Annotated in this window: 54 protein-coding genes, 1 tRNA gene and 1 pseudogene (1 of these 56 running past the window's edge); 15 read left to right on the top strand and 41 right to left on the bottom strand. The window is 68.6% G+C overall.

The features are described 5' to 3' along the window. A protein-coding gene (locus GSI01S_RS05365) for a TetR/AcrR family transcriptional regulator C-terminal domain-containing protein (RefSeq protein WP_006895439.1) crosses the window boundary here: on the bottom strand, window positions 1-258 show its 5' end (the start). Its footprint begins 501 nt before the window's first position; 258 of the gene's 759 nt are visible here — the first part of the coding sequence; the start codon lies at window positions 256-258; the stop codon falls past the left edge of the window. Between the two features lie 157 nt (window positions 259-415). Here GSI01S_RS05365 and GSI01S_RS05360 point away from each other — a divergent pair, with 157 nt between their 5' ends. After that, a complete protein-coding gene (locus GSI01S_RS05360; RefSeq protein ID WP_006895438.1) occupies window positions 416-2107 on the top strand; it encodes a DEAD/DEAH box helicase in 1692 nt (563 codons plus the stop codon). Beyond that, complete coding sequence (locus GSI01S_RS05355; RefSeq protein ID WP_006895437.1) at window positions 2104-2649, top strand: SWIM zinc finger family protein; 546 nt, start codon at window positions 2104-2106, stop codon at window positions 2647-2649. Before GSI01S_RS05360 ends, GSI01S_RS05355 begins: the two co-directional genes overlap by 4 nt. Window positions 2650-2702: 53 nt before the next feature. On the opposite strand, the gene GSI01S_RS05350 is transcribed toward GSI01S_RS05355, so the two are convergent. After that, complete coding sequence (locus GSI01S_RS05350) at window positions 2703-4211, bottom strand: outer membrane protein assembly factor BamB family protein (RefSeq protein WP_006895436.1); 1509 nt, start codon at window positions 4209-4211, stop codon at window positions 2703-2705. A gap of 62 nt (window positions 4212-4273) precedes the next feature. On the opposite strand from GSI01S_RS05350, the gene coaE reads away from it, so the two are divergent. Beyond that, complete coding sequence (gene coaE / locus GSI01S_RS05345; RefSeq protein WP_101841564.1) at window positions 4274-5221, top strand: dephospho-CoA kinase; 948 nt, start codon at window positions 4274-4276, stop codon at window positions 5219-5221. Window positions 5222-5360: 139 nt separating this feature from the next. On the opposite strand, the gene dmpG is transcribed toward coaE, so the two are convergent. The 3 genes from dmpG to GSI01S_RS05330 are packed head-to-tail and all read right to left on the bottom strand — an operon-like array spanning window position 5361 to window position 8180. Then, window positions 5361-6386, bottom strand: coding sequence for a 4-hydroxy-2-oxovalerate aldolase (gene dmpG, locus GSI01S_RS05340; RefSeq protein ID WP_006895434.1), 1026 nt, complete (start codon window positions 6384-6386; stop codon window positions 5361-5363). After that, complete coding sequence (locus GSI01S_RS05335; protein ID WP_006895433.1) at window positions 6383-7348, bottom strand: acetaldehyde dehydrogenase (acetylating); 966 nt, start codon at window positions 7346-7348, stop codon at window positions 6383-6385. Before GSI01S_RS05335 ends, dmpG begins: the two co-directional genes overlap by 4 nt. Then, window positions 7341-8180 carry a 2-keto-4-pentenoate hydratase gene (locus GSI01S_RS05330; protein WP_414735732.1) on the bottom strand — a complete coding sequence of 280 codons (840 nt, stop codon included), beginning with the start codon at window positions 8178-8180 and terminating at the stop codon, window positions 7341-7343. The genes GSI01S_RS05335 and GSI01S_RS05330 overlap by 8 nt, the downstream gene beginning before the upstream one ends. Window positions 8181-8252: 72 nt before the next feature. Between GSI01S_RS05330 and GSI01S_RS05325 the strand changes: the two genes are divergently transcribed. Then, on the top strand, window positions 8253-9059 hold the full coding sequence (locus GSI01S_RS05325) for an IclR family transcriptional regulator (RefSeq protein ID WP_045536798.1): 807 nt from the start codon (window positions 8253-8255) through the stop codon (window positions 9057-9059). Window positions 9060-9119: 60 nt separating this feature from the next. On the opposite strand, the gene GSI01S_RS05320 is transcribed toward GSI01S_RS05325, so the two are convergent. From GSI01S_RS05320 to GSI01S_RS05295, 6 genes are all read right to left on the bottom strand, one after another. Beyond that, window positions 9120-10454, bottom strand: coding sequence for an MFS transporter (locus GSI01S_RS05320; protein WP_006895429.1), 1335 nt, complete (start codon window positions 10452-10454; stop codon window positions 9120-9122). 201 nt (window positions 10455-10655) lie between these two features. Continuing rightward, window positions 10656-11648 (bottom strand): amidohydrolase family protein, encoded by a 993-nt coding sequence (locus tag GSI01S_RS05315; RefSeq protein WP_006895427.1) that lies wholly within the window; start codon window positions 11646-11648, stop codon window positions 10656-10658. A 1-nt stretch (window position 11649) separates the two neighbouring features. Then, a complete protein-coding gene (locus GSI01S_RS05310) occupies window positions 11650-12171 on the bottom strand; it encodes a 3-hydroxyanthranilate 3,4-dioxygenase (protein WP_006895426.1) in 522 nt (173 codons plus the stop codon). 33 nt (window positions 12172-12204) lie between these two features. Next, a complete protein-coding gene (locus GSI01S_RS05305; protein ID WP_006895424.1) occupies window positions 12205-12633 on the bottom strand; it encodes a RidA family protein in 429 nt (142 codons plus the stop codon). After that, entirely contained in the window at window positions 12630-13442 is an 813-nt protein-coding gene (locus GSI01S_RS05300) for a 2-keto-4-pentenoate hydratase (RefSeq protein WP_006895422.1), read from the bottom strand. The genes GSI01S_RS05305 and GSI01S_RS05300 overlap by 4 nt, the downstream gene beginning before the upstream one ends. 35 nt (window positions 13443-13477) lie before the next feature. Beyond that, entirely contained in the window at window positions 13478-14953 is a 1476-nt protein-coding gene (locus GSI01S_RS05295; protein ID WP_006895421.1) for a 2-hydroxymuconic semialdehyde dehydrogenase, read from the bottom strand. Window positions 14954-15121: 168 nt separating this feature from the next. Between GSI01S_RS05295 and GSI01S_RS05290 the strand changes: the two genes are divergently transcribed. Genes GSI01S_RS05290 through GSI01S_RS05280 form a run of 3 tightly spaced genes read left to right on the top strand, consistent with a single transcriptional unit; the run spans window position 15122 to window position 20387 of the window. Beyond that, window positions 15122-16036, top strand: a complete 915-nt coding sequence (locus GSI01S_RS05290) for an alpha/beta hydrolase (RefSeq protein ID WP_231649987.1) — start codon at window positions 15122-15124, stop codon at window positions 16034-16036. A gap of 11 nt (window positions 16037-16047) precedes the next feature. After that, window positions 16048-19443, top strand: a complete 3396-nt coding sequence (locus GSI01S_RS05285) for a pyruvate carboxylase (protein ID WP_006895419.1) — start codon at window positions 16048-16050, stop codon at window positions 19441-19443. Beyond that, a complete protein-coding gene (locus GSI01S_RS05280) occupies window positions 19440-20387 on the top strand; it encodes a LysR substrate-binding domain-containing protein (protein WP_006895418.1) in 948 nt (315 codons plus the stop codon). The genes GSI01S_RS05285 and GSI01S_RS05280 overlap by 4 nt, the downstream gene beginning before the upstream one ends. Window positions 20388-20422: 35 nt before the next feature. On the opposite strand, the gene GSI01S_RS05275 is transcribed toward GSI01S_RS05280, so the two are convergent. Both GSI01S_RS05275 and rpsA read right to left on the bottom strand, forming a co-directional pair. Next, window positions 20423-21097: a DUF1361 domain-containing protein gene (locus tag GSI01S_RS05275; protein ID WP_051999610.1), complete on the bottom strand. Its 675-nt coding sequence runs from the start codon at window positions 21095-21097 to the stop codon at window positions 20423-20425. Window positions 21098-21221: 124 nt separating this feature from the next. Then, window positions 21222-22691 carry a 30S ribosomal protein S1 gene (gene rpsA, locus GSI01S_RS05270; protein WP_006895416.1) on the bottom strand — a complete coding sequence of 490 codons (1470 nt, stop codon included), beginning with the start codon at window positions 22689-22691 and terminating at the stop codon, window positions 21222-21224. A 216-nt stretch (window positions 22692-22907) separates the two neighbouring features. Here rpsA and GSI01S_RS05265 point away from each other — a divergent pair, with 216 nt between their 5' ends. The 4 genes from GSI01S_RS05265 (at window position 22908) to GSI01S_RS05250 (ending at window position 25267) form a co-directional block, all read left to right on the top strand. Beyond that, window positions 22908-23438 carry a 2'-5' RNA ligase family protein gene (locus GSI01S_RS05265; protein ID WP_006895415.1) on the top strand — a complete coding sequence of 177 codons (531 nt, stop codon included), beginning with the start codon at window positions 22908-22910 and terminating at the stop codon, window positions 23436-23438. Window positions 23439-23521: 83 nt separating this feature from the next. Further along, window positions 23522-24337: a class I SAM-dependent methyltransferase gene (locus GSI01S_RS05260; protein WP_006895414.1), complete on the top strand. Its 816-nt coding sequence runs from the start codon at window positions 23522-23524 to the stop codon at window positions 24335-24337. A gap of 165 nt (window positions 24338-24502) precedes the next feature. After that, window positions 24503-24964, top strand: coding sequence for a DnaJ family domain-containing protein (locus tag GSI01S_RS05255; RefSeq protein WP_006895413.1), 462 nt, complete (start codon window positions 24503-24505; stop codon window positions 24962-24964). Between the two features lie 9 nt (window positions 24965-24973). After that, the gene (locus tag GSI01S_RS05250; protein ID WP_006895412.1) at window positions 24974-25267 is read left to right on the top strand and encodes a DUF2277 domain-containing protein; all 294 of its coding nucleotides are present in this window, start codon (window positions 24974-24976) and stop codon (window positions 25265-25267) included. Here the strand turns inward: GSI01S_RS05250 and GSI01S_RS19465 are convergent. Further along, window positions 25255-25707, bottom strand: a complete 453-nt coding sequence (locus GSI01S_RS19465; protein ID WP_006895411.1) for a MarR family winged helix-turn-helix transcriptional regulator — start codon at window positions 25705-25707, stop codon at window positions 25255-25257. The genes GSI01S_RS05250 and GSI01S_RS19465 overlap by 13 nt on opposite strands. A 128-nt stretch (window positions 25708-25835) precedes the next feature. Between GSI01S_RS19465 and GSI01S_RS05240 the strand changes: the two genes are divergently transcribed. Beyond that, window positions 25836-26744, top strand: coding sequence for a VOC family protein (locus tag GSI01S_RS05240; protein WP_006895410.1), 909 nt, complete (start codon window positions 25836-25838; stop codon window positions 26742-26744). A gap of 9 nt (window positions 26745-26753) precedes the next feature. Here the strand turns inward: GSI01S_RS05240 and GSI01S_RS05235 are convergent, their stop codons facing one another. From GSI01S_RS05235 to GSI01S_RS05205, 7 genes are all read right to left on the bottom strand, one after another. Next, window positions 26754-27506 (bottom strand): amino acid ABC transporter ATP-binding protein, encoded by a 753-nt coding sequence (locus tag GSI01S_RS05235; RefSeq protein WP_006895409.1) that lies wholly within the window; start codon window positions 27504-27506, stop codon window positions 26754-26756. A gap of 35 nt (window positions 27507-27541) precedes the next feature. Beyond that, a complete protein-coding gene (locus GSI01S_RS05230) occupies window positions 27542-28486 on the bottom strand; it encodes an amino acid ABC transporter permease (RefSeq protein ID WP_006895408.1) in 945 nt (314 codons plus the stop codon). Window positions 28487-28490: 4 nt separating this feature from the next. Further along, window positions 28491-29393, bottom strand: a complete 903-nt coding sequence (locus GSI01S_RS05225; protein WP_006895407.1) for an ABC transporter substrate-binding protein — start codon at window positions 29391-29393, stop codon at window positions 28491-28493. A gap of 95 nt (window positions 29394-29488) precedes the next feature. After that, the gene (locus GSI01S_RS05220) at window positions 29489-30553 is read right to left on the bottom strand and encodes an isocitrate/isopropylmalate dehydrogenase family protein (RefSeq protein WP_006895406.1); all 1065 of its coding nucleotides are present in this window, start codon (window positions 30551-30553) and stop codon (window positions 29489-29491) included. Between the two features lie 154 nt (window positions 30554-30707). Continuing rightward, window positions 30708-33401: a DNA polymerase I gene (gene polA / locus GSI01S_RS05215; RefSeq protein ID WP_101841563.1), complete on the bottom strand. Its 2694-nt coding sequence runs from the start codon at window positions 33399-33401 to the stop codon at window positions 30708-30710. Window positions 33402-33522: 121 nt separating this feature from the next. Continuing rightward, window positions 33523-34134, bottom strand: coding sequence for an ANTAR domain-containing response regulator (locus GSI01S_RS05210; protein ID WP_006895403.1), 612 nt, complete (start codon window positions 34132-34134; stop codon window positions 33523-33525). Between the two features lie 59 nt (window positions 34135-34193). Then, a tRNA-Leu gene (locus GSI01S_RS05205) sits at window positions 34194-34275 on the bottom strand. A 203-nt stretch (window positions 34276-34478) separates the two neighbouring features. Between GSI01S_RS05205 and GSI01S_RS05200 the strand changes: the two genes are divergently transcribed. Both GSI01S_RS05200 and GSI01S_RS05195 read left to right on the top strand, forming a co-directional pair. Beyond that, window positions 34479-36527 (top strand): CocE/NonD family hydrolase, encoded by a 2049-nt coding sequence (locus GSI01S_RS05200; protein WP_006895401.1) that lies wholly within the window; start codon window positions 34479-34481, stop codon window positions 36525-36527. A 7-nt stretch (window positions 36528-36534) separates the two neighbouring features. Then, entirely contained in the window at window positions 36535-37275 is a 741-nt protein-coding gene (locus GSI01S_RS05195; protein WP_006895399.1) for a copper homeostasis protein CutC, read from the top strand. Here GSI01S_RS05195 and GSI01S_RS05190 read toward each other — a convergent pair. The 20 genes from GSI01S_RS05190 to GSI01S_RS05095 all read right to left on the bottom strand — a co-directional run bounded on the left by GSI01S_RS05190 (window position 37250) and on the right by GSI01S_RS05095 (window position 55191). Then, the gene (locus tag GSI01S_RS05190) at window positions 37250-37753 is read right to left on the bottom strand and encodes a hypothetical protein (RefSeq protein WP_006895397.1); all 504 of its coding nucleotides are present in this window, start codon (window positions 37751-37753) and stop codon (window positions 37250-37252) included. The genes GSI01S_RS05195 and GSI01S_RS05190 overlap by 26 nt on opposite strands. A gap of 9 nt (window positions 37754-37762) precedes the next feature. Further along, window positions 37763-38662: an acyl-CoA thioesterase gene (locus tag GSI01S_RS05185; RefSeq protein WP_006895394.1), complete on the bottom strand. Its 900-nt coding sequence runs from the start codon at window positions 38660-38662 to the stop codon at window positions 37763-37765. Between the two features lie 79 nt (window positions 38663-38741). Beyond that, window positions 38742-40175 carry a pyruvate kinase gene (pyk, locus tag GSI01S_RS05180; protein WP_006895393.1) on the bottom strand — a complete coding sequence of 478 codons (1434 nt, stop codon included), beginning with the start codon at window positions 40173-40175 and terminating at the stop codon, window positions 38742-38744. Between the two features lie 68 nt (window positions 40176-40243). Further along, the gene (gene lgt, locus GSI01S_RS05175; protein WP_006895392.1) at window positions 40244-41863 is read right to left on the bottom strand and encodes a prolipoprotein diacylglyceryl transferase; all 1620 of its coding nucleotides are present in this window, start codon (window positions 41861-41863) and stop codon (window positions 40244-40246) included. Window positions 41864-41941: 78 nt separating this feature from the next. Beyond that, window positions 41942-42745, bottom strand: a complete 804-nt coding sequence (trpA, locus tag GSI01S_RS05170; protein WP_006895391.1) for a tryptophan synthase subunit alpha — start codon at window positions 42743-42745, stop codon at window positions 41942-41944. Beyond that, a complete protein-coding gene (gene trpB, locus GSI01S_RS05165; protein WP_260868701.1) occupies window positions 42742-44049 on the bottom strand; it encodes a tryptophan synthase subunit beta in 1308 nt (435 codons plus the stop codon). The genes trpA and trpB overlap by 4 nt, the downstream gene beginning before the upstream one ends. Window positions 44050-44187: 138 nt before the next feature. Further along, window positions 44188-45006, bottom strand: coding sequence for an indole-3-glycerol phosphate synthase TrpC (gene trpC / locus GSI01S_RS05160; RefSeq protein WP_006895389.1), 819 nt, complete (start codon window positions 45004-45006; stop codon window positions 44188-44190). A 116-nt stretch (window positions 45007-45122) separates the two neighbouring features. Beyond that, the gene (locus tag GSI01S_RS05155) at window positions 45123-45854 is read right to left on the bottom strand and encodes a TIGR02234 family membrane protein (RefSeq protein WP_006895387.1); all 732 of its coding nucleotides are present in this window, start codon (window positions 45852-45854) and stop codon (window positions 45123-45125) included. Beyond that, complete coding sequence (locus GSI01S_RS05150) at window positions 45851-47413, bottom strand: anthranilate synthase component I (RefSeq protein ID WP_085950740.1); 1563 nt, start codon at window positions 47411-47413, stop codon at window positions 45851-45853. Before GSI01S_RS05150 ends, GSI01S_RS05155 begins: the two co-directional genes overlap by 4 nt. An 8-nt stretch (window positions 47414-47421) precedes the next feature. Continuing rightward, a complete protein-coding gene (locus tag GSI01S_RS05145; RefSeq protein WP_006895384.1) occupies window positions 47422-47601 on the bottom strand; it encodes a tautomerase family protein in 180 nt (59 codons plus the stop codon). A gap of 4 nt (window positions 47602-47605) precedes the next feature. Then, entirely contained in the window at window positions 47606-47986 is a 381-nt protein-coding gene (hisI, locus tag GSI01S_RS05140; RefSeq protein ID WP_006895382.1) for a phosphoribosyl-AMP cyclohydrolase, read from the bottom strand. 40 nt (window positions 47987-48026) lie between these two features. Further along, window positions 48027-48800: an imidazole glycerol phosphate synthase subunit HisF gene (gene hisF / locus GSI01S_RS05135; protein ID WP_006895381.1), complete on the bottom strand. Its 774-nt coding sequence runs from the start codon at window positions 48798-48800 to the stop codon at window positions 48027-48029. Then, window positions 48797-49669 carry an inositol monophosphatase family protein gene (locus GSI01S_RS05130; RefSeq protein ID WP_006895380.1) on the bottom strand — a complete coding sequence of 291 codons (873 nt, stop codon included), beginning with the start codon at window positions 49667-49669 and terminating at the stop codon, window positions 48797-48799. The genes hisF and GSI01S_RS05130 overlap by 4 nt, the downstream gene beginning before the upstream one ends. Before the next feature lie 7 nt (window positions 49670-49676). After that, window positions 49677-50426, bottom strand: coding sequence for a bifunctional 1-(5-phosphoribosyl)-5-((5-phosphoribosylamino)methylideneamino)imidazole-4-carboxamide isomerase/phosphoribosylanthranilate isomerase PriA (priA, locus tag GSI01S_RS05125; protein ID WP_006895379.1), 750 nt, complete (start codon window positions 50424-50426; stop codon window positions 49677-49679). A gap of 144 nt (window positions 50427-50570) precedes the next feature. Continuing rightward, the gene (locus GSI01S_RS05120; RefSeq protein WP_006895378.1) at window positions 50571-50846 is read right to left on the bottom strand and encodes a hypothetical protein; all 276 of its coding nucleotides are present in this window, start codon (window positions 50844-50846) and stop codon (window positions 50571-50573) included. Beyond that, window positions 50847-51488 carry an imidazole glycerol phosphate synthase subunit HisH gene (gene hisH / locus GSI01S_RS05115; RefSeq protein WP_006895377.1) on the bottom strand — a complete coding sequence of 214 codons (642 nt, stop codon included), beginning with the start codon at window positions 51486-51488 and terminating at the stop codon, window positions 50847-50849. Beyond that, a complete protein-coding gene (gene hisB / locus GSI01S_RS05110) occupies window positions 51485-52129 on the bottom strand; it encodes an imidazoleglycerol-phosphate dehydratase HisB (RefSeq protein WP_006895376.1) in 645 nt (214 codons plus the stop codon). The genes hisH and hisB overlap by 4 nt, the downstream gene beginning before the upstream one ends. Before the next feature lie 5 nt (window positions 52130-52134). Continuing rightward, window positions 52135-53256: a histidinol-phosphate transaminase gene (locus tag GSI01S_RS05105; RefSeq protein ID WP_006895375.1), complete on the bottom strand. Its 1122-nt coding sequence runs from the start codon at window positions 53254-53256 to the stop codon at window positions 52135-52137. Next, on the bottom strand, window positions 53253-54575 hold the full coding sequence (gene hisD, locus GSI01S_RS05100) for a histidinol dehydrogenase (RefSeq protein ID WP_006895374.1): 1323 nt from the start codon (window positions 54573-54575) through the stop codon (window positions 53253-53255). The genes GSI01S_RS05105 and hisD overlap by 4 nt, the downstream gene beginning before the upstream one ends. Before the next feature lie 115 nt (window positions 54576-54690). Next, the gene (locus GSI01S_RS05095) at window positions 54691-55191 is read right to left on the bottom strand and encodes a GNAT family N-acetyltransferase (protein WP_039867015.1); all 501 of its coding nucleotides are present in this window, start codon (window positions 55189-55191) and stop codon (window positions 54691-54693) included. A gap of 426 nt (window positions 55192-55617) precedes the next feature. On the opposite strand from GSI01S_RS05095, the pseudogene GSI01S_RS05090 reads away from it, so the two are divergent. Further along, window positions 55618-56864, top strand: a pseudogene (locus GSI01S_RS05090) (HNH endonuclease signature motif containing protein); the annotation flags it as partial.

Genomic DNA, 56864 nt, shown 5'->3' with positions numbered 1-56864 from the left:
CGCGTCGATCATCAGAGCCAGCAGAATCTCCCGGTTCGGCACATACGTGTAGAGCCCCATCGGCTTGAGTCCGACGTCCGCGGCGAGCACCCGCATCGACAGCTGCGCCAGCCCGTTCGCATCGGCGATCGCCACCGCCGCCCGCACCACCGCCTCGACGGTGGTGCGCTGCCGCGGTCCCGGCCGGACCTGAACATCACTCGGTGCCCGCCACAGCAGTTCGACGGTGCGCCGCACGTTCTCGGTCTCGTCCGCCATCCTCGACAATCCTCTCCGTAAGGCGTACGGTATCAGTTCCGTACATCGTACGTCATCCCCACAGTTTCTCGGAGGAGACATTCTGACCAGGCAGAACGTACCCCTGCACGCCACCTATCTGACCGACCGGCATGCGTTCGCCCTGTGGGCGCCTTCGGTGTCCGCAGGGCGAACGCATACCCTTCGCATTCCGCTGCCCTCCGGGCACGGGCCCACGGCAGGCCTCGTCCCCTCGAACGTCGCCTGCCGGATCGTCGACGCCGACCACCTGCCCGCCTGCCAGACCCCGTCGGCGCAGGCCTGGTCGCGCATCGCTGCCGACCCGGACGCGGACGTCGAGTTGCCTCCCGCCGCGCACGCGGTCCTGAACGCGACCGGTGACGCCGCGACCTCGGCCGCCTACGCTCGTGCGGTCTTCGTCGACACCCTCGCCGCGGCCGAGTCGCTCCGGCCCCTGCTCACCGCGGACCTGCGCGCCTACCAGCTGCGGGGCGTCACCTGGCTCGCCGAGGTATGCGCGGAGGGCGGCGGCATCCTCGCCGACGAGATGGGGCTGGGCAAGACGTTGCAGACCATCGCTCACCTGGCCCGCGCCGGCCACGGGCCGGCGCTGGTGGTGTGTCCCACCGGCCTCGTGACGAACTGGATTCGCGAGATACGCCGCTGGACTCCCGGTCTGGAGGCCACCGACTTCCGCGGTGGCGAACTGCCACCGCCCGGCGACCGCACCGTTGTCGTGACCGGGTATCCCACCCTTCGCCGTCACACCGGCGCACTCGCCGCAGTGAGATGGGCCACCGCCGTATTCGACGAAGCGCAGGCGCTCAAGAACAGCCGGACCCAGGTCTCGCGCGCCGCGCGGGCGATCACCGCCGACGCACGGATCGCGCTCACCGGGACGCCGATCGAGAACAATCTCGACGAACTCTGGTCGGTGCTGAACCTCGTCGCGCCCAGCGCCTTCGGCAACCGCGCGCTCTTCCGCCGCCGCTACACGCTGCCGATCCAGAACGCCTCGGCCACGGCCAAGCACCGTCTGCACGATGCGATCTCGGGACACATTCTGCGACGCACCAAGAGCGAGGTCGCCGCTAACCTCGGACCCAAGATCGAGACGGACGTGCAGTGCGACCTCACCGAGGAACAGGGCAGGATCTACGACGCGATCCTCGACCGCGCCGAGGCAGAGGGATTCGGAGCCGGGATGGCGCGACGCGGCGCGATCCTGGCGGCCCTGACCCGGCTCAAGCAGGTCTGCAATCATCCGGGTCTGATCGCTTCCGGACCGGTCACCGGTCGTGTGGAGGGTCGTTCGGGAAAGCTCGACGTCGCCGCGGAGATCGTCGGTACCAACGTCGAGAACGGTTCGCCCACCGTCGTGTTCACGCAGTACCGCCAGACCGGTGAACTGCTCGCCGCTCATTTCGGCGACCTCCTCGGAACGCGGGTTCCCTTCCTGCACGGCGGGCTCACGCGGACTGAACGCGACCGGATCGTCGACGAGTATCAGTCGGGCGCGGGTTGCGGCGTTCTCGTCGCGAGCCTCAAGGCCGCCGGCACCGGTCTCACCCTCACCCGCGCGGCCGACGTCGTTCACTTCGATCGATGGTGGAACCCCGCGGTCGAAGCTCAGGCGACCGACCGGGTGCACCGGATCGGCCAGGATCGCATCGTCACCGTCACCACGCTGACCACGGCGGGAACGCTGGAGGAGCACATCGCCACGATGCACCGGAAGAAGGCCGCGCTGGACCTCGACGCCGACGCCGGCGCGCTCGCGGTTCTCACCGAGCTCTCCGACGAACGGCTGATCGAAGTCCTGCGCCGGAACCGAGAGGAGACCGCATGAGTACCAGTAGCACAGAGTTCGGATTCACCGTCTGGGGCCGGGACTTCCTCCGGATCGCGGAGCCGACCCACGTCACCAGGCCGGAGCCCGCCCTGCCGAGAGCGAGGCGCATGGCGCGCAATGCGATGAACGACGTGCACGTGGAGGGACGTCTGATCCGCGGCACCGTCGTCGCAGGCGATGCGGCGTCCGTCGCGTATCTCGAGTTCGCTCCGATGGGACGGGACGCGGCGCGTGCGGTCGCTGACCTGGTCGGTGCCACACCCGGCCCATCCGCGTTGACCGACGAGGTCCACGCCGCACTCGGCCCGCGACCGCCGGAACTCGCAGTGGTCGACTGCTCGTGTCGCGCGCGGTCACCGCGCTGCGTGCACGTCCTCGCGCTGCTCTACGAGACGATTCGCCTGGTCGACGAGGATCCCCGGCTGGCGTTGTCGCTACGAGGCTTCGGCGACGCTCTCGACGGCGAGGTGCCTGCGGACGACCGCATCGGCCCGTGGACGCCGCTGTCCGCACTGGATCCGGCGACGTTCTACGGGTGAGGCGCGGCCCCGCCGGTCGCGTGGCGGATCGGTTCACGATTGCGCGACACCGGTCAGGAGGCGTAGCGGGCGATCCAGCCGGGTCCGTAGCCGGTCGAGCCGACCGAGTAGAGAACGCGCCCGACTTGCTGCCAACCGGCATCCCGGTCTGCCGGGTCGATGGTCCACCGCCTGCTTCCGTTCTCGCCGTCGAACGCCGTCAGTCGTGGAGCATTGGGCCGCTGGTGCTCAGCCGGGTCGCCGGCGAACAGCAGTCGCCGACCGTCGAACCCGAACAGCCATGCCCCGAAGTTCGACGTGACGGTTCCACCGGACTCGCCGGTGGCGGCATCGATGAGCCGCCAGGTCTCCGAGTACGCATCGCCGGGCCCGAACTCGCTCGTTCCGACCGCCACGTGTCGTTCGTCGAGGGCGCGGACCTTTGCGATGCCGTCGCCCGTGACCGCTCGGGTCCAGCGCAGCGCGCCCGTGTCAGCGGTGACGACGCCGACCTTGCGCCCGGAGACGACGGGGATCGACTCGGGTTCGACGAGCTGGCCGTCGCGCACGACATCGTCATCATCGGCGAGCCACCACCCGACCAGCCGACCGGTCTGCCGCCCGGTCTCGTCGTACGTCACGGTCACCGGACTCCCGCCCGCCGGGTTGACCGCGAATCCACCTTCATAGAGCAAGTAGTTCGGTCTCGACGGCTGCCCGACGATCGACGTGCACACCATCATTCCGGTGACCTCGTCCGGCGCGCCACAGCTCGGGGCCATCGACGTCGGTTCACGGTGGACCAGGGTGCCGGTGTCGGCCCGGTAGAAGGAGACGGCACCGTCGTCGGACTCCATCACGATCACCCTGGAGCCGATCACCGACCGCACGGTGCGCTCTCCGGTCGACCCGTTGACCGACCACGAACGCTGCCCCGTCGGCTCGAATCGCGTGATCAACGGTCTCCGGTCCACGGTGGCAGCACCCCTGTCGGGGACCGGGCCCTCCTCGCGGAGTCCGACGCCTGAATCCCTGGGCACCGCAACGACGAATCCGTCATCGACCGACACGATGCTGGGCGTCCCGTGGACGCGGACGGTCTGCACGACGCGCTCGGCACCCGAGCTCAGGTCGAAGAAGGAGACACGAGCCACGACGTCGCCGCTCACTCGGACGTTCTTCGTACATGCCAGCGTCGGGCCGTCTCCGACGGCGCAGTCGGCCCAGTGACCCGCCTCGCGTCGACTCCACAGCACCTTCCCCGACTGCACGTCGACCGCCGCCAACGTACGCGCGTACGGCTCGGCAGCGCCGACGACCACCACCACATCATCCGACTGCGCCTTGATCGAGATCGACGCACGTTCGTCGGCCGGTTCGTCAGCTCCCAGGACGTCTTCCGCAGTCAGCTTCCACCGTTCACCCGGCGCCGACGGCATGGACTGCAGCGCAATCGGTCCCGGCCCGTACTCGAGATCGTCGTCTCCGCGCGGCCACAACACGACGCCGACCACGACCACCTCGACGATCATCAGGAGAACCACGACGACGGGCAGAACACTCCGATGCGACAGTGGCGGCATATCGCCGATTCAACCATCACGCCGTACGTTGCGGTGACCGATGGTCTGACACACTGGGACTCGTGATCAGAGTGGGACTCACCGGCGGCATCGGCGCCGGCAAATCGACGGTTGCCAAGACCTTCATCGAACACGGCGCGTATCACGTCGACGCCGACCGCATCGCCCGCGAGGTGGTGGAGCCGGGCACGCCGGGTCTGGCTCAGCTCGTCGACGCCTTCGGACCGGAGATCCTCGACGCCGACGGCGCTCTCGACCGTCCGGCCCTCGCGGCGCGTGCATTCGTCGACGACGACAGTCGCAAGCTCCTGAACTCGATCACGCATCCATTGATCGGCGCGCGGACCCAGGAGCTCACCGACGCGGCGCCCGCCGACGCGATCATCCTTCACGACGTCCCGCTCCTCGTCGAAGGGAACATGGCGCCGTTCTATCACGTGGTCGCCGTGGTGCACGCGGATGCGGACGTCCGGCTGGACCGCCTGGTGAATCTGCGCGGCATGGATCCCGAAGACGCGCGGTCCCGAATCGCGGCGCAGGCGACGGACGACCAGCGTCGAGACGTCGCCGACATCTGGCTCGACAACTCGGGGACCCCGGACGAGCTCGCGGCTCAGGCTCTGCGCGTCTGGAACGAGCGATTGATTCCGTTGCGCGACAACGTTGCCGGCCGCGTCTGTGCCGAGCTGCCGACACGGCCACAGGAGTACGACCCTTGGTGGGCCGTATTGGGACGCCGCGTCGTGAACCGCGTATGGGCGCTGGTCGGGGCCGGAGCGACGGCGGTCGAGCACGTCGGCCCGACCGCCGTCGTCGGGCAGTCGGCGCCACCGGTGATCGATATCCGGGTGGCGGTCGCCGACCTCGGCTCCGCGGATTCGCTCGCGGACGCACTCGCCGACGGCGGGTTCCCGCGGCTGTCGTCGTCCGAGGACGAACGCCTGCACGCCAGCGCCGATCCGGCGCGTCCGGTCCGCGTGCACGTGCGTCCGGTAGCGCCGTCGGCGTAGCGGTTCGCGTGGCGGGCGTCAGACTCCGGTCGCCCGTCGAATCAGCGCCGACGACGCCAGACAGGGTCCGGTATCCGCTCGGCACGACGAAGCCCGCGCAGTCGGTGACCGCGCGGGCTTCGTCGAATTGAGCGAGATGCTAGGCGACCTCGCCGTCGCGCTCCGCCACCAGAGTGAGGGCGATGTCGACGATCATGTCCTCCTGGCCACCGACCAGACGCCGTTCACCGCACACGGTGAGGATGTCGCGCACGTCGAGGTCGTACCGTTTGGCCGCGGCCTCGGCGTGACGCAGGAACGACGAGTACACGCCGGCGTATCCGAGCGTGAGCGTCTCGCGGTCGACGCGGACCGGGCGGTCCTGCAGTGGCCGGACGATGTCGTCGGCCGCGTCCTCCAGCTTGTTCAGGTCGCAGCGGTGCTCGAAGCCCGACAGATTCGCGACGGCGACGAAGGGCTCGATCGGGCAGTTGCCCGCTCCGGCACCGTGGCCGGCCAGCGAGGCGTCGACGCGGTAGACGCCGTTCTCGACCGCGACCACCGAGTTGGCGACCGACAGCGAGAGGTTCTCGTGAGCGTGGATGCCGATCTCGGTCTCCGGATTCAGCACGGCCCGGTAGGCCTTCACTCGCGCGACCACGTCGTTCATCGTCAGGCGTCCGCCCGAATCGGTGATGTACACGCAGTGCGCGCCGTAGCTCTCCATCAGCTTGGCCTGCTCCGCCAGCTTCTCGGGGGTCGACATGTGCGAGAGCATCAGGAAGCCCGAGACGTCCATGCCGATCTCCCGCGCCGCGGCGATGTGCTGTGCGGAGACGTCGGCCTCGGTGCAGTGCGTCGCGATGCGGACCGACCGGACGCCGAGATCCCATGCGTGCTTCAGTTCCTCGACAGTGCCCACGCCCGGCAGCAGCAGAGTGGTGAGCCGTGCGTTCTTCAGAACACTCGCCGCGGCCTCGATCCACTCCCAGTCGGTGTTGGAACCGGGCCCGTAGTTCACCGAGCCGCCCGCCAGACCGTCGCCGTGCGCAACCTCGATGGCGTCGACGCCGGCCTCGTCGAGCGCAGAGACGATGCGCTTGACGTCGTCGGTGCTGATCTGATGGCGGATGGCATGCATGCCGTCACGCAGCGTGACGTCCTGGACGAAGATGGGGGTGCTCATGCGTTGGACTCCTTCAGCGCTGCGATCCGCTCCGCGTACTGCAGGCCCGCGGACGTCATGATGTCGAGGTTCCCGGCATAGGCCGGCAGATAGTGCGCGGCACCCTCGACTTCGAGGAAGACCGACACCTGGTGGGTGGGAGCCGACTCCGGCTCCTGGGTCATCAGCGTCTGAACCGGCGACCCCTCGGCGATCGGGTTGATCTGTACCTTCTGCTTCAGTCGGTACCCCGGGACGTATGCGGAGACGTCCGCGACCATCTTCTCGACCGAATTGCGGATCCGCTCCTGAGTGTCCAGGTCCGGCGCATCGACCAGCGCATACACGGTGTCGCGCATGATCAGCGGCGGCTCGGCCGGGTTCAGGATGATGATGGCCTTGCCGTTGCGGGCCCCGCCGACCTGCTCGATGGCCGCCGACGTGGTCTCGGTGAACTCGTCGATGTTGGCGCGGGTGCCGGGTCCGGCCGACTTGGACGCGATGGACGCGACGATCTCGGCGTAGGCGACCGGCGCCACGCGGGACACCGCGGCGACGATCGGGATGGTCGCCTGCCCGCCGCAGGTCACCATGTTGACGTTCTGCGCATCGAGATGGTCGCCGATGTTCACCGCCGGCACCACGTACGGTCCGATGGCCGCCGGCGTCAGGTCGATCAACCGCTTGCCCAGCGGCTGCAGGATCGACGCATTGTGCTCGTGGGCTTTGGCCGAGGTGGCGTCGAAGACGATCTCGATCTCGTCGAAGTTCGGCATCGCGACGAGACCCTCGACGCCTTCGTGCGTGGTGGGCACGCCGAGGCGCTGGGCGCGGGCCAGGCCGTCGGAGTCGGGATCGATGCCGACCATCGCACCCATCTCGAGGTGCTTGGCGGTCCGCAGCACCTTGATCATCAGATCGGTCCCGATGTTGCCGGAGCCGATGATGGCGACCTTCGTCTTGCCGCCTGACGTCTTACTCATGGGAGTTCCCTTCACTGAAACGGGCTTTCACCGATCCGAGGCCGTCGATCACGACGGTCACCTCGTCTCCGGGTTGAATCGGGCGCATGGGGCCGAGCGCTCCGGACAGGATCACCTGACCCGCGCGCAGGGGTTCGCCGAAGTCGCGGGCGGCCCGGGCCAACCAGGCGACGGCGTTGAGCGGGTCTCCGAGGCAGGCCGCGCCCTCACCGGTCGAGACCTCCTCGCCGTTGATGAGCATCGACATGCCGACGTCGACGGGACGGAACTCGTCGAGCGTCCTGCGGTCGGTGCCGAGGACGTAGACCCCCGAGGAGGCGTTGTCGGCGACCGTGTCGGCGAATGCGATGTCCCAGCCGTCGATGCGGCTGTCGCAGACCTCCAGTGCGGCGACGCCGTAGTCGATCGCATCGCGGATCTGTTCGATGTCGAGCGGACCGTCGGCGAGATCCTTCTTCAAGACGAAGGCGACCTCCGCCTCGGCCTTGGGCTGCAGCAGCCGGTCGATCGGAACCACCTCGCCGTCGCCGTACGCCATGTCGTCGAAGAGGACGCCGAAGTCGGGCTGGTCGACGCCCATCTGGTCTTGAACGGCCGCAGAGGTGAGGCCGATCTTGCGGCCGACGATCGTCGCGCCGCCGGACACCCGGCCCGCGGTCAGCCGTTCCTGGACGCGGTAGGCCGCGGCCAGATCCGTGGGTCCGATCAGGTCGCGCACCGGAGTGCACGCCTGTCTGGTCTGGAGGGCGGTGAGCAGCCGCTGCGCGGCCTGGTCTTCGGCGACCGGATTCTGCGCCGGTTCGCGTTCGGTGGTCTCGGTCATGGTGACCATGCTCACCGCTGCGCCGCCCGAAGAGAAGAGCGTCGTCTCGCTGAGCGAGACGGAGGCGGTAGTGTCGTCCGCATGGCCAGAACGACGCCCTCGAAACCGTCGGATCCGGGCGACGGCGAGCACGCCGTGGACCGCGCCACCGTCGTCGGCAAAGTGGTGACCATCCTCCGGGCCTTCACTGTCGACGACAACGAACTGAGCCTCGCCGAACTGGTGCGCCGCACCGGTCTGCACAAGGCGACGGTGCATCGGCTGGCCGGTGAACTCGTCGGGGTCCGGCTCCTCGACCGAACCGACGACGGGTACCGACTGTCCGGCGGCCTATTCGAACTCGGGATGCTCGCGTCGGTGGAACGCAGTCTGCTGGAGATCGCGATGCCCTTCCTCCAGGACCTCTACGGGCGAACCCGGGAGACCGTGCACCTGGGTGTCCTCGACGGCCACGAGGTGGTCTACGTGGCGAAGATCGGCGGTCACCGTCAGGCCAGCGCGCCCTCGCGCACAGGCGGCCGGATGCCGTTGCACTGCACGGGGATCGGCAAGGCACTCTTGGCGCACTCGGATCCCGCTCTGCAGCAGAGCGTCCTCGCCGGACCGCTCCCCCGCCGCACCCCGCGAACGATCGTCGCGCCGGGCATCCTGGCGCGCCAACTCGATGCCATCCGCGAATCCGGAGCGGCCTTCGAGTACGAGGAGTCGGCTCCCGGAATTGCGTGCGTTGCGGCGCCGATCCTGGACGTCGCGAACAACACCGTGGTGGCCGCGGTCAGCGTGACCGGCCCGCTCACGCGGTACCGGCCCGAGGCGCACACCGACGCGGTCCGCGCCGCAGCGACCGGGATCGCGTCCACCCTCGACCGTCGACGCACGCTGCGTTGACGAGGCGGGGCGGCCGATCGAATCGGCCGCCCCGCCTCGTCGCCGGAGTGTCGCGAGTCGTCACACGGTCGCACCTTCGGCGGCGGCCGCCGCAGCGGGTTCCGGCTCCGGCACCCGAGCGAACAGAACCACCGCGCACACCAGGCTGAGCAGGCAGACAACGGCGAGATACGCGGTGACGCCGGCGGCGCCACCGGACTCCCCGACCAGCGCCGAAGAGATGATCGGTGCCAGTCCCCCGCCCAGAATCGCGCCGACCTGCAGGATCAGCGAAGTTCCCGAGTAGCGGACGGCGGCCGGGAAGGTGTCGGCGATGATCGCGCCCTGGACGCTGTGCGTGATCGGCACGATGACGCCCATCCCGAGGAACGCCGCGGCGGTGATCACCGCACTGCCCGTGCCGAGCATCGGCAGGAAGACCAGACACCAGATCAGCAGCGCGACCGACCCTCCGACGAACATGGAGCGCCGGCCGCTGCGGTCGGCGATCCGAGTCCAGAACGGGATGGTCGCGAACCAGATCACGGCCGCGACCGAGACGCAGACGATGAGGAAGGAACGGCTGTAATCGAGGTGCTCGGTGCCGTACGAGAGGGTGAAGACCATGAACACGTAGGCCACCGCCGAGTTCGCGATCATCACGCCGAGCGTCAGTGCCATCCGCCCGACACCCACGCGCATCGCCTCTCGCAGCGGGAACCGCTCGACGGCCCGGTGACTGACGACCCGGCTGAACGAGGGCGACTCCTCGACGTGCAGGCGGATCACCAGACCGATCACCACAAGCACCGCGCTGAGCAGGAACGGGATCCGCCAGCCCCACGCGTCGAAGGCTCCGGACGGCATCACCGCATTGGTGGTCAGGAAGACGACGTTCGCCAGGACCAGTCCGGCGGGAGTGCCCATCTGCGGGAAACCCGCGTAGAGGTTCCGCTTGCCTGCGGGCGCGTGCTCCATCGACATCAGCGTGGCGCCGGCACCCTCGCCGCCGAGACCGAGCCCCTGGACCACGCGAAGCAGCACCAGCAGGACCGGCGCCCACACTCCGATGGACCCGTAGTTGGGCACCACGCCGATCAGCGTCGAGGCCGCACCCATCATCAGGAGCGAGACGATGAGCGTGTTCCGCCGTCCGACCCGGTCGCCGAAGTGACCGAAGACGAGGCCACCGAGCGGACGCGCGACGAAGCCGACGGCGAACGTGCTGAAGGCCGCGAGCGTGCCTGCGGCGGGACTCAACGACGGGAAGAACTGTTTGTTGAAGATCAATGCGGCGGCTGTGCCGTAGAGGAAGAAGTCGTACCACTCGAGAGTGGTGCCGACGAGCATCGCCGAGGCGACCCGGCGTCGCGCCTGCTGATCGCTCAGCGCCTTGTCGGAGGATCTGGTGAACATCGATATCGGCCTTTCATGGGGGTGAGGTGGCGACGCCGACGAACGCTGAGTAATCGGGGTCACATTCAGAAGACGGCATACGGCGGCGCGTGAGAAATGCCTTTCGCCGCGGTACCGATGCCCCGGCGGGCATAGGGATGGAGCGGGCCGTCGGCGCACCACCCGGCGGCCGGACACCGCCCGGCTCCGGTGCGGGGAGACTCAGAGTCCCAGGAAGCGCTCGGCGTTCCCGTGTGTGATCAGCGATCGGGTGGTCGAATCCAGGAATTCGCTCTTTCGCACCACTTCGCCGACCGGCCGCTCTCCGAGCGGATAGGGGTAGTCGCTGCCCACCAGCACCCGGTCGCGCCCGATCGTGTCGACCAGCAGCCGCAACGCGCGTTCGTCGAAGACCACCGAATCGACGTAGAACCGTCCGAGATAGTGCGACGGTGGATATTCGGAGGTGCCGATGACATCGTGGCGCCGATGCCAGGCGTTCTCCATCCGACCGAGCCAGAAGGCGAACGAGCCGCCGCCGTGCGCGAAGGCGATCTTGAGCCGCTCGTCCACTCGGTCGAAGGTGCCGCCGAGGATCATCGCCAGAATCGACAGATGCGACTCGGCGGGCATCCCCACCAGCCATCGCGCCATCCAGCGGTCCAGTCGCGGCGATCCCGCCATGTCCCAGGGGTGAACGAAGACGGGGACGTCGCGGTCGGCGCAGTGCTGCAGAAAGGTGACGACGCCTTCGTCGTCCAGATCACGATCGCCGACGTGGTTGCCGATCTCGACGCCGCGGTGCCCGTTGGCGAGGCACCGGTCGAGTTCCTCGCATGCGAGATCGGGATCCTGCAGCGGCACCTGACAGAACGGGATCATCCGTTCGCCGGCCGCGTCGACGATCTCGAGTGCGAGATCGTTGAACACCGCGGAGATCCGCGCGGCCTGTTCACCGGTCCTCGCGTAATTGAAGAACACCGGCGTCGGCGAGACCACCTGGGTCGCCACCCCGTCCGCGTCCATATCGCGCAGGCGCACCTCCGGATCCCACGCGTCGGACTGGATCCGGCGGAACTCGACGTCGCCGGTCATCATCATCGCCTCGCGTTCGGACTCCACACGCAGCCACGGCGCTTCGGGACCGGCGACGTCGCGCAGGTCGGGCCATCCCTTCGGCACATAGTGGGTGTGGACGTCGATGATGTCGCTCACTTCAGCCCTTCCCCGGATGGAGGGCGCCGCATTCACGGCAGGTCCTGGCCTGCTCATCGGAACCGAAGGAGTCGAAGACCGGAGGCATGTCCTCGACGAGGTCGCGCACCTGCAACTCCACCTCGTGCAGCTTGGTGTGGCATTCCAGGCAATACCACTGGAACTTCTCCAGCGTGCCCTCCTTGCGGACCCGCTCGATCACCAGACCGATCGAATCGGGGTCGGGCCGCTGCGGCGAATGCGGAATGTTCGCAGGCATCAGCCACGTCTCCCCTTCCCGGACATCGACCCGTCGCGGCCCGTCCTCGGTCATCAGGTTGACGTGGATGTCGCCGCGGAGCTGGTAGAACCACTCCTCGTACGGCTCGTAGTGGTAGTCGTAGCGCTCGTTGGGGCCGCCGACCACCTGAATGATGAAGTCGTCTCCGAGCGCCATCATCTGGTTGTTCACCGGCGGCTTGAGCAGATGGCGGTTGTCGTCGATCCAGCGCTGGAAATCGATGACGGGCGGAATGGTCGTCATGGGAACTCCTGGGGTTGTGAGTGGGTGGCCGAGTCACGGCCGCCGGCGATGTGCGATCGCCTGGATCTCGATGAGCAGGTGCGGATGCGGGAGCTGGTGCACCGCGACGGTGGTCCGCGTGGGACCGTTCTCGTCGAAGTACTCGCCGTAGACGCGGTTGTAGGCGCCGAAATCGTTCATCGACACGAGGTAGGCCGTGACCTGACAGAGGTCGTCGAGTCCGGCGCCGACCTCGGCGAGGATGTCGCGGATGTTCTCGATCACCGCTCGCGTCTGCGCCTCGATGTCGAGGGAGGCGGTGCCCATCTCGTCGACCTCGACGCCGACGAACGTGTTGTCCGGACGGCGCGAGCTGGTGCCGGAGACGAAGATCAGATCGCCGACCGTCTTCACGTGCGGGAATCGTCCTCGAGGGGTGGCTTTTCCGCTGACGACGAGCGCCTCGGCGCCGGCGGCGCTCATCGGCGGGCCGCCTCTCCGACTGCCGTGAAGGAGACCGTTCCGAGTCCTTCGACGGTGCACTGCACGTCCGTGCCGTCGGGCGTGGAGGCGGTGAGCGGCAGCGCGGCGGTCGCCGCGCCGGCGAGTATCACGTGGCCGGCCTCGAGCGGAATGCGCCGCCGCCGGCACATGTCGAGGAGCGCGAGCAGGGCCTGAGCCGGATCGCCGAGGATCGCGGCGGTGGAACCGTGCACCGAGTCGGCGCCGACGCGCAGGGTCACGTCGAGGTCCGCCGCGTCGCACAGCGGCGACCACTCCCCGATCGCATATCCGGCCGCCGAGGTGTTGTCGGCCACCACGTCGGCGTAGGTGAAGGCGAAGTCCAGATAACGCGAGTCGATGACCTCCACCGCCGGAGCGATCGCCGAGACCGCGTCGAGGATGTCCTCGTTCGGGTCGTCGAGGCGCACATCGCGCGAGAGCAGATACGCCACCTCCGGCTCCGCCTTCGGGTGGATGAACTTCCCGAGGTCCACCGTGCCGCCGTTCGCGACGGTCATCGCGTCGGTGAGCCGGCCCACGATGACGTCGGAGACGCCCATCTGCGCCATCTTGGCCTTGCTGGTGAACCCGAGTTTCACTCCGACCACGCTCTCGCCGCGCGCCGTTCGCAGCCCGATCAGTTCTTCCTGCACCCGATATGCGAGGTCGACGTCGAAGGCGATACCGATCGCGGGATCACGTTCGATGCTCGGGGTCTCTCGACATCTGGTCTGGGCGTGGTCGAGACGGCCGGCCAGCGCGGCCGCCTCGTCGTCGGTGGTGTGCATATGCGGTCCTTTCGCTTCGGACGGAGGTGTGGTGGTCACAGTTGCAGGCAGACGTTGGTCGGTTCGGTGTAGAAGTGCAGCGAGGATTCTCCGCCCTCGCGGCCGATGCCGGAGAGCCCGACGCCGCCGAACGGGGCTCGCAGATCACGCAGGTACCAGGTGTTGACCCACGAGAGCCCGACGTTCATCCGCGCGGCGACGCGGTGACCGCGACGCAGATCGTCGGTCCAGACAACCGACGCGAGCCCGTACTCGGTGTCGTTGGCGAGTGCGATCGCCTCCTCCTCGGTGTCGAACGGGACCAGACCGGCCACCGGGCCGAAGATCTCCTCGCGCATCACGCGACTGCTGTTGTCGACGCCCGTCCACAGCGTCGGCGCGATCCACGAACCCCCGTCGAGGTGCTCTCCCACGTCCGGGACCCGGCCCCCGCACACCACATCGGCGCCTTCCGCGCGGGCGAGGTCGAAGTAGCTCAGGACCTTCCTCCGGTGCTTCTCTGAGATGAGCGGGCCGGTCGTCGTCGCCTCGTCGAACGGATCTCCCAGCCGCAGCGAGGCGGCCTCGGTCGCCAGGCCGGCGACCACCTCGTCGAAGATCCGCCGCTGAACGTATACGCGCTCGGTGCACAGACACACCTGGCCGGTGTTGGTGAAGATCGACCGGCTCAGTCCCTTGACCGCCTCGTCGACGTCCGCGTCATCGAAGACGATCGCCGCGTTCTTGCCGCCGAGCTCCAGCGAGACCGGCCGCACCCGCGGCGCCACCGTCCGCATGACGTGACTGCCGGTGGCCGACGATCCGGTGAAGGTGACACCGTCGATTCCGGGATGCTCGGTCAGGAACGCCCCGGCCGAATCGGCGCCGAAACCGTGGACCACGTTGTACACACCGCGCGGCAGACCGGCTTCCGCGAGCACTTCGGCCAGCAGCGAGGCGGTGGCGGGAGTGTCCTCGCTCGGCTTCACCACCACCGCGTTCCCGCAGGCGAGCGCCGGTGCGACTTTCCAGGTGAGGAGCAGGAGCGGGAGGTTCCAGGGGACGATGATCGCGATCACGCCGAGCGGTTTGCGGACCGTGTAGTTCAGGGCTCGGCGACCGTCGGCGGTGTCGGTCAGGTACGACTGCTCGCCGGCGCTCGACACCAGGTCGGCGTACGCGCGGAAGTTCATCGGAGCGCGGGCGACGTCGAGGGCACGCGCCTGTGTCACCGGCTTGCCGGTGTCGGCGAGCTCTGCGGCGACGAAGTCGTCGAAGCGCTGTTCGATCAGGTCGGCGGCACGACGGAGGATCCGGGCCCGATCTGCGACCGGCCGGTCGGCCCAGCCGGCGGCCAGCGCACGTCGCGCCGAACCGACGGCACGGTCGACGATCTCGGCTCCGGCCTCGTGAACCCTGGCGTACGCGGTGCCGGTGGCGGGGTCGACCGCGTCGAACGCCGACGCCGGATCGGGGTCGAGGAATGCGCCGTCGACGTAGTTGCGAATCCATTCGGGGTGGGGTGCGGTCATGAATCCACTGTGATCCGCATCGCCATGTGGTTCAAATACCTAGCGGAATCACTCACATACCGAAATAGTCATAACGGAGATGGTCACAACCGCCGACCGGAGTGCCGGTCGTCATAGCAAAAATGGCATAGTCGGGTACGTGTTCGGTATTAGACGGGTATGAGTTGCGTGCCAGACCCTGAAGACGATTCGTTGCCGTTCGAAGGAGCCCCGTTGTTCGACCCCGAGATCGCCGCCGCATACAGCGCCCGCGGAACCGTGTCCCCGGAAACCTTCGCCAGGGTGATGGACGATTACCGAACGCGGTCCGAGCGCGCAGTCCGGGATCTGCCCGGCGCCCGCGGCGTCGCCTACGACGAGCACAGCGACGAGGTGCTCGACGTGTGGGGGATCGCCGACGCTCCCCGTCCGGTATTCCTGGTGATCCACGGCGGATACTGGCGCTCGCTGTCACGCCTGGACACCGCGTTCATGGCGCGCACGCTGGCCGACCACGGTATCGCCACTGTCGCTGTCGACTACGGACTGGCTCCGGCGACCTCCCTGCCCGAAATGGTCCGTCAAGTCAGGGCGGCCGTCGCATGGGTGCATCGCGACGGACCCGCGCACGGCCTCGATCGCAACAGGATCGTGGTCTGCGGCAGTTCGGCGGGTGCTCACCTCGCCGCGACCACCATGATCGGCGGTTGGCAGGCTGACCTCGGGCTGCCCGATCGCGCAGTGCACGCCGGCCTGCTGATCAGCGGACTCTATGATCTGCGGCCGCTGATCCACGCCGAGGCGAACGAGTGGCTCTTCCTGACCGAGCAGTCCGCTGCCGACCTCAGCCCGGCCCTCGCACCGCTGCCCGACGATCCCGCTCCGGCGGTGATCGCCATGGCCGAGCACGAGGCCGACGGCTTCCGCCGGCAGAGTCGGGACTTCCACCGGCACTGGGCCCGCGGAAGTGCCGGCCCGCTCCTGACCGTTCCCGGACGGAACCACTTCGACGTCTTCGTCGACCTGGCCGATCGCGACACCGAACTGTCGTCGGCCGTGCATCGTCTCTTCGCCCTGACCGCACCGACCCACACCCCGAAATGAGGACCCCCGTCATGTTCCGCAAGATCCTTGTCGCCAACCGAGGCGAGATCGCGATCCGCGCCCTCCGCGCGGCCGTCGAGCTGGGCATCACCACCGTCGCGGTGTACCCGCACGAGGACCGGAACTCTCCCCACCGGTTCAAGGCAGACGAGGCGTACCGGATCGGCGAGCCCGGGCATCCCGTTCGGGCCTACCTCGATGTGGACGAGATCATCCGTGTCGCGAAGGAATCCGGTGCCGACGCCGTCTACCCCGGATACGGATTCCTCTCCGAGAACCCCGAACTCGCACGGGCGTGCGCCGCGGCCGGGATCACCTTCGTGGGTCCGACTGCCGAAGTCCTTCAGCTGACGGGCAACAAGTCTCGAGCGATCGCCGAAGCCCGCGCCGCCGGGCTCCCGGTCCTGGCGTCGACCGAACCCTCCACCGATGTGCAGACGCTGCTGGACGCCGGCGAGTCGATGACCTTCCCGGTCTTCGTCAAGGCCGTCTCGGGCGGCGGTGGTCGCGGCATGCGCCTCGTCGACGATCCCGCGCTCCTGCGCGCGGCGCTCGAAGAGGCCTCCCGCGAAGCGGAGTCGGCGTTCGGCGACGGTGCGGTGTACATCGAGCAGGCGGTGAGCGGGCCGCGGCACATCGAGGTCCAGGTCCTCGGCGACGCCACCGGCGATGTCGTCCATCTCTATGAGCGCGACTGCTCCGTCCAGCGTCGCCATCAGAAGGTCATCGAGCAGGCACCCGCTCCGGACCTGCCCGCGGACCTGCGCGAGCGCATGTGCGCCGACGCCGTGCGCTACGCACGCCACATCGGCTACACCTGTGCCGGGACGGTCGAGTTCCTCCTGGACACCAGCGGCGACTACGTGTTCATCGAGATGAATCCCCGCATCCAGGTGGAGCACACCGTCACCGAAGAGGTGACCGACGTCGATCTCGTCCAGACCCAGTTGCAGCTCGCCGCCGGAGCCACCCTCGCCGGTCTCGGACTGTCGCAGGACACGATCGCGCTGCACGGTGCCGCCATGCAGTACCGGATCACCACCGAGGACCCCGCGAACGAATTCCGGCCCGACACCGGACGCATCACGGCGTACCGGTCGCCCGGCGGCGCCGGCGTCCGCCTGGACGGCGGGACCACGGTCGGCGCGGAGGTCGGCGCCTACTTCGACTCCATGCTGGTCAAGCTCACCTGCCGCGGGTCCACTCGCGACATCGCGCTCGCCCGCGCCCGCCGCGCGCTGATGGAGTTCCGGATCCGAGGGGTGACGACGAACATCCCGTTCCTCCGCGCAGTGCTCGACGATCCGACGTTCCAGTCCGGCGCCGTCGACACCGGCTTCATCGCCGCGCATCCGGAGCTGCTGCACGGCAACGCTCCGGCCGACCGCGGCACACGCATGCTGAACTACCTGGCCGACATCACGGTCAACTCCCCCAACGGCAAGGCTCCGGCGGGCGTGGACCCGGCCTCCAAGCTGCCGCGGCCGGCATCCGAGCGATCCGTGCCGGAGGGCTCCCGCCAGCGGCTCGCCACCCTCGGCCCCGAACGCTTCGCCGCCGATCTCCGTGCGCAGAAGGCGCTGGCGATCACCGACACCACCTTCCGCGACGCGCACCAGTCGCTGCTCGCCACACGCGTCCGCACCAAGGACCTGACCGCGGTCGCCGGCCACGTCTCCTCGAGTATCCCGGAACTGCTGTCGATCGAGGCCTGGGGCGGTGCGACCTACGACGTCGCCCTGCGTTTCCTGCACGAGGATCCGTGGGACCGCCTGGCACGACTGCGCGAGGCGGTGCCGAACATCTGCCTGCAGATGCTGTTGCGGGGACGCAACACCGTCGGCTACACCCCTTATCCCACCGAGGTGACCGATGCCTTCGTGGCCGAGGCCGCCGCCACCGGCGTCGACATCTTCCGCATCTTCGACGCGCTGAACGACGTCGACCAGATGCGTCCGGCGATCGACGCCGTGCGCGCGACCGGCACTGCGGTCGCGGAGGTGGCCCTCTGTTACACCGGTGACCTGACGGACCCGGCGGAGGATCTCTACACTCTCGACTACTATCTCCGGCTGGCCGAGCGCGTCGTCGACGCCGGCGCGCACATCATCGCCGTCAAGGACATGGCCGGGCTGCTGCGCGCCCCGGCCGCCACCACGCTCGTGACGGCCCTCCGGTCGCGTTTCGACCTTCCCGTTCACGTCCACACGCACGACACCGCGGGCGGCCAGCTGGCGACGTACCTCGCGGCGTGGAACGCCGGCGCGGACGCGGTCGATGTGGCCGCGGCCCCGATGTCGGGCGGTACCAGCCAACCGTCGATGTCGGCGGTGGTCGCGGCGACCGCCCACACCGACCGCGACACCGGCATCGACCTCGACGCGGTCTGCGAGCTCGAGCCCTACTGGGAGTCGATGCGCGGGCTCTACCACCCGTTCGAGGCCGGCATCCCCGCTCCGACCGGCCGTGTGTACACCCATGAGATCCCGGGCGGTCAGCTGTCGAATCTGCGTGCGCAGGCCACCGCTCTGGGGCTCGCGGACCGGTTCGAGGAGATCGAACGCGCCTACGCCGGTGTCGACCGGGCCTTCGGCCGCCTCATCAAGGTGACGCCGTCGTCGAAGGTCGTCGGCGACCTCGCCCTCGCTCTCGTCGGTTCGGGCGTCAGTGCCGAACAGTTCGCCGCCGATCCGACGGTGGTCGACCTCCCCGAGTCGGTCACCGGGTTCTTCCGCGGCGAGCTGGGCACTCCGGCCGCGGGTTGGCCCGAACCGCTCCGCACCCGGGCGCTCGGCAACACGCCGGCCGTGGCACCGCCGCTCGCCGAACTGACCGACGACGACCGCGCCGGGCTCGCAGCCGACTCGCAGACGCGCCGGACCACACTGTCACGGCTGCTGTTCCCCGGTCCGTCCAGGGAATTCATCGAGCACCGCGAGACCTTCGGCGACACCTCGGTGATCGGCACCCGCGAGTTCTTCTACGGTCTGGTTCCCGGCACCGAACACGTCGTGGAACTCGGACCCGGTGTCACGCTCCTTCTCGGCCTCGAGTCGATCTCCGAAGCCGACGAACGCGGGATGCGCACGGTGATGTGCTGGATCAACGGCCAGCTGCGGCCGGTCCAGGTGCGCGACCGCTCGATCGAAGACGCACGGCCGCGGGCCGAGAAGGCCGATCCGTCGGTTCCCGGTCAGGTGCCCGCCCCGTTCGCCGGCGTGGTCACCCTGGAGGTGTCCGAAGGCGACGAGGTGGCCGCGGGCGACACGATCGCCCATATCGAGGCGATGAAGATGGAGGCGGCGATCACCACGCCGGTGGGCGGCGTGGTCGGCAGGATCGCGGTGCCGGGGGTGGCGCAGGTGGAGAACGGCGACCTGCTGATCACGATCACCTCCGGGGTATGAGTGCGGCGGACCGGCCGTCGATCGATCTGCCGAAACTGCTCGACGGCCGGCTGAAGATCCGGCACCTGGTCTTGATCGACGCGCTGTCGCGGCAGGGCAGCGTGATCGGCGCAGCCGCGGAACTCCACGTCACTCAGCCGGTCGCCACGCGAAGCCTGCGCGACATCGAGGCGATCGTGGGAGTGGAGCTGTATGAGCGCGGCCCGCGGGGAATCACGCCCACGATCTTCGGGGCGGCGTTCACCGAGCACGCGCGGGCGATCCTCGCACAACTGAACCAGGCGGGTCGCCATGTGGTGGAGCTGGCGGACGCCGATCGCGGAACCGTGATCGTCGGGACGCATCTCGCGGGATCGAATGTGCTTCTGCCGCAGGCGATTGTGCAGTTGAAAGCGAAGCATCCGCGACTCACCGTCGTGGTACGAGAGGGCTCGCCGGAAGCGCTGCTCGCCGAGCTCGAGGCGGGTCGCATCGACATGATCGTCGGTCGTCTGACATCGCCGAGCACATCGACCATCACGCGTCTCCCGTTGTACGAGGAGTCGGTGGAGGTCTTCGCCGGCTCCACCCACCCCCTCGCGGGGGCCGGACCCTTCTCTCTCGCCGACACCCGCGGTTACCCGTGGGTACTCCCCGGCGTCGAGACCGCCCTGCGCGGGGAACTCGAAGCGGTGTTCGCCCGCAGCGGAACCGCGTTGCCGGAGAACCGTGTGGAAGCGACGAGCTTCCTCACGGTACGGGAGCTGCTGCACCATACGGAGACGCTCGCTGTGCTGCCCAGCCTCATCGGACGCGGCGACGCCCGCCTCACCCCGCTCGACGTGGACCTCGGATCCATCGGGCACAGCGTCGGACTCACCGTCGCCGCCGACCGTCCGCTCAGCCCGTCGGGCCAGGCTCTCGTCGCGCACCTGCGGACGGTCGCCGAAGTACGGCTCGGTTGAGACTGCAGGAGACGGACAGGTCGGCGGCGCCGCCGTCAGTGGCCGGCGGCGCCGATCGACTCGTAGGCCCACATCGTCAGGTATGCGGCGGCCAGGAAGACAGCGACCGCGACGGCGACGCCGGACGACTGCACGTGCGCGAAGGGTGATCTCACCCATCCCATCGTCTGGGCGACGACGGCGTCCGGCCGGGCCACGAGATCCCAGGAGTTCCAGCGCTGGAATCGGCCGATGACCACTCCTACGGCGCAGAGGATCACCGATGCGGCGACGGCGGCCCAGCCCGCGGCCCGTCCCCAGTCCGCTTCGATGCGTCGGTGCACCAGCCGCATCGAGACCACGCCGAGCATCACGCCGGTCCATGCCGCGAATCCGTACTGGAGAATGTGCCGCCAGAGTTCGTAGCCTTCGCCCAGATGCACGAGGTCGGTGATCAGGTAGGGCACGTTGGGCAGGAAGGCCAGCCACGCGAGTCCGAGCGGAATCAGCGCAAGCTTGTTTCGCACGATGACGAAGGCGCACGCGATCAGCAGCGGAAGCCAGGCGAGGAATAGGTTCCAGATCAGGAAACGGGTCGGATACACCAGCGGCGCATGGGGATCGGTCACACCGACGACGATCGTCAACGCCGTCGTCGCGGCCAGGGCGCCGATCAGGGCGAGCCGGCGCCAGGTGAAAGACATCGTGTCCGAAGTCGGCTCTTCTCGCATGGCCACACGGTACGCGAGCGGCCGAGCCCGAGCTCGCCCCGACTCGTCCGGACAGACGACAACACCCCGGAACCGAGGTTCCGGGGTGTTGTTCAGTCAGTCACTCCGACCGACCGCGCGTGAATCAGGCGTTGCCCGACAGCTTCTCGCGCAGTGCGGCGAGCTGCTCGTCGCTGGCGAGCGATCCGCCGGTCTGGGCCGGGCCGCTGCTCGACGAGGTCGACTGCGAAGCCGAGCTCGACGACGAGTAGTCGCTCGGAGCGTTCTCCGCCTCGGCGGCAGCCGCGGCGAACTTCTCGATCTGAGCGGTGTGCAGCTTGTGACGGCGCTCGGCCTCCGCGTAGCGGGCCTCCCACTCCTCACGCTGCTTGTCGTAGCCCTCGAGCCACTCGTTGGTCTCGGCGTCGAAGCCCTCGGGGAAGATGTAGTTCCCCTGGTCGTCGTAGCTGTCGGCCATACCGTACTTCGAGGGGTCGAACTCCTCGGTGTAGTCCTCGTTGGCCTGCTTCAGCGACAGCGAGATGCGGCGGCGATCCAGGTCGATGTCGATGACCTTGACCATCGCGTCGTCGCCGACGGAGACGACCTGGTCCGGAACCTCGACGTGGCGCTCCGCCAGCTCGGAGATGTGGACCAGACCCTCGATGCCCTCTTCGACGCGCACGAAGGCGCCGAACGGCACGAGCTTGGTGACCTTGCCCGGAACGATCTGACCGATCGCGTGGGTACGGGCGAACTGGCGCCACGGGTCTTCCTGGGTGGCCTTCAGCGACAGCGACACGCGCTCGCGGTCCATGTCGACGTCGAGGACCTCGACGGTGACCTCGTCGCCGACGGTGACGACCTCGGACGGGTGATCGATGTGCTTCCACGACAGTTCGGAGACGTGAACCAGACCGTCGACGCCGCCGAGGTCGACGAACGCACCGAAGTTGACGATCGAGGACACGACGCCCTTGCGGACCTGGCCCTTCTGCAGCTGGTTGAGGAACTCGCTGCGGACCTCCGACTGGGTCTGCTCCAGCCAAGCGCGGCGCGACAGAACGACGTTGTTGCGGTTCTTGTCGAGCTCGATGATCTTGGCCTCGACCTCCTTGCCGATGTACGGCTGCAGGTCGCGGACGCGACGCATCTCCACCAGCGAAGCCGGGAGGAAGCCGCGCAGGCCGATGTCGAGGATCAGGCCGCCCTTGACGACCTCGATGACGGTGCCCTTGACGGCCTCGTCCTTCTCCTTGAGCTCCTCGATCGTGCCCCAAGCGCGCTCGTACTGCGCACGCTTCTTCGACAGGATCAGGCGGCCTTCCTTGTCCTCCTTGGTGAGAACGAGGGCCTCGACCTCGTCGCCGACGGTGACGACTTCGTTGGGGTCGACGTCGTGCTTGATCGACAGCTCGCGCGAGGGAATGACGCCCTCGGTCTTGTAGCCGATGTCGAGCAGGACCTCGTCGCGATCGACCTTGACAATGGTGCCTTCGACGATGTCGCCGTCATTGAAGTACTTGATCGTCGAGTCGACAGCGGCGAGGAAGTCCTCGGCCGAGCCGATGTCGTTGACGGCTACTTGCGGCGAGGAAATCGTGGGGGACGACATATGTTGAGTTGCTCCGGACAGGTATCTAGTAGGTACGGTAAACGGGACAGTCTTCGCAGGCTGCGCCCGGTTTCCTTCGATTGTGCGCACCGCCTCGACGTGACGTTCCGGTCGGCGCAGAGTGCATGCTTCGCGCATACACGTGTGCAAGCGTACTACTGCGGGCCTACCTGCACAAATACTGTCTCCGGGACGCGCGCACAGAAGGAGCCGAGGATGGCACATTCGATCGAGATCCTGCCCGATCCCGAGACCGAGGCCGCCGTTCGTGCGCAGTGGGACGCGCTCGAAGCCGCCGGATTGCCGAGCGCGGGCCGGGTGCGGGCCCGGACCAATCGGCCGCACTGCACCCTGCTCGCCGGCACTGCGATCTCGCCCGCCGCCGATTCCGCCCTGGCCTCCACGGCCCAGCGACTGCCCTTCGAGTTCCGAGTCGGCGGCGCGGTCGTGTTCGCCGCCGGCCGCAAGTACACACTGGCCCGCGCGGTGGTGCCGTCGTCGGAACTGCTCACCGTCCATGCGACGATCGTCCGGCTCACCCGCGAACGGGTCACCGAGCTCGCGCAGCACAGCCTGCCCGGACAGTGGACGCCGCACGTGACGCTCGGGCTGCGACTGACTGCCGACGAGCTCGCGGCCGCGCTGCAACTGCTGTCGTGGCCGACCGTCGTAGGACGGGCGTCGGCCATCCGCAGGTGGGACGGCGACGCGAAGGTCGACGTGGTGATTCCCGGCCGAGGCTGCTGAGGTCGACGTGTGCTCCGCGTTCAGTGACCGGCATGCGGTCACTAGGCTCGGAGCCAACGCCATGCCACGAGAGGACCATCTCCATGACTTCCCGACCGCCTCGCGTCCTCGGTGAGATCGACTCGGCCGTCAGCGAACGAGCGAACCGGACATGGTGGGACGGCGAAGCCGACGAGTACCACGAGGAGCACGGCCACTTCATCGGCGGCGACACACCGGGAGGCGAGTTCGTCTGGGGCCCCGAGCGCTACCGGGAGTCGGAGGCCCGGCTTCTCGGCGACGTCGCCGGCCGCGACGTGCTCGAGGTCGGATGCGGCTCGGCGCCGTGCGCGAGATGGCTGAAAACCCAGGGCGCCAACGTGATCGGTCTCGACGTGTCGATCGGCATGCTGCGGCACGGCCTGGAGTCGATGCAGCGCGACGACGCACCGGTTCCCCTCGTCCAGGCCGGCGCCGAGCACCTCCCCTTCGCCGACGAGTCGTTCGACAAAGCCTGCTCGTCGTTCGGCGCCGTCCCGTTCGTCGCCGACTCGGCCCGCATGATGCGCGAGGTCGCGCGGGTGCTGCGCCCCGGCGGCCGATGGGTGTTCGCCACCAACCATCCGATTCGCTGGATGTTCCTCGACGACCCCGGACCCGAAGGTCTCGTGGTTCGTATGTCGTACTTCTCGCGAACCCCATACTCGGAGACCGGCGACGACGGCGAAGTCACGTACGTCGAACACCACCGGACGATCGGTGATCGCGTTCGCGAGATCGTCGCCGCGGGTTTACTGCTGGAGGACATCGTCGAGCCGGAGTGGCCCGACGACCTCGAGGACGAGTGGGGCCAGTGGTCGCCGCTGCGGGGCTCCTACTTCCCGGGCACCGCCATCTTCGTCTGCCGCAAGCCCGAATGAGGCGCGCAGAGCCGTCGAGTCTCGACGGCGCGACCGTCCGCCGTCTCGGGTCTCCCGCCGACCGAGCGAACCCAACCCTCCCGCCGACGAGCGAACCCGGCCCTCCCGCTGGTTGAGCGAGCGGAGCGAGTCGAAACCACCCAGACCACCCTCCCGCGTGCACCAATGGATTTCGACTCACTGCGCGCACGCAACCCGCTGACGGTCACCCAGCGTCAAGCTCGACGCGGCGACTTCGACGATCTGCCCGGAGCCGGCGAACCTCTCGATCTGTCAGACCACGACGACCCGGATTGGTGGATCAAGCGCTACTTGAAGCGAGAGCGGCTCGTCTCACTGCCGCCGTCCCTCCAATTGCGGAAGGACGACGCCGAACTCGACGCCGAACTCGATGCGATGTCCAGCGAGCGGGCCGCGCGCCGCGAGGTGGAGGATTTCAACACCCGGGCGGTCAACGCCCGGTATCAGACCCCGGAAGGGCCGCCACTGATCACGATGCCGCGCGACGTCGAGGCGACCCTCGGCGCGTGGGCCGCCCGCCGGGCGGCTCGAGCCGAGCAGGCTCGCACGCACGCTGAGATCGCGACCGACTCCGCTCCGGGCACGAGACGTGGCGGCGCGGCGTAGCCTGGGCTCATGTGCCGCAACATCACCGAACTGCGCGGCCTTGAGCCGGCAGCGACTGACGAAGAGATCCGGGCAGCCGCGCTGCAGTACGTGCGGAAGGTCTCCGGAATCCGCAAGGTCACCGACGCCAACCACGACGCGATCGAGACGGCGGTAGACGCCGTGACCGCGGCGACCGTTGAACTCCTCGACGCACTTCCGGCCCGCAGGCAGCCTCCGCGAACCGTCCCGCCGCTGCGGCGTCCCGAAGTACGAGCACGAATCGCGGCGCGCGAGGCGCGCCGACCGATTCAGTCCTCCTGATCGATCTCCGCCAATACCTTGCGCAATCGACTCCGATCGGAGGACGAGAGCCGACGGAACAACGCCGACTCGACCACGTCCAGGCCCCTGTCGGCCTCACCGAGCCGCTCGGTGCCGGCAGGGGTGATCGTGACGATCTGCCGACGCCGATCCTTCGGGTCCGGGGAACGCGCGGCCAGCCCCTCCTTCACCAAGCCGTCGATGTACGGAACGAGATCGGGCGGATCGACGCGCACCGCCTCGGCGAGCTGCCGCTGATAGAGCCCCTCGCCGTCGACGAGCACCGCGAGGATCGCGTGTTGATGCGGCAGGAGCCCGTGCCGTCTCAGCTCCGCCGCATACGCCCGGCGCACCCCGATCGCCGCCTTCACCAACTGGAAGCCGAGCCGTGCGCTCAGCGAATCGCCGAGAAGGTCTTCTGGCGGCGCCTTACCTGTCATCCCGTCAGCCTATCGAGTGCGGCAACTCTCACCGATTTCGTTATGGACCATAATTGTTGGTTGACCCATTCATTATTGCGGTCTACCTTCAGACGCGAGAACACGTTCCCCAAGCGAAGGACTCTCGAATGATTCAAGAACTCTCGTACGTCGGCTTCGGCTCACCGCGCTCGTCGGACTGGTCGACCTACGGACCCGAGATCGTCGGCGCGATGATTCACAGCCGAACGCCCGACGGTACGGTCCGGCTCGCTGTCGACGACGTCGACTTCCGCATCTGCATCCACCCCGGCGCTACCGACGAACTCCGATACACCGGCTGGGGCTTGGCCAACGAGACCGATCTGCACGCGTTCGCCGAGCATCTCGCGCGCCGCGGATTGAGCCTGGAGTGGGCCGACGCACCGGTCCTGCGCGACCGCGGCGTCGCCGAACTGGCCTGGTTCACCGACCCGTGGGGACTTCGCCACGAACTGTCCTGGGGCAAGGGCGCCACCCCCAACTCGTTCCGCGCGGGACGGACCATGCGCGGCGGGTTCGTGACGGGCGATCAGGGGCTGGGACACATCGTCTACCAGGTACCGGACCTCGCGGAAGCCGACGAGTTCTATTCCGGGGTACTCGGATTCCGGCTCTCCGACCGAATCGTGTCGGATCACTTCGACGTGCGGTTCTACCACGTCAACGGCCGCCACCACTCGCTGGCGCTCGCGGAGGCGCCCGGCCACATCGGCGTGAACCACCTGATGCTGGAATACCAGCACATGGACGATCTCGGCCGCGCGATCGACCTGGTCGAGAAGCATCGCGTCCCGGTGATGCAGACGCTCGGCCGGCACTCGAACGACCTCATGACGTCGACCTATGTCGGGACGCCGTCGGGGTTTCAGCTGGAGCTCGGCTACGGGGGTCTGGTGGTCGACGACCTGAGCTGGATCGCCCGCACCTACCGCAAGCCGAGCTTCTGGGGCCACCGCTTCACCGAGGCGGCCCGGACCGATCCGCCCGGGATCCTCACGCCGATCGCCACCGTGTGAGCGGGCCCGCTACAGCAGCTTGGAGAGGAACTCCTGGGTTCGCGCCTGCTGCGGGTTCGACAGCAGCTCACGGGGATCCCCGCGTTCGACCACCACTCCACCGTCCATGAAGACCAACTGGTCGGCCACCTCGCGGGCGAAGCCCATTTCGTGGGTGACCACCACCATCGTCATCCCCTCCGCGGCGAGGGTCCGCATGACCGCCAGCACGTCGCCGACGAGTTCCGGGTCGAGAGCCGAAGTCGGCTCGTCGAAGAGCATCAGCTTCGGATCCATGGCGAGCGCGCGGGCGATGGCGACGCGCTGCTGCTGTCCGCCCGAGAGCTGGGCCGGGTAGGCGTCGGCTTTGGCCCGCAGGCCCACCTGGCTCAGCAGGTCCAGAGCGCGCTCGGTGGCCTCGCTCTTGGACTTCCCGCCGACCAGGACCGGAGCCTCGATGATGTTCTCCAGCGCGGTCCGGTGCGGAAACAAGTTGAAATGCTGAAACACCATCCCGATGTCGCGGCGCTGCCTGGCCGCCTCGCGCGGGCTGAGCTCGTAGAGTCGGCCGCCGCGCTCTCGATAACCGATCAGCTCGCCGTCCACCTCCAGACGTCCGGCGTTGACCTTCTCGAGGTGATTGACGCACCGCAGAAAGGTGGACTTCCCCGAGCCCGAGGGGCCGATCAGACATGCGACCTCGCCGGGTTGCACCTCGATGGACACACCCTTCAGCACCTGAAGGGCGCCGAAGTTCTTGCATACGCGGTCGGCCAGCACCATCGGCCGGCCGCCGTCGGACGAAACACCGGTGTCCGTCACTTGCCCTCCTCCACGACCGTCTTGTTGGCGGCGGCGAGCGCCTGCAGCTGGCCCTCCGACAGCTCGCGCGAGGCACCCTTCTCGTAGTGCTTCTCGACGAAGTGCTGCCCGATCATCAGCACCGAGGTGACGACCAGATACCACGTCGACGCCACGAGCAGCATCGGGATCGGCTGGAAGTTGACGCCCGAGATATCCCGTTGGCGGCCGTACAGTTCGAGGCTGAAAGGCACCGCGGCCACGAGGCTGGTGGTCTTGAGCATGCTGATGACCTCGTTGCCGGTGGGCGGGATGATCACCCGCATCGCCTGTGGCAGCACGATTCGCCGCATCGTCTGCCACCACGACATGCCCAGCGCCACCGACGCCTCCATCTGTCCTTCGCCCACGGAGGAGATGCCGGCGCGGACGATCTCCGCCATATACGCGGCCTCATTGAGGGCGAGCCCGATCACGGCGATCAGGAAGACGTACTTGAGGCTGAAGGCCTGGATGTCGATTTCGAACGCGGTCGGGCCGAAGGGTATGCCGACCCGGACGGTCTTGTAGAGCGAACCGACGAGCCCCCACAGGACCAGCTGAACGAAGATCGGAGTGCCACGGAATACCCACAGGTACACCCAGGCCGCGGAACTGAGCACCTTGTTCTGTGACATCCGCATCACCGCCAGGATCACGCCGAGGATCACCCCGATGATCATCGCGAGGACGGTCAGCGCCAGCGTGTATCCGACACCCGACAGGATGCGTTCTTCGAACAGGTACTTGCCGTAGGTGGACCAGTGGTACGCGGGATTGGTGGCCGCGCCGTACACGAAGAGCCCGACCAGCCCGAGAATGATCACAGCGGCGATCCACTGTCCGGGATGCCGGAGGGGGACGGCCTTGATCGGTGCGGGGGTCTCCGCCGTGTCGCCGGCCCGGATGTCACTTGCCGTCATCGGTTCAGCCCTTCGCTCCGTTGATCTCGGATCGCTGAATCATTCCTGCTTCCACTCCCCAATGTGTGGCGATCTTCTCGTACTGACCGTTGTCGATGAGGTACTGCAGGGCTGCCTGCAGAGCGGGTCCGAGCGCAGAGCCCTTGACGATCGGCCACCCGTACGGCGCCGCGTCGTACAGCGGCCCCACTTCCTCGAGCTGACCGTCGGTCTTCTTGATCGCGTACGCGGTCACCGGAGAATCGGCCGAGAACGCGTCGATCTGGCCCAGGAGCAAGGCGTTCACCACCTGATCCTGGGTCTCGAACTTGACTTTGATGATCGGGTCCTTGCCCGCCTTCTCGCATGCGGCGCTCTTGGCGGGGATCTCATCGGTGTCTTCGACCGTGGTGCTCTGCACTCCGACGCGGAGGCCGCAGGCGTTGTCCGGGTCGATCCCCCTGCCCACCTTCTGCGCCCATTTGATTCCGGCGCTGAAGTAGTCGACGAAGTCGACCTCCTTCTGCCTCTCCAGCGAGTCGGTGAACGACGACATCCCCAGATCGAAAGTGCCGCCCTGCATCGCGGGGATGATCTTGTCGAAGTCGGACTCGCTGTACTCGGCCCGCAGCCCGAGGACGCCGGCCACGGCGTTCATCAGGTCGACGTCGAATCCGATGATGTGACCTTCTCGGTCCTTGAACTCGTTCGGCTGGTACGGCGGGTTGGTACCCACACGCAGCACTCCGGATTCTCGAATGCTCGCGGGCAGCATCGCGGCGATCTCGGGCTGCTTCTCCACCTTCACCGTGATCGGCTTGGTGTCGAGCGCCGACTCGTCGACCACGCAGCCCGACAGCACGGGAACTGCGAGCGCCGCGGCCGCCACACCGGCCAGCACCCGCACGCGCAGCGATCGCACTCGCATCGGCACCTCTCCGTCGTGACCGGGGATCGGTGTGATCCCCCGGAGTCTATGAGTATGACGGGTTCGCCGGCCGCCGCGGCCGACCGGGGCGAGATTCAGCCGACCTGCGCCGCGACCGCCGCCCCGAACTCCGAGGTCGACGCACCGCCGCCCAGGTCGGCCGTGGCGATCCCCTCACCGAGCACATGGGCCACCGCGCCGTCGATCGCATCGGCCGCCGCCGACACTCGGCTGTCGCCCGAACGCGCAGCATGCCAGCGCAGCAGCATGGCGCCCGAACCGATCATGGCGACCGGATCGGCGATGCCGCGGCCGGCGATGTCCGGTGCGGCGCCGTGCACCGCCTGCGCCATGGCGCGCGTGTCCGAGGCGTTGATCGACGGGGCCAGGCCGAGGGAACCGGACAGTTCAGCCGCCAGGTCCGACAGGATGTCGCCGAACAGGTTCTCGGTGACGATCACATCGAAGTCAGCCGGGCGACGCACCAGCAGCGCCGCCATCGCGTCGACGTGCTGCTCGTCCACCCGGACGTCCGGGTAACGCTCGGCGACCGCGAGGCATTCGTCCCGGAACAGTCCCGTCGTCAGTCGCAGCACGTTGGCCTTGTGCACCACGGTGACGTGCCCGCGCCGCCGGCGTGCCGCTTCGAACGCCTCGACCGCGATGCGTTCGGACGCCGCGCGGGTGACCACGCCCACCGCGAGCGCGACGTCCGGCGTCGGCATGAACTCGCCGCTGCCGATCGTCATGTTCCGGTCCGCGTACAGTCCCTCGCTGTTCTCCCGGACCACCAGGACATCGATGTCGGGCGCGGTCGCCGTCACACCGGAGACAGCCCGGGCGGGCCGCAGGTTCGCGTACAGACCGAACTGCTTGCGCAACACCGCGCCCGGCGGCGGATACCGCACTTCGGCCGGGTACGAGGCGCTGTCATGCGGTCCGACCACCCAGAGATCGAACTTCTCCAGCGCGTCGAGCGTGCTCGCGGGCACGGGCGCGCCGTCGGACTCGACGGCGGCGGCACCGAACGGCAGCGCGGTGGTCTCCACCGTCAGCCCCTGTGCCGCGAGGGCCCGGGTCGCGACGTCCACGGCAACCGGCACCACCTCGGGTCCGATTCCGTCGCCCTCGAGGACTGCGAGGCGGAGCGTGTCTGTCATTCGCGGGTTCCTGTTCATCGGGACTGTCTCTGTAAGAGAAGGTCCCATACTTCGGCTGACCGTCGCCACGTTGTCGCGGAGTCACCGCGGCTGGTGTTCGTCTCGATGCGCTCCGTCGCTTCGCTCCTGCGCTTACTCGACAACCCTGTTCGGGTCAGTGCGCGGCGTCGTCCCAACTCCGGCCGTAGCCGACCGAGACCTCCAGTGGAACCGAGAGCTCGATCGCTCCGCCCATCTCGGCGCGGACCACCGCCTCCACCGTCTCCCGCTCGCCGCGGGCGACCTCGATCACCAGTTCGTCGTGCACCTGCAGCAGCATCCGCGACGACAGCTTCTCGGCCCGCAACCGGTTCTGCACGTTGATCATCGCCACCTTGATGATGTCGGCGGCGGTGCCCTGAATGGGGGCGTTGAGCGCCATCCGCTCGGCGGCCTGACGACGCTGGAAGTTGTCGGAGTTGAGGTCGGGCAGATACCGGCGCCGGCCGAACAGGGTGGCCGTGTACTCGTTCCGGCGCGCCTCCTCGACGACGCGGTGAAGATAGTCGCGGACGCCGCCGAAGCGATCGAAGTACTGCTCCATCTGCTGCTTCGCCTCTTCGCGGCTGATCCCGAGCTGAGCGGCCAGACCGTATGCCGACAACCCGTAGGCCAGGCCGTACGACATCGCCTTGACCCGTGAACGCATCTGCGGGTCCACCTGGTCCACCGGAACCCCGAAGGCACGCGAACCGACGAAGTTGTGCAGGTCCTCACCGGTGTTGAAGGCCTCGATCAGTCCCTCGTCCTCCGAGAGGTGCGCCATGATCCGCATCTCGATCTGCGAGTAATCGGCCGTCATCAGGCTCTCGAACTCCACGGGCGCGGCCCCGATCGGCACCGGGCCCGGCGCCACCACGAAGGCGTGCCGGATCTGGCGGCCCGCATCGGTGCGCACCGGGATGTTCTGCAGGTTCGGGTCCGTCGAGGACAGCCGACCCGTCGCCGCCACGGTCTGATTGAACGTGGTGTGGATGCGCTGATCGTCCGCGACGGTCTTCTGGAGGCCCTCCACCGTCACCCGCAGCCGGGTGGCGTCGCGATGCTCGAGCAGATGCTTCAGGAACGGATGCTCGGTCTTCTCGTACAACGACGTGAGAGCGTCCGCGTCGGTGGTGTAGCCGGTCTTGGTCTTCTTCGTCTTCGGCATGTCGAGCTTGTCGAAGAGGATCGCCTGCAGCTGTTTGGGCGACCCGAGGTTCACCTGCTCGCCGATCACCTCGTACGCCGCCTCGGCCGCGTCGCGCACCCGCTGCGCGAACCCGCGCTCGAGCGCGTCCAGGTGTTCGACGTCGACGGCGATGCCCGCGCACTCCAGTTCGGCGAGAACGAACGCGAGCGGAAGTTCCATCTCTCGCAGCAGCGCCGAGCCCTCGATCCGCTCCAGTTCCGTGTCCAGCGTGTCGGCGAGTTCGGCGACAGCCTGGGCCGACAGCATCAGTTGATCTGCCGCGCGCTGCGCGTCGGCGTCGTCGTCGAGCAGCGAGAGCTGACCGTCGTCGGTCTGGGCGTCGTCCGCCTTGAGCTCCCGTCGCAGGTACCGGAGCACGAGGTCGTCGAGGTTGAAGGTCCGCTGTCCCGGCCGCACCAGATACGCGGCGAGAGCGGTGTCGGAGGTGACTCCGGCCAGCGTCCACCCGCGTCCGCGGAGCGCGTGCAGGGCCCACTTCACCTCGTGCACGGCCTTGGGCCGGGTCTCGTCGGCCAGCCAATCCGCCAGCGCCGCATCGTCGTCCACACTCAGCGAGGTGGGATCGATGAACGCGGCCTCTCCGTCGGACCCGGCGATAGCGAGCGACTCGACGTCGCTGCCGACCACCGCGCGCCGACCGGTCACCGCGAGTCCGCTGCGCCCCGACGCGGTGTGCTCGACCAGCCACCCGGCCACCTCACCCGAGCCCAGTCGCTTCCCGCGCAGGTCGAAGCCCGACTCCGCCTCGGGCTCCACCGAGGTCAGGGTGGAGAACAGCCGGTCGCGCAAGACCTTGAACTCGAGATCGTCGAAGAGCCGGTGGATCCGGTCCCTGTCCCAACCGTGCAGGGCCAGGTCGTCGGGGCCGGCGGGCAACTCCATGTCGCGGACCAGTTCGGTCAGCCTGCGGTTCATGATGACGCCGGCCAGATTGGCGCGCAGTGAATCACCCACCTTGCCCCGCACCTCATCGGCCCGGTTCACCAGTTCCTCGAACGAGCCGTATTCGCGGATCCATTTGGCCGCCGTCTTCTCCCCGACCCCCGGGATGCCCGGGAGGTTGTCGCTGGGGTCGCCTCGGAGCGCGGCGAAGTCCGGATACTGCGACGGCGTGAGGCCGTACTTCTTCTCCACCTCTTCGGGGGTGAAACGGGTGAGCTCCGACACCCCGCGCTTCGGATACAGCACGGTGATGTTCTCGTTGACCAGCTGCAGTGAGTCGCGGTCGCCGGTGACGACGAGGACCCGGTACCCCTGGCGGTCGGCGGCCGTCGCGAGCGTGGCGATGATGTCGTCGGCCTCGTACCCCTCGATCGCCATCACCGGGATGCCCATCGCGTCGAGGACGTCCTTGGTGAGGTCGACCTGGCCCCGGAATTCGTCGGGCGACGAACTCCGCTGCGCCTTGTACTCGGGGAACATCTCCGACCGGAAGGTCTGCCGGGAGACGTCGAACGCGGCGGCGATGTGGCTCGGCTCCTCGTCGCGCAGCAGATTGATCAGCATCGACGTGAAGCCGTAGACCGCGTTGGTGCTCTGGCCGGTGTTCGTCTTGAAGTTCTCGGCGGGCAACGCGAAGAACGCCCGGTAGGCCAGCGAGTGACCGTCCAGAAGCATCAGCGTCGGCCTGCCGCCCGCCTTGCCCGCGGCTCTGGTCCCCGCACCCGACTTGTTCGTTGTCTGCGCTGCACTCACGCAGACGAGTCTAGGGCGTGGGTCGGACAGTCGCGGCAGCCCGCTACGACCGCGGCTGGTCGGTCCCGTCGCCGAGCGTGTCGACCACGATCTCGGCGACCGCCTTCATCGTGGCGCGCTTGTCCATCGCGTTCCGCTGAATCCAGCGGAAGGCCTCCGGCTCGGTCATTCCCTGCTTGTCCATGAGCAGACCCTTCGCCCGCTCGATGAGTTTCCGGGCCTCGAAACGGCCTGACATGTCGGCGATCTCAGCCTCGAGCACCTTGAGCTCACGATACCGGCTGAGCGCCACCTCGATCGCGGGGACGAGGTCGGCCTGGTTGAACGGCTTGACCAGGTACGCCATCGCGCCGGCGTCGCGGGCACGTTCGACGAACTCACGCTGGCTGAACGCCGTCAGCATGACGACGGGTGCGATCCTCTTGCGCGCGATCTCGCTGGCCGCGTCGATGCCGTCGCGGACCGGCATCTTCACATCCATGATGACGACGTCGGGACGGAGCTGCTCGGCCAGATCGACGGCGACCTGACCGTTCGGGGCCTCCCCGACGACGTCGTATCCCTCGTCGCGCAGCATCTCGATCAGATCCATGCGGATCAGCGAATCATCCTCGGCGACAACGACTCTGCTCGCCGGCTTGTCGGGGTCGTTCATCGCTTCGCTCCGATCGCTGACGGCGGTCACGCATCTGCGCCGAACGCAGAATCCATACGTGCCCCGGGCCGGACTCGAACCGGCACCTCGTTAGAGACCGCATTTTGAGTGCGGCGCGTCTGCCAATTTCGCCACCGGGGCCGGTGGTGGTGCGAGATGCAAGTGTACTCATGCTCTGGTCCGGATCGCGCATCCGCCCCATGCCGCGGCGCGGTGGCGGGCGACGCGCCCCACACGACTCTTCCCTTTCCTTCACCTCCGACTTATTGTTACCTGAGAGTCAGGTCACAGAACGATGAAGGCGTGTCCGGTTCGACTCTGCTTGCTCGGGGAGGAAACACCAGGTGAAGTCATCGCTACGCGGCCGGATCGTGACCGCTGCCCTCGCACTGCTCATCGCCCTGCCGCTGGTGGCGCTGCCGACAGGCACCGGCCCGTCGGACGCCGCGGTCTTCGGGACGCTCGGCGCCCGATGGACACGCACGCAGGACGGCCCCCAGAAGTACTCGGGGTACCGGGTGACCCCGGACGTGCCGATCCGCATGTCGGACGGGACGGTGCTGCGGGGCAACCTGATCCGTCCCACGGACCGGTCCGGCGCGCCGGTGCGAGAGAAGCTGCCGACCATCGTCAACATGACGCCCTACACCAAGATGGTGTCGGCGCTCGCGAGCGAGGTGACGAACTATCCGGTCCTGGCCCCGCAGCTGATCGACCTGCTGAACGGGATCAATCTCCAGGGCACGGTGCTGTCGGGATACAACGAACTGGTCGGCGCGCTGCGCGGCGGCCTGATCCAGACCTTCTCGTACGATCCCAAGCTCATCAAGAGCGGCTACAACATGCTCGTCGTAGACGTGCGCGGCACCGGCTTCTCGCAGGGCACCTGGCAGGTCTTCGGCGATCGCGAGCGCCGCGACACCGTCGAGGTGCTGGACTGGGCGTCCAAGCAGCGATGGTCGAACGGGAAGACCGGCATGGCCGGGGTCTCGTACTCGGGGATCAACCAGTTGCAGGCCGCCGCCGACGCGCCGGGCAAGCTGGGCGCGATCTTCCCCGTCGTCCCCGGTGCGGATCTGGTGCGTGACATCATCGCGCCCGGCGGCGGTCTGGGCGTCGGATTCCTGAGCTTCTGGCTGGCGATCGTGAACGGGACCAAGATGATTCCCAACATCGCCTCGATGCTGAACGGAACCTTCGACTGGAAGTGGCTCGCCGACCGCGTCAAGGACCCGCTGACGTACTTCGACCTGCTGATCGACGCGCTCGTGACGCGTGACGTCAACGGCTTCAGCCCCCAGACGCGCAGCATGATGACGGCCGGTACAGCTCGGCGCGACTCGCTGTACACGGATGTCGGCGCGATCACGACGCCCTCCTTCACGATCGGCGGGTGGAACGACCTGTTCACCAACTCCGAATCCCGGATGCTCCGGGGCCTCTCGCAACTGCCGGATGCGAAGAAGAAGCTCATCATGGACGACGGCTACCACGTGACGTCGAGTTCGAACTTCGGCCGGCCCGGATACCCACCGCGCCTCGACGTCCTCGCGCGAGCCTGGTACGACAAGTGGCTCAAGGGCATCGACAACGGCATCGACCGGTACCCCCAGGCCACCTTGGCGTCGGAACCGAACGGCGGGTTCCTGCAGGGCCCGTCGTTCCCGCTGCCCGGACACACGTACCAGCGCCAATACCTGCGCGGCACACCGTCGCATTCGGTGAACACACCGGTCGCAGGCGACGGGTCACTCAGTGCGAGCAGGCCCGCGAAGCGCGCCACGCGCGAGGTCAAGCCCGGACTCTCGACACTCTGCGACCGCGACTCCGCTCAGTCGACCGCCGGCGTGACCGCACTGTTCGACTTCTGCGGCAACGACACCCGGCTCTCGGAGACGGCGGCGCAGACCTTCACCGGCCGGCCCGCGACCGCTCTGACCCGGATCAGCGGCACCCCCGTCGTCCATCTGCGGCAACGGCTGAACGCGCCCGACGGCTACTGGCACGCGACGCTCAACGTCGTCTCCCCCGACGGCCGGTCACGCGTGGTGTCCATGGGACAGCTGATGGTGTCGTTGCGCGCGGTGGACCCGAGCCGAAGCGGATACGCACCGAACGGAGACCTCACCGACCCGGTCCTGTACCTCTCGCTCGACCACTACGCCAAGGTCCGGCCGGGCCAGATCCTCGACGTCGACATCCCGATGTCGGCGACGCAGGCCGCGCTGAAGCCCGGAGATCGACTGCGGGTGGACCTCTACTCGCTCAACTTCCCGAAGTCGCTGCCGCTCGGTCCGGGTCTGTGGTCGTCGCAGCTGCGGCCGCAGTACATCGAGATCGATCCGGCGAAGCCCAGCTGGGTCAACGTCCCGCTCTCGCGTCCCCTCGGCTGAGCTCGCCGTGCGGCCGGCAGTGGAGATCGCGGTGCAGGATGCCGAGGGCGCCGCGACGGCACGGGCGAACGGCGCCGATCGCGTCGAACTGTGCGCGGCGCTTGGAGTCACCGGCGGACTGACGCCGTCCGCGGGACTTCTCGACGCGGTGTGTGCGGTCGGGATCGACGTGCACGCCCTGATCCGCACCCGGCCGGGAGGATTCGTCTACTCGGACGCCGAAGTCGATGTCCTCGCGGCCGACGTGGCCGCAGCCGTCCGGCTCGGTGCGCGAGGCGTCGTGATCGGCGCGCTGCACGCCGACGGGACGGTCGACGCCGGCGCGACCGGACGACTCCTCGCGGCGGCGCGTGACGCCGAGCAGCGGGCCGGCCGGCGCATCGACGTGACTTTCCACCGCGCCATCGACGCCGCCGCCGATCCGATCGCGGCCCTCACCGTGCTCGCCGGTCTCGGCGTCGATCGCGTCCTCACCTCGGGAGGTGCTGCTCGCGCCGGCGACGGACTCGATGTGCTGCGTGCGCTCGTGGCCGCCGACACCGGTGTCGAAGTGATGGCGGGCGGGGGCGTCACGGCGGAGGCCATCCCTGCCATCCGGGGCACCGGCGTGCACGCGGTGCACCTGTCCGCGAAACGCTCGGTGCGGGATCGGGGCGTCGCCGGCCCGGGTGGAGGTGCCGCGTCGGATCTGGAGATGACCGACGCCGGTCTGGTGCGAGCGGCTACGAGAGCAGCGCACCGTCCTTGAGTGCCTCCTCCGACACGAGAGTGCGGTACAGCCTCCCGATCTCGACCGTGTAGAGCGAGGCGACCCGGACGTCGCGGATCTCGAATCCGGCAAGGCAGATACCGCTCGGGAGGGCGCGGAATCGGTCAAGCGTCGACTGGCCGTAGCGTTCGCCCGACTGAGCATCGAAGATCTGCACGAGGGAGCCGAAGCCCACGGCGGGGAGCCGCGGCATGTTCCGCGTGGTGCAGTCCACCTCGACGCCACCGGTGGCGGTGTAGCGCGAACTCGACACCACGCCCGAGCCGATGGCGAGTGCGGCGAAAGCGATCAGCACCACTGCGGCGACGGCGCTGCCCACGCGGATGCCGATCTTCCATCGGCGCTGCCACCGTTTGGGCGACAGCGGCGGGCCCGGAGGCAGGAAGAAGCGCAATTCGGACGGAGCCTGCCCGCCGGACGGAAGGGCGGGCTCCGGATTCGGGATGCTCTCAGTCATTCTCGGGCCTCAGTCGCGCGGCGGGAAGTACTTGATGAGCGCCTCCTGCACCACAGAGGTCGCGAGCGTGCCGTCGCGCTTGAAGAATCGGCCCGAGCCCAGCCCGCGCGAGCCGGCCGCGACCGGGGACTCCGTCGCGTACAGCATCCACTCGTCGAACCGGAAGTCGTGATGGAACCACATCGAATGGTTGACGGTCGCCGCGAACAGCCGGTCGTGTCCCCACGACAGTCCGTGGGTGGTGATGATCGAGTCGAGGACCGTGGTGTCCGACGAGTACGCCATCGTCGCGACATGCATGAGCGGATCGTCCGGCAGCACACCGTCGGCCTTCATCCAGGCGCGGTTGTGGGTCAGCTTCTCGCCGGTCCCCTTCATCACCCAGGCCGGATCGTTGGCGAACCGGATGTCCACCGGGTGCAGTGCGTTCACGAACGCCTCGATGGTCTCTTCGTACCCCTTGAAATGCTCGTCGAGCGGCGGCAACTCCTCCGGATACGGCACTTCGGGGATCTCCACGGCGTGCGCGAGGCCCGCGGAGTTGTCCTGGAAGGCCACCAGCATCGTGAAGACCACCTCGTCACCCTGCTTGGCAGTCACCTGCCGGTTCGCGAAGGCCCGTCCGTCGCGGTAACGGTCGACGTGATACTCGATCGGCTCGGTGACGTCGCCACCGCGGATGAAGTGCGCATGCAGTGCGTGGACCGGCGGCGCACCCTTCACCAGGGTCCGGCCGGCCGCCACCACGCCCTGCCCGAGCAACTGCCCGCCGAAGGTGCGGGCCATCACTTGATCGCCGTGCTGCCCGATGAACAGGTCGTCGTCGACGCGCTCCAGATCGAGGAGTTCGAGCAGCTCGGCCAGATCGGCGGACGTCGTCGCCGCAGCGTCGGTGTTCGGGTTGGTCATGCCACAACCCTATGCCAGCGATGCGGGCCGCCCGCCGCCCCGTCGACTCGACGGGCGGCGCCGCACCGCTGGTCGCGGATCAGTGGTCCTGCTCGCCGATGCGATGAACGTGGACGAAGTTGGTCGACCCGATCACCGAAGCCGGAGCTCCGGCGATGATGACGACCGTGTCGCCCTTCTTGAGCCGCCCGTTCTCGGTGAGGACGTCGTCGACCTGGTCGATCATGTCGTCGGTGTGCTGCATCCGCGGCACGAGGTACGAGTCGACGCCCCAGCTGACCGCCATCTGATTGTGCGTGGCCTCGGTCGCGGTGAACGCGATCAGCGGAACTCGCGAGTGCAGTCGCGCCACCCGGCGAACGGTGTCACCCGACTCGGTGAAAGCGATGATGGCGGTGGCGTTGAGTCGCTCCGCGATGTCGCGAGCCGCGTAGGTGACGATGCCGCGGCGGGTGCGCGGGACGTGCTTGAGCGGCGGGACGTCGCGCGTGCCGCCCTCGACCGCCGACACGATGCGGCTCATGGTGCGCACCGTCTCGAAGGGGTACTTGCCGACCGAGGTCTCGCCGGAAAGCATCACGGCGTCCGCGCCGTCCAGCACGGCATTGGCCACATCCGAGGCCTCGGCACGCGTGGGCCGGGAGTTCTCGATCATCGAGTCGAGCATCTGCGTCGCGACGATCACCGGCTTCGCGTTCTCACGCGCCATCTGGATGGCCCGCTTCTGCACCAGAGGCACCTCCTCCAGCGGCATCTCGACGCCCAGGTCGCCGCGGGCGACCATGATCGCGTCGAACGCCAGCACCACGGCCTCGAGGTTCTCGATGGCTTCGGGCTTCTCCAGCTTGGCGACCACTGGAACGCGACGGCCGACGCGGTCCATGACCTCGCGCACCAACTCGATGTCAGCGGGGCTGCGCACGAAGGACAGGGCGATCAGGTCGACGCCGAGTTCCAGGGCGAACTCCAGATCGGCGATGTCCTTCTCCGACAGGGCGGGCACCGAGATCTTCATGCCCGGCATCGACAGGCCCTTGTTGTTACTGACGGTGCCGCCCTCGGTGACGGTGCACACGACGTCGTTCCCGTCGACCCGGTCGACCACCAGGCCGACCTTCCCGTCGTCCACCAGCAGACGGTCTCCCGGCTCGGCGTCCTGGGCGAGCTGGGAGTACGTGGTCGACACCCGATCGTGGTCGCCGATCACGTCGTCGACGGTGATCCGCACCTGCTCGCCGTCGTTCCAGTCCACGGCGCCGTTGGGCCGGCCGTTGTCGGCGAACTTGCCGAGCCGGATCTTGGGGCCCTGCAGATCCGCCAGGATGCCGACGGGCTTACCGGTGGCGAGGCTCGCTCCGCGAACGTTGTCGTAGACGCTGCGGTGGTCGGCGTGCGCGCCGTGGCTGAAGTTCAGTCGGGCGACATCCATGCCGCACTCGAGGAGTTCGGTGATGCGTTCGAGGGTATTGGTGGCGGGGCCGAGGGTACAGACGATTTTTGTTCGACGAGTCACCCCTTAAGGCTAGCGGTCGCGCCACAGCGTGTCGCCTCGGTCTCAGCCGGACACCGGTGACGACCGACTCACTTGTCCTTCGAGGTGTCGGGACCGCTCCGTTCGTCGCCTTCGGCCGGTCGTTCCCCGTCGGTCTCGACGGTCTCGTCGGCTGTGTCATCGGCGGTCTGATCGACCTCTTCGGGCGCCTCGGGGGCCTCAGTGACCCCGCGGGCCTCGGGTGCGTCGGGCTCGGGTGCGTCGTCACTGCGGCGGATCTCGATGGACCCCGCCGAACCGCCCGGATTCTGCTCGATGATCGTGATGCGCGAGAGCTCCTCGTCGTCCGCGGGAACGATCGTGTACCCCTGCTCCACAGTCGATTCGGCGATCGACGGTTCGACGCCCGGGACCACCGTGCCCTCCGGCTGGGACCCGGCGGCATCGGTCTCATCGGTCTCGGCGGCACCGGTCTCGGCGGCATCGGTCTCGGTCTCATCGGTCTCGTCCGCGCCGACAGCAGCCTCCGCGGAGTCCGCCTCCGGAGCGAAGAGAGCGTCGGAGGTGGCCGCCACCTCGAACTCCGGTTCAGCGGCCTCCGGAACCTCCGATGCGGCCTCGTCGTGAGTCCCGGCCTCGGCGTCATAGTCCGCCGGGCCCTCGTCGACCACCTCGTCCTCGTAGACCGCCTGATCGTCATAGAGCGTCTCGTCGTCGACGGCCTCGTCATGGAGCGTCTCGTCGTCGTAGACCGCCCGATCCTCGTCGGCCGCCTCGTCGTCCATCTCGGGCGGCACGTATCCGACGGCGCCCTCGGCCGCGAGTTCCTCCGCCTTGCGCGGCCAGTACATCGACAGACCCTGCTCGCGGCCCTTGGGCGCCATGACGAAGTAGAGGGCCGCGCACAGGAACACGATCGCCGCGGTGAAGACGTTCACGCGGACGCCGAAGATGTGCGTGGCGTAGTCGTCGCGCATCAGCTCGACGACGAACCGGCCGACGCAGTAGCCCGCGACGTACAGCGCGAAGAGCCGGCCGTGCCCGATGCGGAACCGCCGGTCGACGAGCACCAGCACGACCACGAAGAAGACATTCCACAGGAGTTCGTACAGGAAGGTCGGGTGCACCACCGCGTACACGTTCCCGGTGGAGACGCCGTCGATCAGCTTGTACGAGATCACTCCGCTGGAGTCGGAGCGGTCGTAGATCTCCAGGCCCCACGGCACGGTGGTGGGCCGACCGAACAGTTCCTGGTTGAAGTAGTTGCCGAGCCGGCCGATGGCCTGCGCGAGCAGGATCGCCGGCGCGATCGCGTCCCCGAACGGCGGAAGCCTGATACCCATGGTCCGGGCTCCGAGCCATGCACCGACAGCGCCGAGCGCGACCGCGCCCCAGATGCCGAGGCCGCCGTCCCAGATGCGGAAGACCGCACCGAGGCCTTTTCCTCCGGCGCCGAAATACGTGCTCCAGTCGGTGAGCACGTGATACAGCCGGCCGCCGATCAGCCCGAAGGGCACCGCCCACAGTGCGACGTCGACCACCTCACCGGGCTGACCGCCGCGGGCCCGCCAGCGGCGACTGCCCCACCAGACCGCGACGACGATGCCGACGATGATGAACAGGGCGTAAGCGCGGATCGGCACGGGGCCGAGGTACCACACCCCCTGCGGCGGGCTCGGAATGTAAGCGAGGACGGTTCCGTCAGTCACGGGTGCCACAGTATCGTGCAACCGTCTCACCGTCTGTGACCGCCTGGGCTCGACGCCCGTGGACGCGCTCCGAGTCGGTCAGCTTCGGGCGCGGCGGACGCCCGCGGCCAGATCCGACACCACTGCGGCGACGGCGTCCTGGCCCTTCTCCACGGCCGCGACGATGGCCGAGCCGACGATCACGCCGTCGGCGTAGGCCCCGATCTCCGCTGCCTGATCGCCGTCGCGGACGCCGAGTCCGACACCGATCGGGATGTCGGAGTACTCGCGGACCCGCGCGCACAGTTCGGGCGCCGCATTGGAGACCGTGTCGCGTGCGCCGGTGACGCCCATGGTCGAGGCCGCGTAGACGAAGCCGCGGCAGTTGTCGAGCGTCATCGCCAGACGCTCGGGAGTGGACGACGGCGCCACCAGGTAGATCCGGTCGAGATCGTGTGCGTCCGACGCCGCGTGCCATTCGGCCCCCTCGTCGGGGATGAGGTTCGGCGTGATCAGTCCGACGCCGCCCGCAGCGGCGAGATCGCGGGCGAAGGCGTCGACGCCGTACTTGAGGACCAGGTTCCAGTAGGTCATGACCACGGGCTGTGCGCCGGCCGAGGCGACGGTCTCGGCGGCGGCGAAGACGTCGCGGACACGGCAGCCGTTCTCCAGTGCCTTCTGTGCCGCCTGCGCGACGGTCGGGCCGTCCATGACCGGGTCGGAGTACGGGATGCCGATCTCCACGATGTCGCATCCGGCCTCGACCATGGTCCGCAACGTCGTCAACGAGTCGGCCACGGTCGGGTAGCCGACCGGCGTGTAGCCGATCAGCGCCGGACGGTTGTCCGCCTTGCACGCCGCGAACGTGGCTCCCAGCCGGGAGTCGGGGGCGGGCTTGCTCATCGAGCGTTCTCCTTTGCGGCTGCGGCGAGGCGGGCGGCGTACTCGGTCTCCGACGGCGGCTTCTCGAAGAGATCGAACCAGCGGGCCGCTGTCTCCACGTCCTTGTCGCCGCGGCCCGAGAGGCTCACGATGATGACCGCGCCTTCACCGAGTTCCCGGCCGAGGCGGAGAGCACCGGCGACGGCGTGGGCAGACTCGATGGCCGGGATGATGCCCTCTTTGCGCGAGAGCAGTGCGAGCGCCTCCATGGCCTCATCGTCGTTGATCGGCCGGTACTCGGCCCGTCCGATCTGCTGCAGATGCGCGTGCTCCGGACCGACGCCGGGGTAGTCGAGTCCCGCCGAGATGGAGTGGGACTCGATGGTCTGCCCGTCCTCGTCCTGCAGGAGGTACGAGTAGGCGCCCTGGAAGGCGCCGGGAGATCCGCCCGCGAAGGTCGCGGCGTGCCGTCCGGTCTCGACGCCGTCGCCGCCGGCCTCGAATCCGACCATGCGGACGCCCTCGTCGTCGATGAACGGATGGAACATGCCGATCGCGTTCGATCCACCGCCGACGCAGGCGGTGACCGCGTCGGGCAGGCGCCCGATCTTCTCAAGGATCTGCACCCGCGACTCCAGGCCGATGATCCGCTGGAGGTCGCGGACGATCATCGGGAACGGATGCGGGCCGGCGGCCGTGCCGAAGCAGTAGTACGTGGTGTCGGCATTGGTCACCCAGTCGCGCAAGGCCTCGTTGATCGCGTCCTTCAGCGTCGCCGAACCGGTCTCGACGGCGACCACGGTGGCGCCGAGAAGACGCATGCGGGCGACGTTGAGTCCCTGCCGCTCGGTGTCGACGCGTCCCATGTAGACCAGGCATTCCAGGCCGAGCAGGGCGCAGGCCGTCGCTGTCGCCACTCCGTGCTGGCCGGCGCCGGTCTCGGCGATGACGCGGGTCTTGCCCATCTTCTTCGCCAGGAGCGCCTGGCCGAGGACGTTGTTGATCTTGTGCGAGCCGGTGTGGTTCAGATCCTCCCGCTTGAGGAACAGACGTGCGCCGCCCGCGTCCTCACGCAGCCGCTCGGCCTCGTACAGCGGTGACGGACGACCGGTGTAGTCGCGTTGCAGCCGGTCGAGTTCGTTGAGGAAGTCGGTGTCGACGCGCAGCTTCTCGTAGGTCGCGGTGACCTCCTCGATCACCGCCATCAGCGCCTCGGGGACGTGGCGTCCGCCGAAGTCGCCCCAGTGGCCTCGATCGTCGGGGCCGATCGGGTGGACGTCGGAGACGCCGTCGCTGGCCTTGGGGAACGCCGTGCCAGTCGACATGCGCTGGGCGGCTTCGGGATTGTCTGTCACGTCTTCAGTATCCTCATCGTTCGATCCCGGCGGCAACTGGATTTACCGCTCGCCCCGAGCCCCGCCGAGAACAGCGGGGGCGGGGTCGTCAGTGCTGTTCGCCGGCCGTCAGCGCGACGGTTTGGGGCACGACGGGTGCGAGCCCGCCGTCACCAGGTCGGCCACCGCGAGCCGCGGATCGCCACTGGTCACGACGCCTTCGCCGACCAGGATCGCGTCAGCGCCGGCCCCTGCGTAAGCCAGCAGGTCCGCGGGCCCGCGCACGCCGGACTCGGCCACCTTGATGGTGCTCGACGGGAGCCCGGGGGCGATGCGCGCGAAGCAGTCGCGGTCCACTTCCAGAGTCTTCAGGTTGCGGGCGTTGACGCCGACGACCTTGGCCCCGGCCTCCAGCGCGCGGTCGGCCTCCTCCTCGGTGTGCACCTCGACGAGGGCCGTCATGCCCAGCGACTCCGTGCGGTCGAGGAGCGAGGCGAGGACCTGCTGCTCCAAGGCGGCGACGATCAGCAGGATGACGTCCGCTCCGTGTGCGCGCGCCTCGTGGATCTGATACGGCCCGACGATGAAGTCCTTGCGGAGGATCGGGATGTCGATCGCCGCACGCACCGCGTCGAGGTCGGCGAGCGACCCGCCGAAGCGGCGTTCCTCGGTGAGGACGCTGACGATGCGAGCGCCGCCGTCCTCGTACGCCTTCGCCAGATCGGCCGGGTCGGGGATGTTCGCGAGCCGGCCCTTGGAGGGACTCGACCGCTTCACTTCGGCGATGACCGCGATATCGGTCTGACTCAGCGCCGCCATCGCATCTCGCGGCGCCGGCGCCGCTGCCGCGGCCTTCTTGACTGCGGCGAGATCGAGGACCGATTCGCGCGCGGCGACGTCAGCCTTGACTCCCTCGATGATCGAATCGAGCACTGACTGGTTGCTCACGACTATCGGCCCCTTTCACTGCGTGCATCAAGAGTAAGCACCACCGCGGGAGACCGGGAGGCTGGGGTCGCTTCACCCGTGATCCACGTCGCGAACAGGCCCGCGACCGCCGGTCCTCAGCGGGTGGGACCGGCGTCGTCGGCGGAGTGATCCGCCGGGTCGTCGGTGGGGTCGATCCCCTCGTCGAGCGAGTCCCACAGCAATCGCTCGTTGGGCGCGGGAGCGGCTGGTTCGCCCGCTGCCGCGGCCCGCTCGCGCTCGGTGAAGATCTGCCGTTCGAGTTCGTCGCGGCGGGCGGCGGGCGCCGAGTACTTCGACGACATGCCGCCCTGGTTGGCCGTTCGGGCCATCGCAACCGCGCCGAGCACCGCACAGATCGCCGAGGCGATCACCAGGTACCCGGGGGTGGACTCGGTGGGAATGCCGTCCACCACGGCTCGCGCCGGGACGTCGACCATCTGCACGATGTAGAGATTGTCCTCGCCCTCGGTGAGCAGGGAGATGGCCGGAATGACGGCGACGCCGCCGCCGATCGCCACCAGGATCGCGACGATGCGCAGGGCCCAGCCGCGCAACGCGAACTGCGCGATGACGGCGGCGGCCATCGCGATCGCCACCGGTGTGAGCCACGGACTCCAGTCCGAGCCGTGCACCGTGAACTCGCGGGCCGGTCCCAGATCCGGTGCCACGAGGATCGTGGCCCACTGCATCCGGGACGCAGCCCAGAGGCCGAGTGCGGCCAGCAGGATCAGCACCGAGGCGATCGCCTGCCACCGCCGGTTGACGGGCCGCGCAGCCGTGGCCGGCTCCTCGGGGGTCTGCTGCTCGGGGGTCTGCGGATTGCTCATGGGGTCTCCTCCCCCGCCACCGGGCGCATGGTGCCGGCGGCGGCTACTGCGGCGAGCACCGCCGACGCCTTGTTGCGCGCCTCGTTGAACTCGTACTTGGCGTCGCTGTCGGCGACGACTCCGCCGCCGGCCTGGACGTAGGCAGTGCGGCCGGACATCAGTGCCGTCCGGATCGCGATCGCGGTGTCGGCGTTGCCTGCGAAATCGAGATATCCGACGACGCCCCCGTACAGTCCGCGGCGGGTGATCTCGTTGGCCTCGATCAATTCCATCGCCCGGACCTTCGGTGCCCCGGTGAGGGTTCCCGCCGGGAAGCAGGCGGTCACCGCATCGAGCGCCTGCTTGTCGTCGCGAAGAGTTCCGGAGACCGTGGACACCAGGTGCATCACGTGGCTGTAGCGCTCCACTCGGCGGTAGTCCGTGACGCGGACAGTGCCCGGCTCGCATACCCGGCCCAGATCGTTGCGGCCCAGGTCGACCAGCATCAGATGCTCGGAGTTCTCCTTCTCGTCCTCGAGCAGGCCCTTCGCGAGCAACTGGTCCTCCGCCTCGGTGGCACCGCGCCAGCGCGTGCCCGCGATCGGGTGTGTGGTGGCCACCCGATCGGTGACGGTGACCAGTGCCTCGGGCGAGGATCCGACGATCGTGAACGGCTCCCGGTCGACGCCCGGCATCCGAAGCAGGTACATGTACGGGCTCGGATTCGACGCGCGCAGGACGCGGTACACGTCGAGCGGATCGGCGTCGGTGTCGATCTCGAAGCGCATCGACGGCACCACCTGGAACGCCTCACCCGCCTCGATCTGTCCGACCAGACCCTCGACGATCTCGCGGTAGTCGTCCAGCGTGCGCTGCGAGCGGTAGTCGGGCGCGGGCCTGTCGAAGGTCGAGACGGTGGAGGGAGCCGGGGCGGCCAGCGCCCGGGTCATCGCATCCAGCCGCGCGACGGCGTCGTGGTAGGCCTCTTCGGCGCGCTCGTCGCTGCCGTCCCAGTTCACGGCGTTCGCGATCAGGGTGATCGTGCCCTCGTGGTGGTCGAAGGCGGCGAGATCGGCCACCAGCAGCCAGAACATGTCGGGGAGCCGCAGGTCGTCGACCGTCTGTTCCGGAAGCCGCTCCAGGCGGCGCACGAAGTCGTAGGCCATGAAGCCGACGAAGCCGCCGGTCAGCGGCGGCATCCCGTCGAGCGGATCGGTCTGCAGCAGCCGCAACGACTCGTCGAGCGCCGCAACCGGATCGCCGCCCACCGGAGCTCCCGCGGGGACGTCGCCCCACCAGTGCGCCTGCCCGTCGGCGACGGTCAGGGCCGAACGGGTGCCCGCGCCGATGAACGACCAGCGCGACCACGAGGCGCCGTTCGGCGCGGATTCGAGCAGGAAGGTGCCTTCGCGGAGACCGCCGCCGGCCCCCGGCTCGGCTGCCAGCTTCCGGAACGCCGACAGCGGTGTCTCGGAGTCGGCGAGGACCTTGCGGGTCACCGGGACCACTCGGTGGTCGCGCGCCAGATCGAGGAAGGTGGCGAGCGGGGTCGTGCTCGCGGAGTTGTCTGCGGTGCTCATCGTGCCCGTCACCCCAGCGGCTCTCCGCCGACGCCCCAGTGCTGGCGCGGCACTTCGGTGATCGTCACCCACACCGAGTCGGGATTCTTGCCCGTCGCTTTGGCGTACGCCTCGGTGACCGCGGCGATCGTCTCGCGCTTCACGCGGTCGGAGAGACCCGGCGTCTGGGATATCTGAATCAGCGGCATCGCGTCACCGTTCCTGGTCGTCGGTTCGCGCGGGTTCGGCAGGCACCCCGAACTCCAGCGGCTCGGTGTCGAAGCAACTGTGATTGCCGGTATGGCAGGCCGCACCCGTCTGGTCGACGGTCAGCAGCAGGGTGTCGCCGTCGCAGTCGATCCGGATGTCGTGGACGTACTGGGTGTGCCCGCTGGTCTCGCCCTTGACCCAGTACTCCCCGCGGGACCGCGAGTAGTAGGTGGCCTTGCGGGTCGCGAGCGTCCGCTCCAGGGCTTCGTCGTCCATCCAGGCCATCATCAAGACGATGCCGGTGGACCGTTCCTGCGCGATCGCGGCGAACAGACCGTCGTCGTTTCGCTTCAACGTGGCTGCGAGCTCTGCGGGCAGCGCCATGATTCTCCCTCTTCTCGAACGTGTGCGGCCGGTGACGGTCTCAGCGCACCACGATGTGCTCGGCGCGCATCGCGTCCTTGACTTCGCCGATCGTCATGTCGCCGAAATGGAACACCGAAGCGGCCAGAACGGCGTCCGCGCCGGCTTCGACAGCCGGTGCGAAGTCGGCGACCTCGCCCGCACCGCCGCTGGCGATGATGGGGATGGTGACCGCGTCGCGCACGGCCCGGATCATCGCGATGTCGAATCCGGCCTTGGTGCCGTCGGCGTCCATCGAGTTCAGCAGGATCTCACCGACGCCGAGTTCCTGCCCGCGGCGAGCCCATTCGACGGCGTCGATGCCGGTGCCCCGGCGACCGCCGTGAGTGGTGACCTCCCAACCAGACGGCGTCGCCTCGCCGCCCTCGGGCACCGTCCGCGCGTCCACCGACAGCACGATGCACTGAGAACCGAACCTCCGGCTCATCTCGCTCAGCACGTCGGGCCGTGCGATGGCGGCCGTGTTGACGCTCACCTTGTCGGCGCCCGCGCGCAGCATGGTGTCGACGTCGTCGACGGTGCGGATGCCGCCGCCGACGGTCAGCGGGATGAAGATCGCGTCGGCGGTGCGCCGCACCACGTCGAGCATGGTGCCGCGGCCCGCACTGGACGCCGTGACGTCGAGGAAGGTCAACTCGTCGGCGCCCTCGGCGTCGTAGCGCTCCGCGAGTTCCACCGGGTCCCCGGCATCACGCAGATTCTCGAAATTGACGCCCTTCACCACTCGCCCGTCGTCGACGTCCAGACACGGGATGACGCGGACTGCCACGCTCACGGGTGAGTCTCCTTGCTGTTGGTTCGTTCTCGACTGCCGAGGTCCCGGTCGGCGAACTGATCCGGCATCGCCTCGCCGATCACCTCGAGCAATTGTCCATGAAGCAGGCGATTGCCCGCGACGAGCGACGTGGACTGGACGGTCCACGGGTCGCCCGCGAGGTCGGTCACGACGCCTCCCGCGGCGCGCATCAGCGCCGCGCCGGCCGCGTTGTCCCACGCCTTCGCGCTGAACGACACCGCGCCGCCGAACACGCCGGCCGCCGCATACGCGATGTCGGTGCCGGTGGAGCCGGTCATCCGCAGCCGGCCGGCACGGTAGCTGAGGCGGCGCTGCAACTCAGCGCGCCCGGCGCCCGGGACCTCGCCGCGCGCTCGCGCGTTGAACGACCCGAAGCCGATGACGGCCGATTCCAGCGGGCTGTCGGGCACGGGCTCGGCCGCCTCCCCGTCGATGATCAGCGGACCGCCGATATGACCGGCGAAGCGCTGGCCGACCAGCGGGAGTCGGGTGAGCCCGAGCACCGGCACACCGTCGACGGCGAGCGCCAGCAGCATCGCGGCGATCGGCATCCCCACCGAATAGTTGAAGGTCCCGTCGATCGGATCGAGAATCCACATCGCGCCGTCGTCGGGGGCCGGGCCGCCGAACTCCTCGCCGTGGACCTCGATGCCCGTCCGTCGCTCGAGCTTCTCGGCGATGCTGCGCTCCAGCGCGAGATCGACGTCGGTGGCGAAGTCGCCACGGCCCTTCGCGTGCGTGCCCGGCGAGCCCAGCCCGTCGACGAACAGCCCGGTGACCTCGTCGAGCACCGATTCCCCGGCAGCCAGCAGCTGCGGGTAGTCGCGTGCGTCGACGGCATCGGTCACGGCCGGTTCACCGGCTCCCGGCGCCCGCGACGGCGTCGAGCGCCTCGCGCAGTGTGAAGCGGCCCGCGTACAGGGCCTTGCCAACGATGGCGCCCTCCACGCCCAGCGCGGTCAGCTCGGCGATCGCGAGCAGGTCGTCGATCTGCGAGATGCCGCCCGAGGCCACGACGGGCGAGTCGGTGGCGCGGGCCACCTGTTCCAGCAGTTCCAGATTGGGTCCGCTCAGCGTGCCGTCCTTGCTGACGTCGGTGACGACGTACCGCGCACAACCGTCGTTGTTCAGGCGCTCCAGGGTCTCCCACAGGTCGCCGCCCTCGGTGACCCAGCCGCGGCCGCGCACCGTGTACGAGGAGCCGTTGCGCGTCACGTCGAGTCCCACGGCGATCTTGTCTCCGTACTCGGCGATCGCGCGTGCGCACCAGGCGGGGTTCTCGATGGCGGCGGTGCCGAGATTGACCCGCGTGCACCCGGTCGCCAGCGCGGCGGCGAGCGAGGCGTCGTCGCGGATGCCGCCGGACAGCTCCACCTTCACGTCCACTGCGGCGGCCACCTGGGCGAGCAGCTCACGGTTGTCGCCGCGGCCGAACGCCGCGTCGAGATCTACGAGATGCAGCCACTGGGCGCCGTCCCGCTGCCAGGCCAGCGCAGCGTCGCGCGGTGAGCCGTAGGAGGTCTCCGATCCGGCCTCGCCCTTGACCAGGCGAACCGCCTGACCGTCGACCACGTCGACGGCCGGGAGGAGTTCGAGGATGCCCATCAGTTCAGTTTCGCTTTCGGTGTGTACGGTGCCGGCCGCACGTTGTCGTGTCGCGGGGTCGACATGTTTGTGGGGGTGCTGTGGAGGCGCCGTGTCGCGGGTGTCCGGGCGCGAGCGTCCACCGTCCGGTGCCGCCGGAGCCGGTCACTTCTCCTGTGTTCGCCTGCGTTCCAATTCCGCCCGGCGGGCATCGATCTCCCGCTGCACGCCGGCCAGCATCCGGCGCGAGACGAGGGCGATCGCGACCACCATCAGCACGATGGCGGCGAGGGCGACGCACAGCGCGGCGGTCGGGTACGGTCGCGCCAGCGACAGCACGATCGGCAGCATCACCGCGAGCACCAGCACGCCCGCACCGAGCGAATAGAACACCAGTCTCGCGAACGAGAACTGCTGTGCCGCTTCGCTTGTCTCTTTCACTTACGCGATCCCCCCGATCCAGTTCCGCAGCAGCTCGGCGCCGACGTCACCGGACTTCTCGGGATGGAACTGCGTGGCCGAGAGCGGACCGTTCTCGACCGCGGACAGGAACCGTCCACCGTGCTCGGACCAGGTGAGTTTCGGCGTCTGTATCGGCGAACCCGCCGAATCCATCTCCCACGTCTGCGCGGCGTAGGAGTGAACGAAGTAGAAGCGTGCGTCGTCGTCGATACCGTCGAAGAGCACCGAGTCGTCCGGTGCGTCGACGGTGTTCCAGCCCATGTGCGGGAGCACCTCCGCCGGCAGTCTGGTCACCGAACCCGGCCACTCGCCGCAGCCCTGCGTGTCGACGCCGAACTCGACGCCGTGACTGAACAGGATCTGCATCCCCACGCAGATTCCGAGCACCGGCCGCCCGCCCGCCAGCCGGCGTCCGATGATCCGATCGCCCCGGACCGCCTTCAACCCGGCCATGCAGGCCGCGAACGCACCGACGCCGGGCACCACCAGTCCGTCGGCACCGATCGCGGTCTCGAAGTCGGACGTGATCTCGACCTGCGCTCCGGCTCGCTCCAGCGCTCGCTGCGCCGAGCGCAGGTTGCCCGAACCGTAGTCGAGGAGCGCGACGCGCGGTGAACTCACAGGGCGCCCTTCGTCGACGGGATGCCCGAGGTCCGCGGATCCGGTTCGACGGCCTCGCGCAGTGCTCGCGCGACGGCCTTGAACTCGGCCTCGGTGATGTGGTGCTGGTCGCGGCCGTACAGCACGCGGACGTGCAGGGCAATGCGGGCGTTGAGCGCGATCGATTCGAACGCATGACGGTTGAGGACGGTCGCGTACGACACGACCGGCTTGTCGCCGCCGGAATAGCCGCCGATCACGGCGGTCAGCATGTGATCGGGTTCGCCGGTGTGCACGCAGTACGGTCGGCCCGAGACGTCCACGATGGCCTGGGCGAGCGTCTCATCCATCGGGATCCAGGCGTCGCCGAACCGGCGGATGCCCCTCTTGTCGCCGAGAGCCTGCCCGATGGCCTGTCCCAGCACGATGCAGGTGTCCTCCACCGTGTGGTGCGCCTCGATCTCGATGTCGCCCTTCGCGTGCACGGTGAGGTCGAAGCTGCCATGCGCACCGAACGCGGTGAGCATGTGGTCGAAGAACGGCACCGAGGTGTCGATGTCGGTCCTGCCGGTGCCGTCGAGGTTGATCTCGACGGTGATCGACGACTCGCGCGTGGTGCGCTCGACGCGGGCGATCCGGGGTTCGTGCTGCGCTGTTGTCACTGCTGCTACTGCTGCTTTCGGTCGGTATCGGCCAGTTCCGCGCTGACGGCCAGGAAGGCGTCGTTCTCGGCTGGTAGTCCAATGGTCGCACGCAGGTGCCCGGGGATGCCGACATCCCTGATCAGGACACCGCGGTCGAGGTAGCGCTGCCAGGTGGCGGGAGCGTCCGCGAACTCGCCGAAGAGGATGAAGTTCGCATCCGACGGCGTCACCGCGTATCCCATACCCGTGAGCGCGGCGGCCACGCGGTCGCGTTCGGCGGCGATCGCGGCGACCGCACCGAGCGTTTCCGACGAGTGCTGCAGGGCCGCCCGCGCGGCGGCCTGCGTCAGCACCGACAGGTGGTACGGCAAGCGCACCAGAAGCAGCGCCTCGATCATGGCCGGCGCCGCGGCCAGATAGCCGAGCCGGCCGCCCGCGAAGGCGAACGCCTTGCTCATGGTCCGCGACACGATCAGCTTGCTGCCGAACTCGTCGATCAGCGAGACCGCGCTCGGCTGCGACGAGAACTCGCCGTAGGCCTCGTCGACGATCACGATGCCGGGGGCCGCGTCGAGGAGACGCCGCAGATCGGCGATCGCGACGCTCCCGCCGGTCGGATTGTTCGGCGAGGTCACGAAGACGATGTCGGGCCGGTGCTCGGCGATCGCTGCGACGGCCTGCTCCACGTCCAGAGAGAAGTCGTCCGCGCGATGAGCGGGGACCCACTGCGTCTGCGTGCCGTCGGCGATGATCGGGTGCATCGAGTACGACGGCACGAAGCCCATCGCCGTGCGCCCGGGCCCACCGAAGGCCTGCAGGATCTGCTGGAGGATCTCGTTGGAGCCGTTGGCCGCCCACACGTTGTCGACCGACAGTTCCACGCCCGTGGCCGCGCTGAGGTACGCGGCGAGGTCCGAACGCAGGCCCACCGCATCCCGATCCGGGTATCGGTGCAGATCCTCGGCCGCGGCGGCGACCGCCTTCGCGACGTCGTCGATCAGCGCACGACTCGGCGGGTGCGGGTTCTCGTTGGTGTTCAGCACCACCGGAACCTGAAGCTGCGGTGCTCCGTACGGCGACTTCCCGCGCAGCGAGTCGCGCAACGGGAGGTCGGCGAGACCCACGGACCGGCCCGGACCGGTCACCGTGCTCCCCCGAACCTGGCCTGGACCGCCTCGCCGTGCGCGGGAAGGTCTTCGGCGTTCGCCAGCGTCACGACGCGGTCGGCGATCTCCGCGAGCGCGTCGCGGTCGTAGTCGATCACATGCACTCCGCGCAGGAACGTCTGCACCGACAGGCCGGAGGCGTACTTGGCCGAGCCGGACGTCGGCAGAACGTGGTTGGAGCCCGCGCTGTAATCACCGAGGCTCACCGGCGAATAAGTACCGACGAAGATCGCGCCGGCGCTGGTCACTCTGTCGGCCACGGCCTGCGCGTCACGCGTCTGGATCTCCAGGTGCTCGGCCGCGTACGCGTCGACGACAGCCAGCCCGGCGTCGATGTCGTCCACCAGGACCACCCCGGATTGCGGACCGGCCAGCGCGGTCTTGACGCGCTCGGAGTGCTTCGTGGCCGACGCCGCGAGTTCCACGGCCTCGTCGACCGCATCGGCGAGCGCCTCGCTGTCGGTGACGAGCACCGCCGCCGCGAGGACGTCGTGCTCGGCCTGGCTGATGAGATCGGAGGCGACGACCGCGGGATCGGCGGAGTCGTCGGCCAGAATCGCGATCTCGGTGGGACCGGCCTCGGAGTCGATGCCGACCACGCCGCGCACGAGGCGCTTGGCCGCGGTGACGTAGATGTTGCCGGGACCGGTGATGAGATCGACCGGGTCCAGGACGCGGCCGTCGGTGTCGTCACCGCCGTAGGCCAGAAGCGCGATGCCCTGCGCACCGCCGACGGCCCACACCTCGTCGACCCCGAGCAGGGCGCACGCGGCGAGGATGGTCGGGTGCGGCCATCCGCCGAAGTCGGCCTGGGCGGGAGACGCGACGACGAGTGAGCCGACACCCGCCTCCTGAGCCGGGACCACGTTCATGATCACGCTGGACGGGTAGACGGCGTTGCCTCCGGGAACGTACAGACCCACGCGACGCACCGGGATCCACTTCTCGGCGACGGTTCCGCCGGGCACCACCTGGGTGACCGAGGTCTGGCGTCGCTGGTCTGCGTGCACCAGGCGAGCGCGACGGATCGACTCCTCCAGGGCATCGGCGACCGCGCCGTCGAGGTCGGCCCGCGCCTTGGCGATCACCTCCGCCGGGACGCGGACTGACGCCGGGCGGACCCTGTCGAACTTCTCGGTGTAGTCGAGGGCCGCGGTGGCACCATGCTCAGCGACCGCTTCGACGACGGGAGTGACCGTGGGCAGCACGGCGTTGACGTCGGTTCCGCCGCGCGGCAGCGCACGACGCAGTTGGCTCAGCGTCGGGGTGCTGCCTCGCAGGTCGGTTCGGGTGAGCATGTGTTCTCCGCTCCGCTTTCGAGGACTTGAGGGCACTGTCCAGGATATGCGGTCGATGCAAACCGTTTGCGCACCGGCCTCGGAGCCGAAGGCGACTGAACACTCCGCATGCGATTCAGGCCCGTTCGGCGGTCGACCTTCTCGTCGGGCCCGGCCGCCGCGCGGGGTCGCGCCGCATCGGCACGTGCGGAATCCCGTCCTCGACGAACTCCGGTCCGTCGGGGACGTATCCCCACCGTGAATACAGGCCCGCGAGGTGGGCCTGAGCGTCGAGAACACTCGGGCGGTCGGCGATGTAGGCGACGGCCCGATCCAGGAGGGCCCGCATCAACCCGGTGCCTCGGAGTTCGGGCCGCACGCAGGCCCGGCCGATCCGGTGCCGGGTCTCGCCGTCGGGAAGTGGGTCCAGCAGCACGCGCACAGTGGCGACCGGACTTCCGTCCACGGGGTCCGCGCACCAGAGGTGGAGAGTGGTGGGCTCCACATCCCGGCCGTCCAACTCGTGGTAGGCGCAGTCCTGTTCGACGACGAAGACCTCCTCGCGCAGTCGCAGCAGACCGTAGAACGTGATCGGGTCCAGTTCGGAGGCGGTCGAGGCGTACACGGTCGGCGTCATTCCACCGATGATGCCCGAACGTACGGACATCTAGGCTCGACCCATGACGAAGACGGCCCCCGGTGACGACTCGGTGGATGCGTATCTCGCTGCTGTCACGGACCAGCGGCGGCGGGACGACGCCCGGCTCGTGGTCCGACTGTTTCGGGAGGTGACCGGTACCGAGCCGGTGATGTGGGGGTCGATGGTCGGTTTCGGCCGCCACCGCTATCAGACCGCGGACGGACGGTCGCACGAGACTTTCGCGGTCGGTCTCGCGGCCCGGCGACAGGCGCCACTGTTCGCCCCGATAGCGCTCGTCCATGGGCTGCCCGACAGGTCTGCGGCTTCTCTCACAGTTCTTGTCGGAGGTCGGCGGTATGATTCGAACATAGAAGCACAGCAGGAGTGTTCTCGGACACTGTTCAGGTGGAGGGGGTGGGTTCGATGGTCACGTCGGAGGTGCTGCTGCCGGACGACCCGGCCGCCCTCGCCCGCCTGTTGGAGGCTGCGGCGACCAAGTTCGCGTCCCTACCGCTGTCCGCGGTGACCGAAGACGCCCTGTTGGAAACCGTCGAGACCCTCGAGCGCACGCATCGTCGTCTCGACGGTGTCGACGCCGCAGTGCTGGTGGAGGTCTCCGACCGCAGCGCCTACCGCAAAGCCGGATACCTGTCGGTGCATCAGTATTTGGCGCAGGGGTTGCGGCTCGGTGACGGTGCCGCCCGACGCCGACGCGTCAGTGCCGCCGGCATCGGACGATTCACCGAACTGCAAGGACAGACCCGCGAACCGATACTGCCGGCGACTGCGGTCGCGGTGGGCGAGGGTGCGATCGGTGCCGACCACGTCCGCGAGATCGACGCCGTCATGGACAAGATTCCCACCGCGATCGACGCGCAGACCCGGGCACGGGCTGAGGCGCAGTTGGCGTGGGTCGCCCGTGAGTTGAGTCCGGCCGGTGTCCGCACCGCCGGCATCCGACTGCTCGCGCACCTGGATCCGGACGGAACCGTCACCGACGAACGCGACCGCAAACGCCTGCGCGGCTTCACGATCCTGCCCCAGGATCTGCGGCTGATGAGCAAAGTCCGCGGCTACCTCACCCCGGCGTTGCGCGCGGAAATGGAGGCGGCACTGCCGTCGTGGGCGGCACCGGGGATGAACAACCCCGACGACCCCGACTCCCCATCCGGGACCGTCGAATCGGCCGACCCGGCCGCCCTGGCGGCGGCGGTGGAGCGTGATACTCGCACGCCGGGGCAGCGCACCCATGACGGTCTGCAAGCGCTGCTGCGCGCCTCCCGCACTGGTGCTGGGGGTGGTCGGCGGTCGGGTGATCTGGTCATCACCATCACCGACCACGAGTTGGCCGAGCGCGCCGGGATCGCGTTGACCGCGACCGGGACCCGGCTGCCGGTCGCGGAGTTGATCGAAGTCGCCGCCACCGCAACCCCGCACCTGGCCGTCTTCTCCGCCCACACCGGACAAGCCCTCTACCTCGGACGAGGACGCCGGCTCGCGTCGCGGGCACAGCGGTTGATGCTCTTCGCCCGCGACCGCGGCTGCACCGCCCCCGGCTGCGACGCCCCGTTCACCCGCACCCAAGCCCATCACTTCCCCGACTGGGCCGACGGCGGCCCACCGACATCGACCACCTCGGCGCCGCATGCGGACGCCACAATCGCTCCGTC

This window comes from Gordonia sihwensis NBRC 108236 (assembly GCF_000333035.1).
Taxonomy (GTDB): domain Bacteria; phylum Actinomycetota; class Actinomycetes; order Mycobacteriales; family Mycobacteriaceae; genus Gordonia; species Gordonia sihwensis.
This window is presented reverse-complemented; position numbering and strand designations above follow the sequence as displayed.

Coding starts and splice junctions, on each gene's coding strand:
- GSI01S_RS05355 (WP_006895437.1), top strand. CDS start 2,104: ATGAGTACCAGTAGCACAGAGTTCGGATTCACCGTCTGGGGCCGGGAC.
- GSI01S_RS05350 (WP_006895436.1), bottom strand. CDS start 4,211: ATGCCGCCACTGTCGCATCGGAGTGTTCTGCCCGTCGTCGTGGTTCTC.
- dmpG (WP_006895434.1), bottom strand. CDS start 6,386: ATGAGCACCCCCATCTTCGTCCAGGACGTCACGCTGCGTGACGGCATG.
- GSI01S_RS05335 (WP_006895433.1), bottom strand. CDS start 7,348: ATGAGTAAGACGTCAGGCGGCAAGACGAAGGTCGCCATCATCGGCTCC.
- GSI01S_RS05330 (WP_414735732.1), bottom strand. CDS start 8,180: ATGGTCACCATGACCGAGACCACCGAACGCGAACCGGCGCAGAATCCG.
- GSI01S_RS05325 (WP_045536798.1), top strand. CDS start 8,253: ATGGCCAGAACGACGCCCTCGAAACCGTCGGATCCGGGCGACGGCGAG.
- GSI01S_RS05320 (WP_006895429.1), bottom strand. CDS start 10,454: ATGTTCACCAGATCCTCCGACAAGGCGCTGAGCGATCAGCAGGCGCGA.
- GSI01S_RS05310 (WP_006895426.1), bottom strand. CDS start 12,171: ATGACGACCATTCCGCCCGTCATCGATTTCCAGCGCTGGATCGACGAC.
- GSI01S_RS05305 (WP_006895424.1), bottom strand. CDS start 12,633: ATGAGCGCCGCCGGCGCCGAGGCGCTCGTCGTCAGCGGAAAAGCCACC.
- GSI01S_RS05300 (WP_006895422.1), bottom strand. CDS start 13,442: ATGCACACCACCGACGACGAGGCGGCCGCGCTGGCCGGCCGTCTCGAC.
- GSI01S_RS05295 (WP_006895421.1), bottom strand. CDS start 14,953: ATGACCGCACCCCACCCCGAATGGATTCGCAACTACGTCGACGGCGCA.
- GSI01S_RS05285 (WP_006895419.1), top strand. CDS start 16,048: ATGTTCCGCAAGATCCTTGTCGCCAACCGAGGCGAGATCGCGATCCGC.
- GSI01S_RS05280 (WP_006895418.1), top strand. CDS start 19,440: ATGAGTGCGGCGGACCGGCCGTCGATCGATCTGCCGAAACTGCTCGAC.
- GSI01S_RS05275 (WP_051999610.1), bottom strand. CDS start 21,097: ATGCGAGAAGAGCCGACTTCGGACACGATGTCTTTCACCTGGCGCCGG.
- rpsA (WP_006895416.1), bottom strand. CDS start 22,691: ATGTCGTCCCCCACGATTTCCTCGCCGCAAGTAGCCGTCAACGACATC.
- GSI01S_RS05265 (WP_006895415.1), top strand. CDS start 22,908: ATGGCACATTCGATCGAGATCCTGCCCGATCCCGAGACCGAGGCCGCC.
- GSI01S_RS05260 (WP_006895414.1), top strand. CDS start 23,522: ATGACTTCCCGACCGCCTCGCGTCCTCGGTGAGATCGACTCGGCCGTC.
- GSI01S_RS05255 (WP_006895413.1), top strand. CDS start 24,503: ATGGATTTCGACTCACTGCGCGCACGCAACCCGCTGACGGTCACCCAG.
- GSI01S_RS05250 (WP_006895412.1), top strand. CDS start 24,974: ATGTGCCGCAACATCACCGAACTGCGCGGCCTTGAGCCGGCAGCGACT.
- GSI01S_RS19465 (WP_006895411.1), bottom strand. CDS start 25,707: ATGACAGGTAAGGCGCCGCCAGAAGACCTTCTCGGCGATTCGCTGAGC.
- GSI01S_RS05240 (WP_006895410.1), top strand. CDS start 25,836: ATGATTCAAGAACTCTCGTACGTCGGCTTCGGCTCACCGCGCTCGTCG.
- GSI01S_RS05235 (WP_006895409.1), bottom strand. CDS start 27,506: ATGGTGCTGGCCGACCGCGTATGCAAGAACTTCGGCGCCCTTCAGGTG.
- GSI01S_RS05230 (WP_006895408.1), bottom strand. CDS start 28,486: ATGACGGCAAGTGACATCCGGGCCGGCGACACGGCGGAGACCCCCGCA.
- GSI01S_RS05225 (WP_006895407.1), bottom strand. CDS start 29,393: ATGCGAGTGCGATCGCTGCGCGTGCGGGTGCTGGCCGGTGTGGCGGCC.
- GSI01S_RS05220 (WP_006895406.1), bottom strand. CDS start 30,553: ATGACAGACACGCTCCGCCTCGCAGTCCTCGAGGGCGACGGAATCGGA.
- polA (WP_101841563.1), bottom strand. CDS start 33,401: ATGCTTCTGGACGGTCACTCGCTGGCCTACCGGGCGTTCTTCGCGTTG.
- GSI01S_RS05210 (WP_006895403.1), bottom strand. CDS start 34,134: ATGAACGACCCCGACAAGCCGGCGAGCAGAGTCGTTGTCGCCGAGGAT.
- GSI01S_RS05190 (WP_006895397.1), bottom strand. CDS start 37,753: ATGACTGAGAGCATCCCGAATCCGGAGCCCGCCCTTCCGTCCGGCGGG.
- GSI01S_RS05185 (WP_006895394.1), bottom strand. CDS start 38,662: ATGACCAACCCGAACACCGACGCTGCGGCGACGACGTCCGCCGATCTG.
- trpA (WP_006895391.1), bottom strand. CDS start 42,745: ATGAGCAAGCCCGCCCCCGACTCCCGGCTGGGAGCCACGTTCGCGGCG.
- trpB (WP_260868701.1), bottom strand. CDS start 44,049: ATGTCGACTGGCACGGCGTTCCCCAAGGCCAGCGACGGCGTCTCCGAC.
- GSI01S_RS05155 (WP_006895387.1), bottom strand. CDS start 45,854: ATGAGCAATCCGCAGACCCCCGAGCAGCAGACCCCCGAGGAGCCGGCC.
- GSI01S_RS05150 (WP_085950740.1), bottom strand. CDS start 47,413: ATGAGCACCGCAGACAACTCCGCGAGCACGACCCCGCTCGCCACCTTC.
- GSI01S_RS05145 (WP_006895384.1), bottom strand. CDS start 47,601: ATGCCGCTGATTCAGATATCCCAGACGCCGGGTCTCTCCGACCGCGTG.
- hisI (WP_006895382.1), bottom strand. CDS start 47,986: ATGGCGCTGCCCGCAGAGCTCGCAGCCACGTTGAAGCGAAACGACGAC.
- priA (WP_006895379.1), bottom strand. CDS start 50,426: ATGGGCATCCTCGAACTCCTCCCGGCCGTCGACGTGGTCGACGGTCAG.
- hisD (WP_006895374.1), bottom strand. CDS start 54,575: ATGCTCACCCGAACCGACCTGCGAGGCAGCACCCCGACGCTGAGCCAA.
- GSI01S_RS05095 (WP_039867015.1), bottom strand. CDS start 55,191: ATGACGCCGACCGTGTACGCCTCGACCGCCTCCGAACTGGACCCGATC.